The 47,543-nt window shown below is 37.9% G+C and carries 44 protein-coding genes and 1 pseudogene (1 of these 45 running past the window's edge); all 45 read right to left on the bottom strand.

Annotation, left to right across the window (positions count from 1 at the left end):
• Positions 1-133: 133 nt before the first annotated feature.
• A complete protein-coding gene (locus IC621_RS07475; RefSeq protein ID WP_191157270.1) occupies positions 134-406 on the bottom strand; it encodes a YlmC/YmxH family sporulation protein in 273 nt (90 codons plus the stop codon).
• A gap of 191 nt (positions 407-597) precedes the next feature.
• On the bottom strand, positions 598-1,839 hold the full coding sequence (locus IC621_RS07470; RefSeq protein ID WP_191157268.1) for a M16 family metallopeptidase: 1,242 nt from the start codon (positions 1,837-1,839) through the stop codon (positions 598-600).
• A 33-nt stretch (positions 1,840-1,872) separates the two neighbouring features.
• Complete coding sequence (locus IC621_RS07465) at positions 1,873-2,853, bottom strand: polysaccharide deacetylase family protein (protein ID WP_191157266.1); 981 nt, start codon at positions 2,851-2,853, stop codon at positions 1,873-1,875.
• Between the two features lie 622 nt (positions 2,854-3,475).
• Complete coding sequence (pnp, locus tag IC621_RS07460; RefSeq protein ID WP_191157264.1) at positions 3,476-5,593, bottom strand: polyribonucleotide nucleotidyltransferase; 2,118 nt, start codon at positions 5,591-5,593, stop codon at positions 3,476-3,478.
• A gap of 183 nt (positions 5,594-5,776) precedes the next feature.
• On the bottom strand, positions 5,777-6,046 hold the full coding sequence (rpsO, locus tag IC621_RS07455) for a 30S ribosomal protein S15 (protein WP_191157262.1): 270 nt from the start codon (positions 6,044-6,046) through the stop codon (positions 5,777-5,779).
• A gap of 104 nt (positions 6,047-6,150) precedes the next feature.
• A complete protein-coding gene (gene ribF, locus IC621_RS07450) occupies positions 6,151-7,119 on the bottom strand; it encodes a bifunctional riboflavin kinase/FAD synthetase (protein WP_224752373.1) in 969 nt (322 codons plus the stop codon).
• Positions 7,120-7,151: 32 nt separating this feature from the next.
• Positions 7,152-8,078 carry a tRNA pseudouridine(55) synthase TruB gene (gene truB, locus IC621_RS07445; RefSeq protein ID WP_191157259.1) on the bottom strand — a complete coding sequence of 309 codons (927 nt, stop codon included), beginning with the start codon at positions 8,076-8,078 and terminating at the stop codon, positions 7,152-7,154.
• 255 nt (positions 8,079-8,333) lie between these two features.
• Complete coding sequence (rbfA, locus tag IC621_RS07440) at positions 8,334-8,693, bottom strand: 30S ribosome-binding factor RbfA (RefSeq protein ID WP_191157257.1); 360 nt, start codon at positions 8,691-8,693, stop codon at positions 8,334-8,336.
• A 14-nt stretch (positions 8,694-8,707) separates the two neighbouring features.
• Positions 8,708-8,986: a DUF503 domain-containing protein gene (locus tag IC621_RS07435; protein ID WP_191157255.1), complete on the bottom strand. Its 279-nt coding sequence runs from the start codon at positions 8,984-8,986 to the stop codon at positions 8,708-8,710.
• Positions 8,986-11,160: a translation initiation factor IF-2 gene (gene infB / locus IC621_RS07430; protein WP_191157253.1), complete on the bottom strand. Its 2,175-nt coding sequence runs from the start codon at positions 11,158-11,160 to the stop codon at positions 8,986-8,988. The genes IC621_RS07435 and infB overlap by 1 nt, the downstream gene beginning before the upstream one ends.
• Before the next feature lie 19 nt (positions 11,161-11,179).
• On the bottom strand, positions 11,180-11,482 hold the full coding sequence (locus IC621_RS07425) for a YlxQ family RNA-binding protein (protein ID WP_191157251.1): 303 nt from the start codon (positions 11,480-11,482) through the stop codon (positions 11,180-11,182).
• Between the two features lies 1 nt (position 11,483).
• Positions 11,484-11,759 (bottom strand): RNase P modulator RnpM, encoded by a 276-nt coding sequence (gene rnpM / locus IC621_RS07420; protein ID WP_191157249.1) that lies wholly within the window; start codon positions 11,757-11,759, stop codon positions 11,484-11,486.
• A gap of 13 nt (positions 11,760-11,772) precedes the next feature.
• Positions 11,773-12,894, bottom strand: coding sequence for a transcription termination factor NusA (nusA, locus tag IC621_RS07415; protein ID WP_191157247.1), 1,122 nt, complete (start codon positions 12,892-12,894; stop codon positions 11,773-11,775).
• Positions 12,895-13,155: 261 nt separating this feature from the next.
• On the bottom strand, positions 13,156-13,629 hold the full coding sequence (gene rimP, locus IC621_RS07410; protein ID WP_191157245.1) for a ribosome maturation factor RimP: 474 nt from the start codon (positions 13,627-13,629) through the stop codon (positions 13,156-13,158).
• A gap of 673 nt (positions 13,630-14,302) precedes the next feature.
• Positions 14,303-18,619, bottom strand: coding sequence for a PolC-type DNA polymerase III (locus IC621_RS07405; RefSeq protein WP_191157243.1), 4,317 nt, complete (start codon positions 18,617-18,619; stop codon positions 14,303-14,305).
• Positions 18,620-19,047: 428 nt separating this feature from the next.
• Entirely contained in the window at positions 19,048-20,751 is a 1,704-nt protein-coding gene (locus IC621_RS07400) for a proline--tRNA ligase (RefSeq protein ID WP_191157241.1), read from the bottom strand.
• A 202-nt stretch (positions 20,752-20,953) separates the two neighbouring features.
• On the bottom strand, positions 20,954-22,213 hold the full coding sequence (gene rseP, locus IC621_RS07395) for an RIP metalloprotease RseP (protein ID WP_191157239.1): 1,260 nt from the start codon (positions 22,211-22,213) through the stop codon (positions 20,954-20,956).
• A 16-nt stretch (positions 22,214-22,229) separates the two neighbouring features.
• A complete protein-coding gene (gene dxr / locus IC621_RS07390; RefSeq protein WP_191157237.1) occupies positions 22,230-23,378 on the bottom strand; it encodes a 1-deoxy-D-xylulose-5-phosphate reductoisomerase in 1,149 nt (382 codons plus the stop codon).
• Between the two features lie 18 nt (positions 23,379-23,396).
• Positions 23,397-24,191: a phosphatidate cytidylyltransferase gene (locus IC621_RS07385; protein WP_191157235.1), complete on the bottom strand. Its 795-nt coding sequence runs from the start codon at positions 24,189-24,191 to the stop codon at positions 23,397-23,399.
• Positions 24,192-24,205: 14 nt separating this feature from the next.
• Positions 24,206-24,982: an isoprenyl transferase gene (locus IC621_RS07380; RefSeq protein WP_191157233.1), complete on the bottom strand. Its 777-nt coding sequence runs from the start codon at positions 24,980-24,982 to the stop codon at positions 24,206-24,208.
• Between the two features lie 134 nt (positions 24,983-25,116).
• Positions 25,117-25,638, bottom strand: a complete 522-nt coding sequence (gene frr, locus IC621_RS07375) for a ribosome recycling factor (RefSeq protein WP_396652992.1) — start codon at positions 25,636-25,638, stop codon at positions 25,117-25,119.
• A 38-nt stretch (positions 25,639-25,676) separates the two neighbouring features.
• Positions 25,677-26,399 carry a UMP kinase gene (gene pyrH, locus IC621_RS07370; protein WP_191157229.1) on the bottom strand — a complete coding sequence of 241 codons (723 nt, stop codon included), beginning with the start codon at positions 26,397-26,399 and terminating at the stop codon, positions 25,677-25,679.
• Positions 26,400-26,642: 243 nt separating this feature from the next.
• Positions 26,643-27,524, bottom strand: a complete 882-nt coding sequence (gene tsf / locus IC621_RS07365; RefSeq protein ID WP_191157227.1) for a translation elongation factor Ts — start codon at positions 27,522-27,524, stop codon at positions 26,643-26,645.
• 136 nt (positions 27,525-27,660) lie between these two features.
• On the bottom strand, positions 27,661-28,380 hold the full coding sequence (gene rpsB, locus IC621_RS07360; RefSeq protein ID WP_191157225.1) for a 30S ribosomal protein S2: 720 nt from the start codon (positions 28,378-28,380) through the stop codon (positions 27,661-27,663).
• A 159-nt stretch (positions 28,381-28,539) separates the two neighbouring features.
• Positions 28,540-28,872, bottom strand: coding sequence for a DUF6115 domain-containing protein (locus IC621_RS27160; RefSeq protein WP_396652991.1), 333 nt, complete (start codon positions 28,870-28,872; stop codon positions 28,540-28,542).
• Positions 28,854-29,000 (bottom strand): annotated as a pseudogene (locus IC621_RS26385) (flagellar basal body protein); the annotation flags it as partial. The gene IC621_RS27160 and the pseudogene IC621_RS26385, both read right to left, overlap by 19 nt.
• 446 nt (positions 29,001-29,446) lie before the next feature.
• The gene (gene codY / locus IC621_RS07350; RefSeq protein ID WP_191157222.1) at positions 29,447-30,226 is read right to left on the bottom strand and encodes a GTP-sensing pleiotropic transcriptional regulator CodY; all 780 of its coding nucleotides are present in this window, start codon (positions 30,224-30,226) and stop codon (positions 29,447-29,449) included.
• A gap of 32 nt (positions 30,227-30,258) precedes the next feature.
• Complete coding sequence (gene hslU, locus IC621_RS07345; RefSeq protein ID WP_191157220.1) at positions 30,259-31,662, bottom strand: HslU--HslV peptidase ATPase subunit; 1,404 nt, start codon at positions 31,660-31,662, stop codon at positions 30,259-30,261.
• A gap of 18 nt (positions 31,663-31,680) precedes the next feature.
• Positions 31,681-32,223 (bottom strand): ATP-dependent protease subunit HslV, encoded by a 543-nt coding sequence (gene hslV, locus IC621_RS07340; RefSeq protein ID WP_191157218.1) that lies wholly within the window; start codon positions 32,221-32,223, stop codon positions 31,681-31,683.
• A 20-nt stretch (positions 32,224-32,243) separates the two neighbouring features.
• Complete coding sequence (gene xerC / locus IC621_RS07335) at positions 32,244-33,146, bottom strand: tyrosine recombinase XerC (protein ID WP_191157216.1); 903 nt, start codon at positions 33,144-33,146, stop codon at positions 32,244-32,246.
• Between the two features lie 63 nt (positions 33,147-33,209).
• Positions 33,210-34,520 (bottom strand): FADH(2)-oxidizing methylenetetrahydrofolate--tRNA-(uracil(54)-C(5))-methyltransferase TrmFO, encoded by a 1,311-nt coding sequence (gene trmFO, locus IC621_RS07330; protein WP_191157214.1) that lies wholly within the window; start codon positions 34,518-34,520, stop codon positions 33,210-33,212.
• Between the two features lie 270 nt (positions 34,521-34,790).
• A complete protein-coding gene (topA, locus tag IC621_RS07325; RefSeq protein ID WP_191157212.1) occupies positions 34,791-36,866 on the bottom strand; it encodes a type I DNA topoisomerase in 2,076 nt (691 codons plus the stop codon).
• 380 nt (positions 36,867-37,246) lie between these two features.
• Positions 37,247-38,116, bottom strand: a complete 870-nt coding sequence (gene dprA / locus IC621_RS07320; RefSeq protein WP_191157210.1) for a DNA-processing protein DprA — start codon at positions 38,114-38,116, stop codon at positions 37,247-37,249.
• 96 nt (positions 38,117-38,212) lie between these two features.
• The gene (gene sucD / locus IC621_RS07315; protein ID WP_191157209.1) at positions 38,213-39,115 is read right to left on the bottom strand and encodes a succinate--CoA ligase subunit alpha; all 903 of its coding nucleotides are present in this window, start codon (positions 39,113-39,115) and stop codon (positions 38,213-38,215) included.
• A gap of 18 nt (positions 39,116-39,133) precedes the next feature.
• The gene (gene sucC, locus IC621_RS07310) at positions 39,134-40,294 is read right to left on the bottom strand and encodes an ADP-forming succinate--CoA ligase subunit beta (protein WP_191157207.1); all 1,161 of its coding nucleotides are present in this window, start codon (positions 40,292-40,294) and stop codon (positions 39,134-39,136) included.
• 348 nt (positions 40,295-40,642) lie between these two features.
• Complete coding sequence (locus IC621_RS07305) at positions 40,643-41,404, bottom strand: ribonuclease HII (RefSeq protein ID WP_191157205.1); 762 nt, start codon at positions 41,402-41,404, stop codon at positions 40,643-40,645.
• Positions 41,405-41,669: 265 nt separating this feature from the next.
• A complete protein-coding gene (gene ylqF, locus IC621_RS07300) occupies positions 41,670-42,512 on the bottom strand; it encodes a ribosome biogenesis GTPase YlqF (RefSeq protein WP_191157203.1) in 843 nt (280 codons plus the stop codon).
• A gap of 17 nt (positions 42,513-42,529) precedes the next feature.
• Positions 42,530-43,084 (bottom strand): signal peptidase I, encoded by a 555-nt coding sequence (gene lepB / locus IC621_RS07295; RefSeq protein ID WP_191157201.1) that lies wholly within the window; start codon positions 43,082-43,084, stop codon positions 42,530-42,532.
• Between the two features lie 831 nt (positions 43,085-43,915).
• A complete protein-coding gene (gene rplS, locus IC621_RS07290) occupies positions 43,916-44,260 on the bottom strand; it encodes a 50S ribosomal protein L19 (protein ID WP_191157199.1) in 345 nt (114 codons plus the stop codon).
• 139 nt (positions 44,261-44,399) lie between these two features.
• The gene (trmD, locus tag IC621_RS07285; RefSeq protein WP_191157197.1) at positions 44,400-45,137 is read right to left on the bottom strand and encodes a tRNA (guanosine(37)-N1)-methyltransferase TrmD; all 738 of its coding nucleotides are present in this window, start codon (positions 45,135-45,137) and stop codon (positions 44,400-44,402) included.
• Positions 45,134-45,658: a ribosome maturation factor RimM gene (gene rimM / locus IC621_RS07280; protein WP_191157195.1), complete on the bottom strand. Its 525-nt coding sequence runs from the start codon at positions 45,656-45,658 to the stop codon at positions 45,134-45,136. Before rimM ends, trmD begins: the two co-directional genes overlap by 4 nt.
• Positions 45,659-45,666: 8 nt before the next feature.
• Complete coding sequence (locus tag IC621_RS07275; protein WP_191157193.1) at positions 45,667-46,053, bottom strand: YlqD family protein; 387 nt, start codon at positions 46,051-46,053, stop codon at positions 45,667-45,669.
• Between the two features lie 569 nt (positions 46,054-46,622).
• A complete protein-coding gene (locus IC621_RS07270; protein WP_191157304.1) occupies positions 46,623-46,853 on the bottom strand; it encodes a KH domain-containing protein in 231 nt (76 codons plus the stop codon).
• A gap of 14 nt (positions 46,854-46,867) precedes the next feature.
• On the bottom strand, positions 46,868-47,140 hold the full coding sequence (gene rpsP / locus IC621_RS07265) for a 30S ribosomal protein S16 (protein ID WP_191157191.1): 273 nt from the start codon (positions 47,138-47,140) through the stop codon (positions 46,868-46,870).
• Positions 47,141-47,253: 113 nt separating this feature from the next.
• A protein-coding gene (ffh, locus tag IC621_RS07260) for a signal recognition particle protein (protein WP_191157189.1) crosses the window boundary here: on the bottom strand, positions 47,254-47,543 show its end. Its footprint extends 1,054 nt past the window's final position; 290 of the gene's 1,344 nt are visible here — the last part of the coding sequence; the start codon falls outside the window, past its right edge; the stop codon is at positions 47,254-47,256.

The following is a 47,543-nucleotide window of genomic DNA, read 5'->3' as shown; positions in this document are numbered from 1 at the left end:
TGGAGCCACCTTTTGTTGGGTATTTACTTTTTTGGCTCTCAATCTAGAAAATGATAAATCTGAAAATTTAAACAATATTTATGCAACACTAGTGATCCAGAATTTATAAAGAAAAAACGCTTGATAGAAAGTATCAAGCGTCCTCCGAGTTTTCTAATTTATTTATTTGATCATCCGGAATATCTAAAATCATCATATCTGTTCCTATTTTTCGAATGTGCTGCCAGGGGACTCTTACCTCTGAACCTTGTTTCTTAAAACCAAACCATTTCAGTGAGGGAATAATGAGTGCGGTAATTTGGCCAGTTTCCTCATTAATTTCCAAATCTGTTTGTCCGAGAACTCCTAAACGTTCAGCTCTCTTTACATCTACAATTTCCTTTCCACTTAACTCGCTTAATCTCAAATGATCACCACCCTTTGTACTCATATATATCTGAAGCAACTAAAAAAAATGCCTGCATCATATGATACAGGCATAAAAATTGTATGAAAAGGGCTCATTTCGTTTTTGCTCAAGGCAAAGCAAAAGTGATTTCAACCACGAGTTCGTTATTTTATGATTAAGACTTCAATATGCATTTTGTTACAGCATCTTCAAGATTTCAATGAAGTTGGCATATTTCCGTCTGGACTAATTAAAGCAACAGAATAACGATCATTAAACAATTCATTTGCTAACTCATTGACTTTGAGGTCTGTGACTTGATTGATTTTATCAATAATCTCATCTAAAGTACGATGACGTTTAAGTAATAACTCATTTTTCCCGTTTCTGCTCATACGACTGTTTGTGCTCTCTAAGCTAAGCATTAAGTTTCCTTTCATTTGCTCCTTGCTGTTGGCCAGCTCCTTTTGGGTAATTCCATCACCTTTGAGTTTTGAAAGAGTTAATTGGATCGTTTCAAACAGATCGTCAAGCTGATTACTGCCAGTTCCGCCGTATATGGTTAGCATCCCATTATCAAGATAGGATGAATGATAAGAAAATACCGAATAAGCTAATCCTTTTTGTTCCCGGACATCTTGAAAAAGTCTGCTGCTCATGCTTCCGCCCAAAACATTGTTTAAAACTATCAGATTATACACATCATCATGGCCAACTTCTAACCCATTGTAGCCGATACAAAGATGGGCTTGCTCTGTATCCTTCTTTCGAGATAGCTTATTATCCTGAAATTCAGGCTTCACAAATTCAAGTTTTTTATGAGAAGTTTCATAGCTGCCAAAATACTTTTCAACTTCTGCAATAAATCCTTCTGAAACATTCCCTGCTACCGAAATCACTACATTATCTGGTGTGTAGGCTTGATCCATGTAGTCTCTTAACGAATCTCCGTTAAATGTTGCCAAAGTTTCTTCTGTACCAAGAATAGGATATCCCAATGAATGGTTCCCATAGGTGGCTTTACTTAAAATATCATGGACGATATCATCTGGTGTATCTTCATACATTTTAATTTCTTCGTACACTACATTTTTCTCTTTCTTTAATTCTTCTTCGTCAAATGTTGAGTGAAAAAACATATCTGACAGGACTTCCAATGCAAATGATGCATGTTCATCAAGCACTTTTGCATAATAGCAAGTATATTCCTTGGAAGTAAAAGCGTTTACTTGTCCTCCAATGCTATCAAATGATTCAGCAATTTCTCGTGCTGTTCGTGCCTTAGTTCCTTTAAAAAACATATGCTCGAGAAAATGTGAAATACCATTATTAGAAGGGTCCTCGTTTCTTGAACCGGTGCCAATCCAAACACCAATTGCAACAGATCTTACAGTTGGTATATTTTCAAGTATTATTCTTACTCCGTTTTGACAAGTATACTTTTTGATCAATGAAGTTCCTCCTAATCTTCACTTTGCACAAAATTAATGCTTTTCAGTATTATTCGAGCCTGAGATTCTCTCTTCATCTAATAATGAGGAGACAGATCCTAATGAATATCCTTTTTCTTTAATGGCAATGATAAGAGTTTCCAAACTGCTTGCAGTTGGAGCGGTTGGATGCATAAGAATCATTCCTCCATTGTGGACTTTTTTCATCACCCTGTCTACAAGTACGCTCGGCTGTGGTTTCTTCCAATCCACAGTATCCACACTCCACAGCAGCGTTTTCATCCCCATATCATCAGCGATGTCTACTACTTCTTGGCGAAAGCTGCCGCTTGGAGGTGCAAACCAATTCACATCGACACCAGTGGTTGCCTTAATTATCTCATTTGTATTCTTCAATTGTTTAATAATCTGCTCTCTTGTCAATTTGCTCATATCAGGATGAGAATAAGAATGATTCCCGATTAAATGTCCCGCGTCATGAATCATACGTGCCATATCTGGATTTTCCTTAACCCATCTTCCCTCTAAAAAAAATGTTGCCTTAACATGATGCTTGTTTAAAACGTCCAGCATATCCGGCAAATACTCATTTCCCCATGCAACATTTATTAAAAAAGAAACCATGGGTTTGTCTTCATGTCCGCGATAAATTGGCTGCGGGGGCAGATCTGATAAATGAATTTTAGGCGGCACTTGTTTATAAACTAATAAATCCTCTTCAAACTTCTTTTTATTCTTCATTTTTTTATAGGAGGCGCCTATATCAACAGTCAAACCATTATATCCTGGTATCGCTTTCCACACTCTATGTATTTGCGCATCTTGTGCTGGAACCTCATATGACTTCGCTTTTTCAGAAATCTCACTATATAAATCTGTTTCCATATTAGCTACCGCCATCGTTGTCCCTTTTAGGTCTTCTATATAACCGTGGGTATATGGATTTTTAATAGAACCTATGCTTATGGTTAAAATAACAAGAAATCCCAACGTTTGTATCCAAAACCTTCGCATCTATACTTCCCCCTTTTATTAAAAAATATGTCAAAAGGGGACAAGGTAGAACTTTATTAAATCGTTTACTTAAAGAGTTTCAGATCTTACGAAAGACTGTCTTTGCCTTTTTGAGAGGATTGGCTTTTGAACTCAGGCGTGCCAGCATTCGAAGCTAGACAACAACAACCCTTTACTTTAATTGACTTAAACTCTTTCTGAATTGACAACGAAAAGCTCAGGGGCACTAGTCCTTCGGCGACAATGATTCGGCGGGCCTGCTGGAAGGTTGTACCTTAACCTTCTCGGACGAATTGCTTATGACCTAAGGGGTGATATGGCGCCTGGCCGGCAAAGACGTCTCGGCCTTATGCCTGCTGGCACTAGGACGTCCTGTCCGCCAGCGCTGGATAACAAGGAAAAGTGGAAGCGCTTGTCTCAGTCTAGAGCGAGCTTCCAGGAAAGGGGCTCTTGGCGTTTTTGGGAGAAGTGGTATTGTAACTTCTTCAAAATCGGATTAGTTCTTAAGGAAAAACTGTAAAACCACTTAAAATTAATCCTTCGCCAATTTAAGCTTTTTTTACGAAAAAACAGAAAGAAGCCCGGTTTAAGATAACCTGGCTGCATTCTCCACTCTTACCACCTAAGAATTTTGTTCTTCCTTCTGCTTTTGCTCACGAAGAACAGCTTTTCGGGACAAGTTGACACGACCCTGCTTATCAATTTCAGTGACTTTTACAAGTATTTCATCACCTATTGAGACAACGTCTTCTACTTTACCTACCCGTTCCTCTGCTAACTCAGAAATATGAACCAGTCCATCTTTACCGCTAAATAGTTCAACAAATGCACCAAATTTTTCAATTCGTTTTACTTTTCCTAAATACATTTGCCCCGCTTCTACTTCCCGGACTAGATCTTCAATAATCTTTTTCGCTTTTTGGTTCATTTCCTCGTTAGTAGAAGAAATGAAAACCGTACCATCTTGCTCGATATCAATTTTAACGCCAGTTTCTTCTATGATTTTATTGATTTGTTTTCCACTTGGTCCAATTACATCTCTGATTTTATCAGGGTTGATGGTCATTGTTACTATTTTTGGAGCAAATGGGGATAGCTCTTTTTTAGGTTTAGCGATTGTAGAAAGCATGTGATTTAAGATTTCAATACGGCCTTTCTTTGCCTGCTGAAGTGCTTCCTCTAATATTTCCCTCGATAACCCCTCTATTTTAATATCCATTTGCAGTGCTGTTACACCATTTGCTGTTCCTGCTACTTTAAAGTCCATATCTCCAAGATGATCTTCCATTCCTTGGATATCTGTAAGGACAGAGTAATGTTCTCCCGCCTTTACCAATCCCATCGCAATTCCAGCAACTGGTGCTTTGATTGGTACACCAGCATCCATCATAGCTAATGTGCTTGCACAAATACTTGCTTGAGAGGTTGAACCATTAGATTCAAGCACTTCTGATACTAGACGGACTGTGTATGGAAAATCTTTTTCTGATGGAATGATTGGTTCTAATGCCCTCTCCCCTAAAGCTCCGTGACCGATTTCACGTCTTCCAGGTCCCCTCATTGGTCCCGTTTCACCCACGCTGAATTGCGGGAAATTGTAATGATGCATAAACCGTTTTGATTCTTCAATTCCCAGACCGTCAAGGATTTGTACATCTCCTAGGGCCCCTAAAGTACAAATACTTAATGCTTGGGTTTGGCCCCTTGTAAACAATCCTGATCCATGTGTTCTAGGTAATAACCCTGTCTCAGAAGAAAGGGGACGAATCTCATCAATTTTACGGCCATCAGGTCTTACTTTTTCTTCTGTTATTAATCGGCGAACTTCTTCTTTTACAAGCTTAGAAAGAATCTGTTTAACTTGCTTTAATTCATCTTCATCAGCTTCTTTCTCTTCATAGCCTGAAATGACTTTAGCTTTTACCTCTTCAATTGCAGCTTCTCGTGCATGCTTTTCTTGGACCTGAATAGCAGAAAGTAAATCTTTCTCAGCAGATTTTCTGATCTCTTGTTCAATATCTGCATTTAATTCATAAAGCTGGATCTCCATTTTATCTTTTCCAACCTTGGCTGCTATTTCTTCTTGGAATGAGATTAGTCTCTTAATTTCTTGGTGTCCAAACATGATCGCTTCTAACATTGTTTCTTCTGGTACTTCATCTGCCCTTGCTTCTACCATGTTAATTGCATCTTTTGTTCCGGCAACTGTTAAATGGATATCACTTTTTTCTAATTGCTCTAATGTAGGGTTAATGACAAATTCGTCATTTACCCGTCCGACAATCACACCTGCAATAGGTCCGTCAAATGGGATATCGGAAACACATAATGCAAGCGAAGACCCAAACATAGCTGCCATTTCAGAAGAACAGTTCTGATCAACACTCATCACGATACTGATAACTTGTACTTCGTTACGGAAGCCATCCGCAAATAAAGGACGGATTGGTCTGTCGATTAAACGGCTGGCGAGAATCGCTTTTTCGCTTGGCCTCCCCTCTCTTTTAATAAATCCTCCAGGAATTTTCCCGACTGCGTATAATCGTTCTTCATAGTTTACGGTTAACGGGAAAAAATCTAATGGTTTCGGTTCTTTTGATGCTGTTGCAGTACTTAATACGACTGTATCACCATAGCGAACAAGGACTGCCCCGTTTGCTTGCTTTGCTAATTGACCTATTTCCACAGTGAGCTGTCTGCCGGCCCAATCTACGGTAAAGATCTGTTTATCTTGTCCCATGTATGAACTCCTCTCTAAAAATGCATGAAAAACTATGTAATCCTATTATGAACTAAACATTTTTAACATATCAATCTTTATCATTTATGTGAATAGAAAATGAATAAACTTTTTATTTCCTGCTAAAATTAGGGCTATAATACGATAAAAAAGCGGGATTAATCCCGCTTTCTTTTTAAAAAATTATCGACGTAAGCCTAATTTGTTAATTAACTCACGGTAACGAGTAACATCTTTATTACGTAGGTAAGTTAGTAAGTTACGACGTTTACCAACCATTTTTAAAAGACCGCGACGAGAATGATGATCTTTCTTATGAGTACGTAAGTGCTCGTTTAAAGTGTTAATTTGTTCTGTAAGGACAGCAATTTGGACCTCTGGAGATCCTGTATCAGCCTCATGAGTTTTGTACTCGCTGATAATTTCATTTTTACGAGATTGTGTTAAGGCCATCCTGTTCACCTCCTAATAATAGTAAGCCCCAATTACCGAGCAAGCGTCGGTGATTCGCGTTGCCAAGCAATGGTTAAAAGCCACATCATTAAGAATACAATTTTTTACCTGAGAAAGCAAGGATCATTCATGTTTTTCTTAAAATAATCTTGAGCTGATTCTTTATCCCGCTTAATTTGTTGAATGAGCTCATCTACAGTATTAAACTTTTGCTCACTTCTTATACGTTTATACCAGGAAAGTTTTATATTTTTTTCGTAAATTTGATCATTAAAATCAAAAATATGAACTTCAACTGATGGCTTTTCCTGTTTACTTTTGTGAAATGTCGGCTTATATCCTACATTGCAAACACCATCATATTTTTCCCCATCAATCATGACCCTAACTGCATAAACGCCAGTTGGAGGCAGGAGGTATTGATCATTTGTTTCAATATTTGCTGTTGGAAAGCCAATCGTCCTTCCTCTTTTATCTCCATGGATTACTTCTCCATATAAAAAATGTGGCCGGCCTAATAATTCCCAAGCATAAGTGACGTCTCCGCTGCTAATCACTTTTCTGATCAATGTCGAACTAATTTTCCGGTCATGTTCTGTTAATTTAGTTACGATCGTTTGCGTGAATTTTTCCCTGGAGTGAAAAGGAAGTGATTCCATTGTTCCTTTTCCCATTTTCCCGTATGAAAAATCAAAACCGGCTACAACATGCTTTACGTTCAAGTTAATAAGATAGGAATCAACAAATTCCTGAGGCAGCAGTGAAGCAAATTCTTCAGTAAAATGAACTAAGTAAAGCAAATCTACTCCCATATCCTCAATTAGTTGGATTTTTTCCTCGATCGGCGTGATTAAGTCCACTTGCTTTCCTTGTTTTCGTAAAACGATTGAAGGGTGAGGATGAAAAGTCATAACAGCGGACAGCATGTTTTTTTCGTTTGCCAGTTTGACAGCTGTTTTAATAACCTTTTGATGACCTCTGTGGACTCCATCAAAATACCCTAGAGCCATTACAGATTCCGGACAAGTTGTATTCGAAAATTGATGAGGGTGTGAGAGTTCAATCGTTTTCAAGGCTTTTCTCCTTTTTCTTAACATTTCAATATTTAAGATTGCTGTATGACAAATATTTTTGCAGGTTTCATTAAGCCATCTTTTACTGGATGTTTTTTATACAAAGCAAGACAGCTTCCTTGTAAATTGTAAACAGCAAAAACTGCTTCTAAGTCTAATGATTTAAATTCATTTGGCAGTGGAAGCACTGCTCCATTCAATACTTTCTCTGCTAATGTATCATTTATGGTCATATTCGGCAAATCTTTTAAAGCTTGACTGATACTGATCATTTTTTCTTGTAATTGATTTCTCTCAAGTTCACTTAGAATTTGCTCAAAGGTTAAACAATCTTCTAATTTAAATGAACCTGATTCCGTTCTGATAAGATGAGACATATGAGCAGGATAACCAAGCTTTTCACCTATCATGACGGCAAGTGTACGTATATAAGTCCCTTTAGAACACCGTACTCTAAACTTGAATTTCAACAAACCTTTTTCTCGAATAATACTGCTTAGAAGATCAAGCTTATGAATTTGAATGATTCTTTTTGGTCGTTCCACTTCAATCCCTTGGCGGGCATATTCGTATAGCTTTTTTCCGTTAACTTTGATAGCAGAATACATTGGAGGTATCTGCTCAATGCTCCCTGTTAAACTTTCTAAGACAGATAAGATGTTTTTTTTATTTATTTCTTGGCTAACCTTTTTTTCTTCCACTATTTCCCCTGACGCATCCTCTGTTGTAGTTGAAAAGCCAATGGTTACTTCTGCCTCATACATTTTTGATTCAGATGTCAAATACTCCACAATTTTTGTTGCTCTGCCTACACAGATAGGAAGTACACCTGATACATCAGGATCTAAAGTACCTGTATGACCTATTTTTTTTGTTTTAAGTATTTTTCTCAATTTCGCTACACAATCATGAGAAGTCATTCCTTGAGGTTTATGTAAAAGCAGGACCCCTTCAAACATACGACTCACCCTTTACTAGTATACTTATGGAACAGCTCATTTCTAACAAATTACAGACTTTCATATTGTATGGTGTTTAATAACTTGAAATTTTCAGGCAGAAGGGTTTTCTGCATTTTCCACTGCCTAAAACCAATGGACAACTGCGGGAGTTAACCATAGCTATCTTCTTTGGTTCCATAGAATCTTGAGTGATAAATAGCATTGGGATTAAATAGGAGAAAAGGATAGACACATGTCTATCCTTTTCTAGAGTCATTCATTACTTTTATCGTTGTCTTGATTTATTTCATGAATAATGGTTTCAATTCGATTACCATAGTCAATGGATTCATCGAATTCAAAAACTAGTTCTGGTGTTTTTCTTAGACGAATTCGCTGTCCGATTTCGGAGCGAATAAACCCCTTAGCTTTTGCAAGGCCCTTAAGTGTATTTTCTCTTTGTTCTTCATTACCTAGGACTGAAATATATACTTTTGCAATTTGCAGGTCGCCGGTTACCCGTACATCTGTAACTGTGACAAAACCAATACGGGGATCCTTAATTTTTCGTCCGATAATTTCACTAAGCTCTTTTTTCATTTGTTCACCGATACGATTTGCTCTTAAGCTCATATAATCACCTCTGGTTAAAACCACTCAAAGGACGTAACAGTTCGTTCAATTTCTGGAAACGAATCAATAAGGGAAAGGGCGTTATTCAATTCCTTTTCAGTAAATACCCGATTGGATGTTATCGCTACAATCCCAAACTTCGTTCTCTGCCATGTGTCCTGATAATCTATTTCTGCTATCGAAACATTGAACTTTTGTTTTATCCTTGAACTAATTCGTTGAAGAACGGCTCTTTTGTCTTTTAATGAAGCTGCATCATAGATGAAACACTCACATTCGACATAACCGATCATTATTTCTTAATTTCCTCCATGACATAGGCCTCTACTACATCGCCTTCTTTAATATCATTGAAGTTTTTAATTGTAATTCCACATTCATAACCTTGAGCAACTTCTTTTACATCATCCTTGTAACGTTTCAACGTATCGATTTCACCTTCAAATACGACAATTCCGTCGCGAATTAGCCTGATTCCACTATTACGTGTAATATTTCCATCTGTTACATAGCAACCCGCAATCGTCCCGACTTTAGATACTTTAAACGTTTGGCGGACTTCTACTTGACCGATTACCTTTTCTTCAAATTCAGGATCAAGCATACCTTTCATTGCCGCTTCGATTTCTTCAATGACTTTATAAATAATCCGGTGAAGGCGGATATCGACATTCTCCACTTCAGCTGTCCGTTTTGCACCAGCATCAGGCCTTACATTAAAACCAATGACTATTCCATTAGATGCAGAAGCTAACATAACATCGTATTCATTGATAGCACCTACACCAGTATGGATGATTTTGACTTTAACACCTTCAACATCTATTTTTTGCAAGGAAGAAGCAAGCGCCTCAACAGAACCTTGAACATCAGCTTTCACAATCAAGTTAATATCTTTGACATCACCTTGTTTGATTTTTTCAAACAAGTCATCAAGACTCATTTTTGATTTTTCACTGCGCTGTTCTTGTAATTGTTTTTGAGCACGGGCTTCCCCTACTTGCCGAGCCTTTTTCTCATCCTCAAACACCATGAACTGATCCCCAGCCTGAGGCACATCGCTTAATCCGGTTATTTCAACTGGTGTCGATGGTCCCGCTACCTTCACTCGGCGGCCCAGATCATTAACCATTGCTCTGACACGGCCAAATGTATTACCAACAACAATCGGATCTCCAACGTTTAAAGTACCATTTTGGACGAGCAAGGTTGCAACAGAGCCTCTTCCTTTGTCAAGCTGTGCTTCAATAACTGTACCTGTAGCACGTCTTACTGGGTTTGCTTTGTATTCTTCAACTTCGCTGACAAGCAGGATCATTTCAAGCAGCTCATCAATTCCATCACCATTTAGAGCGGATACTGGTACAAAGATAGTATCCCCGCCCCAAGCTTCTGGAACAAGACCATGTTCTGTCAATTCCTGCATAACACGGTCCGGATTTGCTGCTTCTTTGTCCATTTTGTTAACTGCAACAATAATCGGAACCTCAGCAGCTTTTGCATGGTTGATTGCTTCGATTGTTTGCGGCATCACGCCATCATCAGCTGCCACGACAAGAATTGTAATATCTGTTACTTGTGCACCGCGAGCACGCATTGTTGTAAACGCAGCATGTCCTGGAGTATCAAGAAAGGTGATTTTCTTTTCGTTTTCTACAACTTGATATGCTCCAATATGCTGGGTAATACCGCCAGCTTCTCCTTCCGTTACTTTCGTATGACGGATAGAATCAAGCAATGTTGTTTTACCATGGTCAACATGACCCATGATGGTCACAACAGGAGGACGGATTTGAAGTTCACCTTCTGTATCCTCAATTTCGTATTTTTCAAATTCTGTTTCCTCAAAAACGATTTCCTCTTCAACGTCTACACCATATTCAGAAGCGATCAATTCAATCGTGTCTTTTTCAAGCTCTTGGTTAATTGTAGCCATTACTCCTAAAAGCATTAATTTTTTAATGATTTCTGAAGGTTCTTTTCCAAGCTTTCCAGCTAGCTCACCTACAGTTAAGCTGCCAACAAAAGTAATTTTGCTTGGTAACTCTTTTTTAGGCATTTCTTTTTGCGGCTGAAAATTCCCTTTTTTATTTTGTTGTTTGTTTTTCTTGTTGTTTTGATTCTTTTTATTTTTATTAAAATTTTGGGAGTTTTGTTTCTTCCCGCCTCCCCCATTATTTTGAGGAGCCTTTTTCATTGCGGGTTTTGCCGCCCCACCATTTTGCGTGTTCGTTTGAACATTTTTCACTTTTGATTTTGGCTTTTCAGTCTGTTTTGGCTGCTCTTTTGTGTTATCATCACTTTTACTATTTTTATTAAATTTACCGTCCAATTTTTGTAAAACATCAGCTTCGATCATAGACATGTGGTTTGCTACTTCCACATTCATTCCTTGTAAAGCCGCAATAATATCTTTACTTGAAACGTTATGTTTTTTGGCGTATTCATAAACTCTTATTTTTGCCATACGTTCACCCCCAAATGAATTAATCGAGCAAGTCTTTCATTTTTGATGCAAATCCTGATTCCATTACCGCAACAACAACTCGAGCATCTTTACCAATTGCCTGGCCAAGCTCGTATCGGTCTGATACTATCCGGTATGGAATTTTATAGTAACGGCATTTATCCGTTATTTTTTTTCGTGTATTATCAGATGCATCTTCTGCAAGTAAAACAAGTTTAGCACGAGAATTTCGAACCTCTCTAATAACTAGTTCTTCTCCAGAAATGATTTTTCGAGCTCGATTTGCTAAACCTAATAGAGACAACCATTGCTTGTTCACCAAATTATTGTTTCTCCTTTTTGGCTAACTCTAACAATTCTTGATATATTTCATCATTAATGTCTGCTTTTAAATGGTTAGCTAAGATGTTTTTCTTTCTAGCGAGCTGAATACTTTCCTCATTTAAAGTTAAGTATGCTCCTCTGCCATTTTTCCTGCCGGTAAGATCGACAGATACCTCTCCTTCTTTAGAACGGACTATGCGGACAAGCTCTTTCTTATGTTTCATTTCCCCGGTAGCCACACATTTTCTAAGCGGTACTTTTTTGCGATTAGTCACCTGCTTTCACCTCTTACTCTTCTAGTTCAGATGAATCGGCTTCAAGTTCCAAGTCAGCTTCGTCAATGTTTTGTTCTGCGCCCCGAGGGAAGATCCCCAGCTTTTTTGCATCTGTTTCACTCTTAATATCAATCTTCCAACCAGTCAGCTTTGCAGCAAGGCGTGCGTTTTGACCTTTTTTTCCGATCGCTAATGAAAGCTGGTAATCTGGCACTATAACAGTCGTACCTTGATCTTCCTCTTCCACAATGACATCAACGACTTTTGATGGGCTTAGCGCATTTGCTACAAACTCAAATGGGTCATTCGACCAACGGACAATATCAATTTTTTCGCCTTTTAATTCATTAACTATCGCTTGGACCCGTTGCCCTTTTGGTCCAACACAAGATCCTACAGGATCTACCTCTGCATTATCGGAATGTACAGAAATCTTAGAGCGGTCGCCTGCTTCCCTGGCAACGGACTTAATTTCGACCGTTCCATCAAAAATTTCCGGCACTTCAATTTCAAACAATCGTTTTAATAAGCCAGGATGTGTTCTAGAAACAAAAATTTGTGGACCCTTTGTTGTTTTTTCAACTTTTGTAAGAAATACTTTTATTCGGTCATGAGGCTTGTACCTTTCGTTTGGCATTTGTTCGCCAACTGGAAGTAGCGCCTCGATTTTACCTAAGCTTACATAGATAAATTTAGAATCGATTCGTTGGACAATACCTGTCATGATATCCTCTTCACGGTCAATAAATTCAGAATAGATAACTCCTCTTTCTGCTTCTCGAACACGTTGTGTCACAACTTGTTTGGCGGTTTGTGCTGCAATCCGTCCAAAATCTTTCGGAGTAACTTCAATCTCAACTACGTCCCCGCTTAGATAATTTGGGTTGATTTGACGTGCTTCTTCTACAGAAAGCTCAAGCCGCGGATCAAATACTTCATCCACAACATCTTTTCTTGCAAAAACCTTCATAGTTCCAGTTTCCCGATTTAAATCTATGCGAACATTTTGAGCCTGGTTGAAATTACGTTTATAGGCAGAAATTAAAGCAGCTTCTATTGCTTCAATAATCACATCTTTGCTAATGCCTTTTTCTCTCTCAAGAACAGTCAAGGCATCTAATAGTTCACTACTCATTTTTGTGTTATCCCCCTTAAACTTGGCAATAAAGTAAAATTGGTTCAATCAAAATCATGAACGAAAAGCTTAGGGCAGCACCTATACCAGCGAGCACAAGTCAAGCCTCATGAAAGGGCTGCTTTTACCTTTTTGGGAGGCTTGGCTTGTTGCCTTTTGAATCGTGATAGACGCTGGAGCTATACAGCGAGAACTTACCTTCATTCGTTAAAATTCTATTAACAGTAACATACTGATCCAAAAGAAAAGTATGAAATACGTTTAGTTAAATGTAACGGCTAAACGTGCATTAGCTATTTTTTCATAAGGGATCATCACTTGTTTTGTTCTGGTTTTAATTTTCCTGGCAACAATAACCGTTTTGCCGTCAAAATCAATTAATTGCCCTTCGAAAACTTTTTCACCATCAATCGGCTCATATGTTTTAATATATACCTGTTTACCGATCGACTTGTTGAAATCAGCTTCTTTCTTCAATGGCCGCTCCGCTCCAGGAGAAGACACTTCTAGAAAGTAGTTGTGAGGAATCGGATCAACCTCATCTAGTTTCTCACTTAATCGTTCACTTACTGTGCCGCATTCTTCAATATCAACACCATCTGCTGAATCAATGAACACGCGAAGAAACCAGTTTTTTCCTTCCTTAACATATTCGATATCGACTAGTTCAAGTTGAAGGTCATCTACAATGGGTTGAACAAATTCTTCGACAACTTCTGTGACTTTTTTGCTCATTTTTTTCCTCCTTATGCCTTTAAGAAAATCGCCAGTGCGTTTTTCTAGAAGTGAGAGGTTAGAGGTGGGATTTAAAGAAATCAGCGAAAGAGCTGATTTCTTTAAATGATTAACCACCCCATTCTCTTTAGTGCTTAAGTAAACTTAAACTTGCTGAATGAAACTGCAAGAATACGTTAAAGTTGTTTAAAAAGGGGCTGACTCTTGCAGTACCGGCGCTAGTACTAATACTACTTTCAGGGTGGCTTTCAAAAGTAGTAATAGAGATGCCAGGCACATTGCTTTTAGAGTCAGCCTCGTTTCAATCACACTATCCGAATCATGAGACAAAAATTTCCGTTATCAACACGAAAGAGTGGGTTTCCCCACTCTTTGCCTCCTGCATACCACTAGCATTTCCAATAAAACTATAACATAACCAAATTTTATATGCAAATATTCTGGAGGTGGGAGGTCTGAGGTCGGGATGGAAGAAATCGGCGAGTGAGCCGATTTCTCATTAGAGTTCATATCAAACCTGTAGACATGCTAATATTTGAGACAATAGCTTCGATGAAACTTTACCAAAAAAAGCAATCGGGGATCTCCCGATTGCTTCAAGTCACACCTCTAGTCGGCGAGTGAGCTATTTTCTTTAAACACATACCACCTGTTTTCTTACCAATTGCCTTGATCAAAACAATGACAATTGATTTTGCTCTGGCAAAGCTTCAAGGCAGCCATGGGTATCCAAGTATTCCAGTATCGTTTTTGAAACTCTGCCTCTTTGCTGCAAATCCTCTTTAGAAAGGAATTCCCCGTCTTCTCTAGCCTTAACAATATTTAATGCAGCGTTTGTTCCGAGTCCCGGAATGGAATTGAAAGGCGGAATCAATTTATCTCCCTCAATAATGAACTCCGCTGCACTTGATTTGTAAAGATCAACTTTTTGGAATCCATATCCGCGCTCACACATTTCAAGTGAAAGCTCGAGTACAGTTAACAGGTTTTTTTCCTTTGGACTTGCGTCTAAGCCTTTTGCATTGATTTCTTCTATTTTGGCACGAATGGCTGTAGATCCTTTTACCATTGAATCAATGTCAAAATCATCTGCTCTAACTGTAAAGTAAGCTGCATAATAAAGAAGAGCATGATGGACCTTAAAATACGCAATTCTTACAGCCATCAATACATAAGCAGCAGCGTGGGCTTTTGGGAACATGTATTTGATCTTCAGGCAGGAGTCAATATACCAATCAGGTACATTGTTTTTAATCATTTCTTCCTCCATTTCATCAGTCAGTCCCTTACCTTTACGAACAGATTCCATAATTTTAAAGGCAAAGGATGGCTCAAGTCCTTGATAGATGAGATAGACCATTATATCATCACGACATCCAATAACCTCGCTCAGTGTACACGTATTGTTGTGAATCAATTCTTGGGCATTTCCTAGCCAAACGTCCGTACCGTGAGACAACCCTGAAATTTGGACCAGCTCTGAAAAGGTTGTTGGTTTAGTATCTTCTAACATTTGCCGTACAAACCGTGTCCCGAATTCCGGGATGCCTAATGTTCCTGTTTTACACATAATTTGCTCTTCAGTTACTCCCAATGACTCTGTACCGCTAAATATTTTCATAACTTCAGGGTCATCTGTCGGGATTGTCTTCGGGTCAATCCCGCTTAAATCTTGAAGCATTCGGATAACAGTCGGATCATCATGTCCAAGAATATCAAGCTTTAATAAATTGTCATGAATAGAGTGAAAATCAAAGTGGGTTGTACGCCATTCCGCCCCTGTTGCATCAGCAGGAAATTGTATAGGTGAAAAATCAAAAATATCCATATAATCAGGAACAACGATAATTCCGCCTGGATGCTGACCTGTTGTTCTCTTTACTCCAGTACAGCCTTGAACCAAACGATCTATTTCTGCCCCTCTATAATGAAGATTATGATCATTCGCATACCCTTTCACATAGCCGTAAGCTGTTTTTTCAGCAACAGTTCCAATTGTACCTGCACGATACACATTGTCTTCTCCAAACAATACTTTTGTAAAGTTATGAGCCTTTGGCTGATATTCACCCGAAAAATTCAAGTCAATATCAGGCACCTTATCTCCTTTAAATCCTAAGAAAGTTTCAAACGGGATATCGTGGCCGTCTTTTCGATAACTGACGTCGCAATTAGGGCAATCTTTATCAGGTAAGTCGAACCCTGAGCCAACTGAACCATCATTAAAAAATTCTGATTGTTTGCATTCAGGACATACATAATGAGGAGGCAAAGGGTTAACTTCTGTGATTTCCGTCATAGTTGCAACAAATGAAGAACCGACAGATCCACGTGAACCAACGAGGTACCCATCATCCAGAGATTTTTTTACAAGCTTATGAGAAATTAAATAGATAACCGCGAATCCGTGACCTATTATACTTTTTAATTCTTTTTCAAGTCTTGCTTCAACAATCTCAGGGAGGGAATCTCCATAAATCCTTCTCGCCATGGAATAGCTCATTTCTCGCATTTCTTCATCTGCACCTTCAATTTTTGGTGTGAACAGATCATCTTTAATTGGTTTCACTTCACCTATCAGTTCTGCTATTTTTTGAGTGTTTTCTACGACAATTTCCTTTGCCTTTTCTTCACCAAGAAATTGAAAGCAATCAAGCATTTCATTTGTAGTCCGAAAGTGAACTTTTGGAAGTTCATGACGATTTAATGGATTAGCTCCACCTTGTGAGCCAATCAGGATTTTACGATAAATCTTATCTTCTTCATTTAAGTAGTGAACATTTCCGGTGGCAACAACTGGTTTATTCAGTTTTTCACCTAGCTTCACAATATTTGAAATAATCTCCTTTAATGCCTTGTCATCACGTACCAATTCTAGCTGCAATAAATGACGATAGACCTCTGGAGGCTGAACCTCTAAATAGTCATAGAAAGACGCAATGTCCTCCACCTCTTCTGGAGATTTTTGCATCATTCCTTCAAAAACCTCACCCTTATCACATGCAGAACCAATTAACAAACCTTCTCGATATTTTTGCAGCAAAGATCTTGGAATTCGAGGCACTCTATAAAAATAAGATATATGAGACATAGATATGAGCTTAAACAAATTTTTTAAGCCTTTCTCATCTTTTGCAAGAAGTGTGATATGATAAGGTCTTGATCGTTGATAGCTATTAGATTGTCCCATATTATCATTTAATTGGTCATGGTAAGCGATCCCTTTTTCAGCAGCATCCTTTAACATTTTCAGCAATAAATAACCTGTTGCTTCTGCATCATAAATGGCACGGTGGTGCTGAGTAAGCTCGATATCGAACTTTTTACACAAAGTATTTAATCGATGATTTTTAAACTCGGGGTATAAGAAACGCCCTAACTCAAGAGTATCGATGACAGGGTTGGAAGCTTTATCGGCTCTAAGCAGCTTTTTGTAACCGACATTTAAAAAGCCCATATCAAAGCTTGCATTATGTGCAACGAGAACAGCATCATCTGTCCATTCCTTAAAATCTTTAAGTACATCCACAACATCAGGCGCATTTCTTACCATGTCGTCTGTAATACCTGTTAATTCGATCGTTGTTGCGGATAATGGGTGATGAGGATTAGCAAACGCTTCAAAGCGGTCAACAATCTCACCGTTTTGAATTTTTACTGCAGCAAGTTCAATAATTGTGTCATATACAGCAGAAAGACCAGTGGTTTCTACGTCAAACACTACAAAAGTGTCATCATCTAATAGGCGATGCTTCTCATTGTATGCGATCGGCACCCCGTCATCGACTAGATTTGCCTCTACACCGTATATCATTTTAATTCCGTTTTTCTTTCCTGCAGCATAGGCTTCTGGAAAGGACTGAGCTACAGCATGATCTGTCAAAGCAATAGCAGAGTGTCCCCATTTACTAGCTTGTTCCACAAGTCTGCTTATAGATGTCACAGCATCCATCTGACTCATTGGTGAATGAAGGTGTAATTCTACCCGTTTTTCTCCTTCAGGTGCGAGATCTTGCCGTATTTTAGGCTTCATTTCATTAATATCATTCGCAATCATAACAAGGTCACGGACAAAGGTATCATTTTGAATGCTTCCTCTAGCTTTTACCCACATACCCTTTTTGATGTTCTGCATTAGCGCTGCATCATCTTTTTCTCTAGCAAACATTTTGATTAACAAAGAATTAGTATAGTCTGTGATTTTAAAAGTAATGAGTGTTCTTCCACTCTTTAACTCTCTTGTTTCAGCATCAAACACATATCCTTGAACGACTATTCTGCGTTCTTCATCCATAATGGAATCAAGTGTTCGAACCTCTTCCCCCTCTTTAATCGTGTACCCGATCGTAATTGGCCCAGAAGAAATCGTTTGATCTTGGGATTCTTTTTCTTTCTTCTGCATTTCTGTCACAGCTATTCTAGCCTTTTCTTGATCTTCTTGCAGTTTTTGCTCCCTGAATCTTGTCATTTCTTCCTCTGTAATCGAAACCTCTGTGTCGATTTGAAAAGAAGGAAAACCATATTGATGAAAGCTTTCTTGAATGATGCTTGCGTATTTTTTCTTAATTGCAAGAGCTTCTGTATCAGTTTTCGTCTTTAATAGCAATTTGACCCCGTTTAATGCAGGTTTTTGTTCATTCAGCAAAGCCAGAATTGGCGGAGATATCCCCTGCAGCTCTTGAATAGAAAAACTCCAGTAATCTTGTACGGCCTCTTCTGAAAAATGTTGATCTTTCACTTGAATTGAAAATGTAACAGAAGCAATATGGGAAAAAGCTTTTTTTAAATTCGTATGAAAAGCTTGGTAAATTTCGTATGGCAAAATCCGCTCAAACAAAAATTGAAAATGCCAGTTTTGTGTTTTTTTATGAACAGTTAGTTTTGCAATAGCTCCATTCTTAAAAAAAGGAACCATCACATCATCTGTCAAGTCTATTTGCTGCAAAAGTACTTGGAAACGTTCTTTCTGCTGAGGTGAAATCTCTTGCATCTTTCACTATTCCCCTCTCTTATTTCATGGCTGTTTTCTTAAACTTTGCTTTGGTCTCCGCATCTTTCATTACACCCAAAAAACATTCTCTCTCATAGCAATGAAATGTAAGATATGAGCTTAGAGGAATTTTAATTGAGAAATCGGCTCATTCGCTGATTTCCTCAAATCCGACCTCTGACTTCCCACTTCTAGCAGTGAGACAGGAAGCAATCTATTTAACGATCCTTTATCCTCCAAAAGCAACAATCTATTAAAAAAAGCCGATTTGAAAAATATTAACAAAGTCATGATAGAAGGGGCTGACTCATAAGCCCGTCCACATTTATTATACAATGTTTAGTGGCTGGCATTAACCTTCTGAGTCTGCCCCTTCAAAATGACATCATGAATCTATCATAACATGATTAATTCTATGGATAGAAAACTTATTTATTAAGAATGTTTTTAATAACGGAAAGCACTTCACTTCGATCACACTCTTGAGTTTCCCTAGTAGTTCTAACTTTCACTTCCACTATTCCTTCATCAGCACGCTTACCTACCGTTATCCGAACAGGAATCCCTATTAAATCAGAGTCTGCAAATTTAACCCCTGCTCTTTCTTGTCTATCATCGATTAGCGGGTCTAATCCAGCATCAAGAAATTCAGCGTAAAGCTCTTCTCCCAGATTTCTTTGAGCATCTTGCTTCATATTGATAGGAATGATATGAACATCATAAGGGGCAAGGTCGGCAGGCCAAACAATTCCATTTTCATCATTGTATTGTTCAACAACTGCTGAAAGAGTCCTTGATACTCCAATTCCATAGCAGCCCATAATTAATGGCTGTGATCTGCCATTTTCATCTAAGAAAGAAGCATTCATCGCTTCACTATATCTTGTTCCAAGCTTGAAAACATGTCCTACCTCGATCCCGCGGGCAAACTGTATTGTACCTGTCCCATCAGGAGAAGGATCTCCTTCTTGGATAAAACGTAAATCTGCAAATTGACTTATATTTGCATCTCTATCAAGATTTACTCCCTTATAATGAGTATGCTCCTCATTTGCTCCACAAACCCCATTTGCAATAGCAAGCACTGCATGGTCTGCAACGATTTCGACTGATTCAGGCAGATTGACAGGGCCTACATAGCCAGGAATAACACCTGTTATTTGCTTTGTTTCATCAGCCGAAGCCAATTCCACAATATCTGCTTCAAACAGATTTTTCACTTTAATATCATTAACTTCATGGTCTCCGCGAACAAGGATTAAAACGAATTTTTCATCTACTTTAAAAAGTAATGATTTGAGACAATTCTTTTTATCAACAGAAAGAAAATGACAAACCTCATCGATTGATTTCATTTCAGGAGTGTCCACTTTTTCAAGGTCTTCAGCTGAACCTGTCGGTTTTTCGTAGGTCATATGAACAGGTGCCATTTCAATATTTGCAGCATAATTAGAAGAATCTGAATAAGCAATGGTGTCCTCGCCTACATCAGAGAGAACCATGAATTCATGAGTATCCTTCCCTCCCATTGCTCCTGAATCCGCAATAACAGCTCGATAATTTAATTTACAGCGGGAAAATATATTACTGTAAGCAGTAAACATTTTTTCATAGACTTGATCCAAACTTTCAAAAGACGAATGGAAAGAATAAGCATCCTTCATTATGAATTCCCGGCCCCTTAACAAGCCGAAGCGAGGGCGTTTTTCATCACGAAATTTAGACTGAATTTGATAGAGGCTTAGCGGCAGCCGTTTGTATGATTTAATTTCATCCCGTACTATGCTGGTAATTACCTCTTCATGAGTTGCCCCGAGTGCAAACTCCCGATCATGCCGATCCCTTAAACGCATTAATTCAGGACCATAGGAATACCAGCGGCCAGATTCCTGCCACAGCTCGGCTTGCTGAAGCGCAGGCATTAAAAGTTCGGCCGCACCAGCTTTATTCATCTCTTCCCTGACAATTTGCTGAATTTTCGTCAATACTTTTTGGGCAAGCGGCAAGTAGCTGTACACACCACTTGCCGTTTGGCGGATGAAGCCAGCTCTTAATAACAACTGATGACTTTTAATATCTGCATCTGCCGGTACTTCTCTCATAGTAGGAATAAACGTTAAACTTTGTTTCATATAAGCACCTCATCTTCATTAGACTGTTTCCCCATACTCAGTTACTCCCTGCTTAAAAGTCTATCACTTCGAATTTTAAATGATCTCCCTGAGGTGAGAGGTTAGATGTGAGATCAGAAGCAATCGGCGAATCACCGATTGCTTTTATAAATGTCTCTTATAAGTTGATAGCAACTAATCTTAGAAAACAGCTTTTTATTTATCATAAGAAAAACTTTTGAATATCGTTCCATGTTACAACGAGCATTAGCAGCATAATTAAGGCAAAGCCGATAAAATGAACCAACCCTTCTTTTTGGCGGTCAATAGGTTTTCCACGAATCGCCTCAATTGCGAAGAAAAGGAGACGTCCTCCGTCCAATGCGGGGATTGGCAGAAGATTTACAATTCCCAAATTAATACTAAGCAGGGCTGCCCACCTTAATAGATTCATCGTGCCGGATTGAGCAACTTGGTCTGTCATATCATATATGCCGACTGGTCCTGAGAGCATATCAATTGAAAATTGTCCTGTGATCAGTTTACCTAGTCCAAATAATATTTCCTTTGTCCACGTATACGTTTCAACTGCACCAAATTTTAAGGAACTGAAAAAACCTTTCTCTACAGGTGTATAAGCACCGATTTGACCAATTGTCTCTTCACCCACTGTGTTAGCTTGCGGTACAACATCAATGTTGATTGTTTCCCCATTACGAACTACTTCAAATGTGAGCTCCTGTTCAGGGTTAGCACGTATCATCTCGACAACTTCTGTCCAGCTTGTCATTTCTTGGCCCTCAATTGATTTAATGACATCATCCTCCTGAAGACCTGATTTAGCAGCTGAGCCATCAGCAATTAACTCTCCCAATTTTGGCTCATCAATGGGAGCTCCTTGGATAAACCCAAGTAAAAATAAAATGACAAAAGCTAAAATGAAGTTCATTAGAGGCCCGGCAATGATAGCAGCAGCACGCTGACCAAGAGTTTTAGAACCGAACTGACGGTTATATGGTGCAATTTGAACTTCATTTCCGTCAACTATAAAATATGACGTCTCACTTACTGCAAATCTTTGCAGTTTATCTTCTGCCCCTTGTTCAAAGCCAGTAATGAACATCTCATGCTCTAAATCCGCCTTTTCGACTTCAATAATTCTGGCCTGAGGATATTTTTCTTTGTTATTTAAAATAACTTTTTCTACTTCACCTGATTTATTAAATATCAAACCAATATTATATCCAGGTTTCACTTCAATCATTTCGGGGTCTTCTCCAGCCATTCGAACGAATCCACCGATTGGTAATAGTCTGATTGTATATACCGTATCATTTTTCTTAAATGATAAAATCTTCGGACCAAACCCAATCGCAAATTCCCTACATAAAATACCTGCTCTTTTTGCAAGAACTAAGTGACCTAATTCATGAAAAAATACGAGTGCGCCAAAGATCAAAATAAAAGCTATCACTGTATTCACTTACATACCACCTTTGTTAAATTAGTGATTGAACAAATGCTCTTGTAGAATGATCAATTTCTTGAATGGTTTCCAATGTTGGCTGATTGATCACATCATGCTGGGTTAATGCTTGTTCAATAAGGTCTTCAATTTGGAGGAATTTAATCTTCCCATGAAGAAAGGCAGCTACAGCCTCTTCATTAGCTGCATTTAAAACAGTTGGCATCGTCCCACCTATTTTACCTGATTCGTAAGCAAACTTTAAGCATCGATAACGTTCAAGGTCCATTTTTTCAAAATGCAATGTGCCAATCTCCCATAGATTTAATTGTTTTGAATGGGGAAAAGGGTATCTTTCAGGATAGGTTAAAGCATATTGTATAGGTACCCTCATATCCGGTGATCCCAATTGTGCGATCACACTGCGATCATGAAATTCGACCATAGAATGAATAATGCTTTCTTTATGTAATAATACTTCAATTTTCTCATATGGCATATTAAACAGCCAAAAAGCTTCGATCACTTCTAGTCCCTTATTCATCATTGTAGCAGAATCAATCGTAATTTTTGCGCCCATTGACCAGTTTGGATGTTTCAGTGCGTCTTCAACTGTCACATCAATTAACTCTGATCTGGTTTTATCTCGAAAGCTGCCTCCTGAAGCTGTCAAAATAATTTTTGTCAGCGACTTTTCGTTTTCTCCCTGTAAACATTGAAAAATAGCAGAATGTTCACTATCTACAGGCAAAAGAGATACTCCATGCTTCTTTGCATGCTCTGTCACTAAATGTCCGGCAGTGACTAAAGTTTCTTTATTTGCAAGAGCGATTGTTTTTTTACTTTCAATCGCCTTCATTGTTGGGAGCAATCCAACGCTGCCAATAACGGCATTAACCAAAATATCAGCCTCATCATATGTTGCTGCTTCAATTAACCCATCGATACCGTATGAAAAGGTGATCGATTTATGTCCAAATAAGCTTTTCAGCTCATCATATGTTTCCTTGTCTTTTACAGAAACAAACTTCGGAGAAAAATCTTCAATCGCCTTTATGCCACTTTCCATGTTAGAACCAAATGCTAAGGCTGAAAGCTTAAACTGTTCGGGATGTGCCTTAATTATATCGAGAGTTTGCTTTCCGATCGATCCCGTTGCACCTAATAAGCTAATTTTCTTCACATCGTCACTCCCAGTATATCAATTCAACAAAACCAATAAGAAATAAAGAAAAGGTAATACAAATAATAAGCTGTCAAAACGATCAAGTATTCCCCCATGTCCCGGGAGCAGCTGACCAGAATCCTTTACTTGATAGTGTCTTTTTAAAGCCGATTCTACCAAGTCACCAACTTGGCCAAAAATAGACAATAAGATGGTCATAAACACGATTTTAATAAAAGAATCCCCTATCCCTGTAAATGCTTGCATAAGAGCACCTACTACAATAGCACAAGCGATCCCGCCGATAAATCCTTCAACCGTTTTATTTGGACTGATTTCAGGCCAAAGCTTACGTTTTCCAAATGCTCGGCCAATAAAATAAGCACCGGAATCAGTTGCAAAGATCACGAATAAGGCGTAGAAAATATATTCTAATCCCAGCTCTCTAATTTCAATAAAATAATAAAAGCCCATTCCTACGTACAAAGCAGATAATATGACAAAACCTACATCATCAAATGTAAACTTGTTCTTTGTCGTAACGGTATACGTCAAAAATAATAAAACTGCGAGTAATGCAAATTCCGCTTTAGATATATTTATGTCGTCCAAAAGAGTAATATAGCTGTCTGGAATAAGTAATACCCATAATAAAAAAACACTTATTAACCCAGGAATACTAATTAATGAGATTTTTTTCATTTTTAATAGCTCGTACAAACCAATTGAAGCTAAAATATAGATTACAATTGTAAATGGGATTTTACCAATAAATACGATCGGCAAAAAAATGGCTAATGCTAAAACAGCCGTAAAAATCCGTTGTTTCATATCTTCATCACCTTCTAAACTCCGCCAAATCTCCGACCACGCTGTTGAAACTCACCGATGGCTTGTATGAAGTGTTCCTCTCGGAAATCAGGCCATAAAACATCAGTAAACCAAAATTCGGTATAAGCTAGCTGCCAAAGCATAAAATTGCTAAGGCGAATTTCACCGCTAGTTCGGATTAAGAGGTCAGGATCTTTTAAAGTACCTGTCATTAAATAGTTCGAAAAAAGATTTTCATCTATTTCTTCTTTTTGAAGCTTTCCATCTCTTGCTTTTTCAGCAATTTGCTGAACTGCTTGAATGATTTCAGTACGGCTGCCATAATTCAAGGCAAAGTTTAAGATAAGGCCATTATTATGACTTGTTTCCCTTATAGCCTTATTAACAGCATTTAAAGTGTGTGCAGGCAGCTTATTTCTATCCCCCATTAACCGAACCTGAACATTTTCTTCAATCAATTCTGGCAGAAAAGTTTCTAGAAACTCTTCAGGAAGTTTCATTAAATAATCGACTTCCATTTTCGGGCGTTTCCAATTTTCTGTAGAAAACGCGTACAAGGTTAATGCTTCAACGCCGATTTCATTTGCCAGCTTAGTTATCCTTCTGACTACTTTCATTCCTTCATGATGACCAGCAATTCTGGGCAATGCCCTCTTTTTGGCCCACCTTCCGTTTCCATCCATTATAATGGCAACATGCTGAGGAATATTTCCATTTTTAATATCTTCTTTTAAAAATTTTGCCTCGGAAGACCCTTCTTTGTTCTTCCATTTTTTGAGTAAATTGAGCATGTGATTCCTCCGTCACCCAAATAAGTAAGCTTTATCTGTTTACCTTATTCAAGTTAGTAAACAGTATTAACAAAAAAACCCCCTGTAAACGTTAGAGGGTCTTTTTGCACAATTCTATTGTACATAGTTTTTAATTAAACTTCCATGATTTCTTTTTCTTTATCTTTTGTAATCTTATCAATTTTGTTAACATATTCATCTGTCAGCTTTTGAACATCATCTGTGTATCCGCGAAGATCATCTTCTGTCATTTCTCCGTTTTTCTCAGATTTTTTCAACTCATCGTTCGTATCACGACGAATGTTGCGAACAGCTACTTTTGCATCTTCAGAATATTTTCTTACTAATTTCACAAGCTCTTTTCGTCTTACTTCCGTTAACGCTGGAATTGTTATTCGAATGATGGAACCGTCATTTGTTGGCGTAATCCCAAGATCTGACTTTAAGATTGCTTTTTCAATATCTCCCAGCACTGTTTTATCATATGGTGTAATAACAAGCATACGTGCTTCAGGAATCGTAATAGAAGCCATTTGATTAACAGGTGTTGGTGCCCCATAGTAATCAACAGTAATTTTATCTAAAAGAGATGCATTTGCGCGTCCTGCACGTACCGATGCTAATTCTCGGCTAAAGGCAGCAGTTGCTTTTTCCATTCTTTCTTTTGAACCGGTAACGATTTGTTTTGACAAGGTTATTTCCCCCTTACGATTGTTCCAATATTTTCACCTAAAACTGCTCGTCTTATATTTCCTTCTTCCATAATAGAAAAAACAATTAGCGGGATATCGTTATCCATACATAATGATGATGCAGTTGAATCCATGACTGCCAGTCCTTCTTTAATAACATCTAAGTAAGAGAGGTTTTCGTATTTCACAGCATTTTCATCTACTTTTGGATCAGCATTATACACGCCGTCTACATTGTTTTTCGCCATTAAGATAACATCTGCTTCAATTTCCGCAGCTCGAAGTGCGGCAGTTGTATCAGTTGAGAAATAAGGATTTCCCGTACCTGCTGCAAATATGACTACGCGTTTTTTCTCAAGATGACGTATCGCTTTTCTTCTTATGTAAGGCTCGGCAACTTGTCTCATTTCAATTGAAGTTTGAACACGAGTTTGGATTCCTTGATTTTCTAAACTGTCTTGTAATGCCAGCGAGTTCATGACAGTTGCAAGCATCCCCATGTAATCGGCATTTGCACGATCCATGCCCATTTCGCTTCCGATTTTTCCGCGCCAAATATTTCCGCCGCCTACTACAACAGCTACTTCAACGCCAAGCTCAGCAATTTCCTTCACTTGTTTTGCCACTGATTGGATCACGGTTGGATTAATCCCAAAGCCTTGAGCACCAGCCAATGCTTCCCCACTAAGTTTTAGCACAATACGATTATATTTTGGTTGACTCATATTAACCTCCAAGTTTAAACCTTTGCTTCCTAGAAGTGAGAAGTCCACGGTGGGAATCAATGAAATCTGTAAAAGATTCAAATACCGACCTAACGACTTTAGTTTTTAAATACTTTTTCTTTTCTAACTTAGAAGGTCAGCTTTTAACAGACTCGTTCTAAAAAGAGGGAACACTGTTTGTGTGTTCCCCATTTTTTTTGATTTCTTTGCTCCAGGATCAGTCGATCCTCCATGAAAGAAACCTTATTTTTTCACTTGGTTCATAACTTCTTCAGCAAAGTTATCTTGGCGTTTTTCAATACCTTCGCCAACTTCATAGCGGTTGAAGCTCACAACAGAAGCACCTTTTGACTCAACGAATTTCTTCACTTTTTGGTCCGGATCCTTTACGAAGCTTTGCTCTAACAAGCAAATATCTTCAAAAAATTTGCCTAATCGGCCTTCAACCATTTTAGCTACAATTTTTTCAGGTTTTCCTTCATTTAATGCTTGCTGAGTTAATACTTCACGCTCGCGATCTACTTCTTCCTCAGTCACTGCGTCACGACCAATATATTTAGGGTTTACAGCAGCAATGTGCATGGCAACGTCTTTCGCAGCATCTTCATCAGTCGTACCTTCTAATACTGTTAAGACAGCAATACGGCCGCCCATATGAAGGTATGAACCGAATGCCCCATTATCAGATTTAGTTACAACTTCAAAACGGCGTAATGTGATTTTTTCTCCGATTTTAGCAATTGCATTATTGATGTAATCTTGTACAGATGAACCGTTATCCATTGTAGAGGTCAGTGCTGCTTCGATATCTGCAGGTTTTATTGCTAAAAGGTGATCTGCGAGTGCATTTAGCAGTTCTTTAAAGCCTTCATTTTTAGCAACGAAGTCAGTTTCAGAGTTTACTTCTAAAATAACTGCTTCATTTCCTTGAACCTTTGTCATCGCCAAACCTTCAGCAGCGATACGATCAGCTTTTTTAGCAGCCTTTGCAATCCCTTTTTCACGAAGGAAATCAATTGCTTTTTCCATATCTCCATTTGTTTCTGTTAACGCTTTTTTACAGTCCATCATTCCAGCGCCGGTTTTTTCACGTAATTCTTTTACCATTTGAGCAGTTACTGCCATTTGGTATTCCTCCTTTTATATGACCACATTGGTTTATGTATTTTTTTGTATTCCTTACTCAGGGTGCGTAACTTTTTAATGAGATTCTTTAAAAAAAGGTGATAAAAGGCCTCCCCCTCTTATCACCTTTTGCTCATTAAGCAGTTGTAGTTGTTGTTGTTGTTACTTCTTCCTCACCTTGCTTAGCTTCTAAAATTGCGTCAGCCATTTTTGAAGTAAGAAGTTTTACTGCACGGATAGCATCATCGTTTGCAGGAATAACGTGATCAATTTCATCTGGATCACAGTTTGTATCAACAATACCAACGATAGGTATGTTTAATTTACGAGCTTCAGCTACTGCAATGCGCTCTTTACGAGGGTCAATGATGAATAATGCATCTGGAAGCTTTTTCATTTCCTTAATTCCGCCCAAGAATTTCTCAAGACGCTCTAATTCTTTGTTTAATTGAACGACTTCCTTTTTAGGAAGAACTTCGAACGTACCATCTTCTTGCATTCTTTCGATGTCTTTCAAACGCTTGATTCGCTTTTGAATGGTTTCGAAGTTTGTTAGAGTACCACCTAACCACCGTTGGTTTACGAAGTACATTCCAGAACGTTCTGCTTCTTCTTTTACAGAATCCTGCGCTTGCTTTTTAGTACCAACAAAAAGAATTTTTCCGCCGTTTTCAGCTAATTCTTTCGTGAAGTTATACGCTTCCTCGACCTTTTTAACTGTTTTTTGAAGGTCAATAATGTAAATGCCGTTACGTTCTGTGAAGATGTAACGTTTCATTTTTGGGTTCCAACGGCGAGTTTGGTGGCCGAAGTGAACACCTGCTTCTAGCAATTGCTTCATTGAAATTACTGACATGCTATTTTCCTCCTAATGGTTTTTTTCCTCCGCTTTGTATCATCTCCAAGCAAAACTGTAAAAACAGCACCATTACTTGAATCTACAAGCGTGTGTGATTAACACCGAGAATAAATATACCATAATGACCTGCGACAATCAAGCGCCATTGCCTTACTTTTAATGAAATTTTATTATTAGTTCTATTTCCGTTTTCCCTTTATTTAATTTCTTCGCAATTTCTTCGACGGAATACCCTTTTTCATATAGGTGTATCGTTTGCTTAGTTAGAGAATCGAAGCTGGTTAATTCACCTCTTGATGGATCTTCAGTCTGAAGATCTGAAAGCTCGATTACATCTGATATTTCATTCATTTGTTTCAAATGTGGAGGTAAGGTGTTCTCCTTATTTATATCTGTCTTTTCCTTATTAAACGCTTTGGTGTCTGCTTTTTTGTCAAATTCACTTTGGGAGTGATCATTATTGACTGCGTGGTTTTTGAGCTGTTTAATAAATTTTTCATTGATTTATAGTTAGGTATATCAACGTTTGCAATATTGTTCGATATTACTTTTTGTTTTATTGAAGACTGATTCACGGCATTTTCAAGTCTATCAATAGTCCCACTAAAGAAATCCATTTTAGCCCCCCGCAGAAATAATAGTTTGTTCGAATTAGTTTATGTCGAATTATGTACTAAGATAACTTAATTGTAAGGAAATATAGGCATAAAGTCTATGAAGTCTCTGTAAAAAAAAGTCGTATTATGTGACTGTTTTTATTTAGTGATTAAAGAACTAATTATATAGAACTAATTCCCATTTAAATTTTATTACATAGATCATAAGTTTCATACTATGAATAAGAAACAAAATAAACCATACAAAAAAGCACTTCAAGGGAATTTTGAAGTGCTTTTTTGTTAATTTTTTTCAAGATAAGAAGTGTTAAGTTTAAGAACAGATGTATCGTTGTCCAAGGCTCTACAATCCGCTTAAGCTGGTTAAACGACAACCTTCAAGCAAGTGCGAGCGCATGCTTGTCGCCGAACGACTAGCACTATTCGCTTTTCGTTGATAATGAACTTTAGTTTGCTTTTAATTTTTCTAGTTCCATTAAGAATTTACTATTTAGAACCTTAATATATGTTCCTTTCATTCCTAATGAACGGGATTCAATTACTCCGGCACTTTCTAGTTTACGGAGTGCATTTACAATTACTGAACGTGTAATCCCAACTCTGTCAGCAATCTTACTGGCAACCAATAATCCTTCATTTCCATTTAATTCTTCAAATATGTGCTCAATTGCTTCTAATTCACTGTAGGATAGTGAGCTGATAGCCATTTGCACGACAGCTTTGCTTCTAGCCTCTTCTTCAATCTCTTCGGCTTTTTCGCGAAGAATTTCCATACCTACAACTGTTGCTCCATACTCTGCAAGAATTAAGTGGTCATTTTCAAATTTTTCTTGAATTCTAGCTAATATTAAAGTTCCTAACCGTTCACCCCCGCCGATAATTGGGACAACAGTTGTTAAGCCAGATTCAAACAGCTCACGGTTTTCAACAGGAAAAGCAGTATATTCGCTGTATACATCTAGGTTTGAAGAGGTTTCAGTGATATTAAACAAGCCTTGGGTATATTCTTGAGGAAATTGGCGATCTTCTAACATTTTTTTCATACGTTCATTTTCAATCTGCTGATTAATCGCAAATCCCAGCACTTTTCCTCTTCTGCTTAAAACGAAAATATTTGCCTCTATAACATCACTAAGTGTTTCTGCCATTTCTTTGAAATTTACTGGTTTACCTGCTGCCTTTTGGAGCATTGCATTAATTTTTCTTGTTTTTTCTAATAAAGCCATGTGTTGTTCCTCCTATATTAAAACCAAAATAATTATAAAATAAATTGGCTCAAATCTTTATTTTTCGCAATTTTATCGAGCTTTTCTTCCACGTATTGCTTTGTAATCTGAATTTTCTGCAAGCTTATTTCAGGCGCTTCAAAAGAAAGTTCTTCAAGCAATTTTTCGAGTATGGTATGTAAACGTCTTGCCCCGATATTATCAGTATCCTGATTTACTTCATACGCAATTTCAGCGATCTTGTAAATAGCATCGTCAGAAAATTCAAGTTGTATACCTTCTGTTTCCAACAAGGCTTTATATTGCTTTAAAAGAGCGTTATCAGGTTCTACGAGGATCCGGACAAAATCTTCGACTGAAAGTTTCGTAAGCTCCACTCTAATCGGGAATCTTCCTTGTAATTCAGGTATAAGGTCAGAAGGCTTAGCAATATGAAATGCACCTGCTGCGATAAATAAAACGTGGTCTGTTTTGACAGAACCGTATTTTGTGACAACTGTAGACCCTTCAACAATTGGCAAAATATCTCTCTGCACGCCCTCACGTGATACATCTGCAGAAGACCCGCCTTGACTTTTCCCTGCAATCTTATCTATTTCATCGACAAATATGATACCACTTTGTTCAGCTCGATAAATACCCGCTTGTTGAACCTCATCCATATCTATTAGCTTTTGAGCTTCTTCATTTGTTAGAACTTTTCTTGCTTCTCTTACTGGAAGCTTTCTTTTCTTCTTCTTTTTAGGAATTAAATTGCTTAATGCATCTTGCATATTCATTCCCATTTGCTCCATACCCGAACCTTGGAGCATATCAAACATGGAAGCTTGTTGCTCCTCTACATCAACGGTTACAATATGATCCTCAAGCTCTCCTAATGCCAGCAAATGAGCTGTTTTTTTACGTCTATCCTGTAGATTTGCTTCCTCATCAGTGGATGTATCTTGCGTGTGATCTTGACCGGTCGCACCGCCAAAAAACATTTCCAAAGGGTTTTTGTAATTGTTTTGCTTCTTTTTGCCCGGTTCAAGCAATGTGACAAGCCGTTTATTTGCATTTTCTTCTGCCTGTGTTTTTACTTCATTCATTTTTTCTTCTTTCACTAATCTGACAGAGGTTTCTACTAAATCTCTGACCATTGATTCAACATCTCTTCCAACATAGCCTACTTCGGTGAATTTAGTAGCTTCTACTTTGATAAATGGAGCTCCTACCAACTTTGCAATTCTGCGGGCGATTTCCGTTTTTCCAACTCCAGTCGGTCCGATCATAAGAATATTTTTTGGAACTACTTCATCTCTTAAATTATCCTTCAGGCGACTTCTGCGAAATCGATTTCTTAATGCAACAGCAACCGCCTTTTTTGCATCATTTTGGCCAACGATATATTGATCTAATCGCTCAACAATTTGTCTAGGTGTTAATTGATTATCCATCTTCTGACACCTCTTTCTTTACAGTTCTTCAAGTACGATATTCAAATTTGTATATACACAAATTTCCCCTGCAATTTCTAAGGAAGCTTTCGCAATCTCTTTTGCTGACAGCTGGTCACCTGAATACCTTTTCAAGGCTCTTCCAGCCGAAAGTGCATAATTGCCTCCAGAACCAATAGCTAATATCCCGTCATCAGGTTCAATTACTTCACCAGTTCCCGATACAAGTAAAATATGCTCTTTGTTCATAACAATTAGCATCGCTTCAAGCCGTCTTAGCACCTTGTCGCTTCTCCATTCCTTTGCTAGCTCAACTGAAGCTCTTTGAAGATTCCCGTTATATTCCTCAAGTTTGTTTTCAAACATTTCGAAAAGTGTAAATGCGTCAGCAACGGAACCTGCAAAGCCGGCTAATACCTGACCATTAAAAAGCTTTCTCACTTTCTTAGCCGTATGTTTCATCACGACGGCATTACCAAAAGTTACTTGACCATCCCCTGCCATCGCACATCCACCTTTATGGTGAACGGCAAAGATAGTCGTAGCATGAAATTGAGACATCATTTCCCTCCTAATTCCCCCTAAGCACGAGGATGATGAGATAAATAGGATTTACGCAAATGTTCTTTTGATACATGAGTATATACCTGTGTCGATGAAAGATGAGCATGACCCAGCAACTCTTGAACACTACGAAGATCTGCTCCCCCGTTTAACAAGTGGGTTGCAAATGTATGTCTAAACATATGGGGATGAATGTGTAGTGTTTTTGATGTTTTTTTAATCAACTCATTTAAAACATGCCTTACTCCTCTAGTTGTTAATGGACCGCCTCGATGATTAACGAAAAGCATGTCATGATGATTATTTTGCTTATTTAATAATGTTATACGGCCATCCTCAAGATAAAGTTTCAATTTTTCATGAGCAAAACTTCCGAAAGGAACATAGCGCTGTTTTTTGCCTTTTCCATTTACTAAAACAGTGTCTAAATACATATCTAAATCTTGAAGTCTTATATCACAGCACTCACTGACTCTGATCCCAGTGGCATAAAGAAGCTCCAGCAATGCCTGATCCCTTTGCCCTAGAGGTGTACTTAAGTCTGACAAAGAAAATAACTCATTTAAATCATCCTCGTAAAAGAAATTCGGAATTCTCTGCTCCTTTTTTGGTAAAGAAACGAGTGAAAAAGGATTTTCTTGTAAGTATTTCTCACGAAGTAAAAATTTAAAATAGCTTCTTAAAGAAGAAATTTTTCTCGAAATATAAGTTCTTGCAAATTCTTTTTGATGTAATTTCGTCAAGTACAGTCTAATATCCTGGTATGTAATATCACGAAGTTCCCCGATACCTTCCTCATTCATAAATACATAAAATTCTTTTATATCAGTAGCATAATTCACAGTAGTATATTGTGAGCAATTTCTTTCGATTTGTAAATAATCTACGAACAAATTTAAAAAATTCTTAACATTTTCCATCATTAACACCTCACAAGGGCTACATAATGTTAACACATTATTTGCAGCCCTTGCAATTGATTTCTATACTTTTTTCGAAATTTTTTGAATTGTTTCAATTGCCCTACGTGCATATTGTTCATTGCGTTCTTTTTTATTTTTAATCTTTTGCTTAAGATCTGCAAAAATACCAAAATTTGCATTCATAGGCTGGAAGCTGTCAGGATTTGCTGTAGTAATATAACGGGCCATACTTCCCATTGCTGTTTCGTGGGGAAATGTAATAGGCTCTTCCCCTAACACAAACTTCGCTGCGTTTAGGCCTGCTATTAATCCAGAAGCAGCAGATTCTACATATCCTTCAACTCCTGTCATTTGCCCGGCAAAAAATAAATCTTCTCGGTCTTTGTATTGGTATGTCGATTTTAATAATCTAGGAGAGTTGATAAATGTATTTCTATGCATAACTCCGTATCTTACAATTTCAGCATTTTCAAGACCTGGAATTAATTGTAGAACCTCTTTTTGAGGCCCCCATTTTAAGTGTGTTTGAAAACCTACTATATTATATAGTGTTCCTGCTGCATCATCCTGTCTTAACTGCACAACAGCATAAGGTCTTTTCCCTGTTTCCGGATGTTCTAAACCAACTGGCTTCATCGGACCGAACAGCATCGTTTTTTTACCCCTTTTGGCCATGACTTCAATTGGCATGCACCCTTCGAAAAAAATCTCCTTCTCAAATTCTTTCAATGGAACAGTCTCAGCACAGGTAAGCGCCTCATAAAAGCGGTCAAATTCTTCTTCTGTCATCGGACAATTGAGGTAAGCCGCTTCCCCTTTATCATAACGGGATTTCAAGTATACTTTATTCATATCAATACTATCTTTTTCAATGATTGGGGCAGCTGCGTCATAAAAATACAAATAATCTTCTCCAGTTAATTCAAGAAGCTGTTCTCCCAAAGCTTTCGAAGTGAGAGGACCTGTTGCGATAATCGTTGGTCCTGATGGGATTTCGACCATTTCCTCTTGAATAACATTTACATTTTCATGATCTTTTACTCGTTCTGTTACTTTTCCAGCAAATTCATGGCGATCTACAGCAAGCGCTCCTCCGGCAGGAACAGAACATTCATCAGCAGAAGAAATAATGACAGAGTCCAATATTCTCATTTCCTCTTTTAACACACCAACTGCATTTGTTAATGTATTAGCGCGAAGAGAGTTACTGCATACTAATTCTGCAAACTTATCTGTATGATGGGCGGGTGTTTGTTTCACAGGCCTCATTTCGTATAGATTTACTTGTATTCCCCGTTTGGCAAGCTGAAAGGCTGCTTCACTCCCTGCCAGCCCTGCACCGATTACATTCACTGTATGTTTTACTGTCATTGCTATTCCTCCAAATTATGCTTCATTCCTAAAGACATCATTCATTTTATATTGATTGTTGCAAAAATTATAAATAGCGGATCAAACAAAAGGAATCGGTGTTTTGCCGATTCCCTTCACTTTCACCTTCACATCAAACATCCAAAAAAACTCCTTATTTTAACTTAAACAGTCAATTAATTAACAAACAAATCGTAAAAGAAATCAGCTCTATCGCTGATTTCTTCCATTCCTACCTCTAACCTCTCACTTCCAGAAGGCTTTTCCCTGCTATTTTTGCTGTTCTTCTTTATAATCACAATTTACACATTGAACTTGGACGCCTTTTTTCAGTTTCTTTTCAACGAGTATTTTATCACACTTTGGACAGTCTCTTCCGATTGGTTTATCCCATGAAATAAAATCACATTCAGGAAAGCGATCACATCCATAAAAAATTCGGCGTTTTTTTGATTTTCTTTCAACAATATTTCCTTCTTTACATTTCGGGCATTTCACACCGATTTCTTTAACGATCGGTTTAGTATTTCTGCAGTCTGGAAAATTGGAACAAGCCATAAATTTACCGTAACGGCCCATTTTGAACACCATTGGACTTCCACAATTTTCACAATCTTCCCCTGCAAACTCGTCCTTTATTTCGACTTCTTCCATTTCATTTTCTGCTACCTCTATCCGTTTGGAGAAGCCTTGGTAAAATTGGTCTAATATTTGCACCCACTCAATTTTTCCTTCCTCTACATCATCAAGACTTTTTTCCATATTAGCGGTAAATTCAACATCAATGATTTCTGGAAAAAATTCCATTACTAGTGCTAATACGATTTCACCTAGTTCAGTCGGCACAAACCTTTTATTATCAAGAGTTACATAGCCCCGCTTTTGAATTGTATCAAGTGTTGGAGCATAAGTAGATGGACGGCCGATACCAAGCTCCTCAAGCGTTTTAACGAGCCTTGCTTCTGTATATCTTGGTGGTGGCTGAGTAAAGTGCTGAGACGGTTCGATATCTTTGGAAAACACTTCATCCCCCTCATTTAAATCAGGAAGAAGCTTATGTTTTTCTTCAATTTGATCATCGTTTCCCTCTACATACACCTTCATAAAGCCAGGAAATTTTACCTTGGAGCCAGTCGCTCTAAAAACGACTCCGTTATTTAATAAATCTATACTCATCGTATCTAAAACAGCTGGAGCCATTTGACTTGCCACAAAACGTTCCCAAATCAGCTTATATAAACGAAGCTGGTCACGACTTAAAAATTGCTTCATTGAAGCTGGATCACGCAATGCTGAGGTTGGACGAATAGCTTCATGAGCGTCTTGGGCGTTACTATTCTTCTTGGCAGCTTGACGCTTGCCTGAGAGGAAGTCTTTTCCAAATGATTGCTCGATATATGACGCGGCTTCCTGTCCGGCAGATTCCGAAATTCTAGTCGAGTCCGTTCTCATGTAAGTAATCAAACCTACTGTTCCATCTTTCCCTAAATCAATACCTTCATATAACTGCTGGGCGATCATCATGGTTTTCTTTGCTCGAAAATTCAATTTCCGGGCAGCTTCCTGCTGAAGTGTTGAAGTCGTAAATGGGACTGCGGGATTTCGTTTTCTTTCTTTTTTCGTCACATTTTTGACGAAGAAAGCAGACCCTTTTAATTGATTTAGAATGGCTTTGACATCGTCTTCTTTTTTTAATTCCTTTTTCTTACCGTCAATTCCATAAAATGAACCTTCAAATTGTTCTTTTCCCTTAAAAAATTGTCCCTCAATACTCCAATATTCTTCAGGTTGAAAGTCTTTTATTTCCTTTTCCCTGTCAATAATAAGCCGGACAGCGACAGACTGAACACGTCCAGCACTTAAACCTTTTTTTACTTTTTTCCACAAAATAGGACTGATTTTGTAACCAACCAGCCGATCTAAAATCCTTCGAGCCTGTTGTGAATCAACCAGATCCATATTAATTGTACGCGGCTGTTTAAATGATTCTTTAATTGCTTCTTTCGTTATTTCGTTAAATACAACTCTGCAATCTGAATGGACATCTAGCTCTAAGCTATGGGCAAGATGCCAGGCAATCGCTTCTCCCTCTCTGTCAGGGTCAGCAGCTAGATATACTTTTTTAGCTTTTTTGGCGGCAGTTTTCAATTCTTTCAGTACTGGTCCTTTGCCGCGAATTGTTATATATTTAGGGTCAAAACCATGCTCAACATCTACTCCAATTTGACTCTTTGGTAAATCTCTGACATGTCCCATTGAAGCTTTTACTTTATATTTTTTTCCTAAATACCGTTCAATCGTCTTTGCCTTTGCAGGTGATTCAACGATAACCAAAAAATCTGACATTCAAATGTCCCCCTCATGAGGTAATCTCTCTCTTTTTCTTTTATTTCTATTTAATCCAGTCTTCCGGTTTAATGGGAATTTTATATAAACCCAACTAGTTCTAGATCCTTATTCTCAGCATTAGCTGAATATAATAGAAAAAATGATAATCATTAATTTACACAAGTAGCTACCGAAATGACAACTACCTGAAAGTTTCATTTTATATGTAAATCAATAAAATGGAAACTAATATCATTTTGAGTTTATATTTATACCTTTAAATAAATATTATCTTTGTTTTCAAGTTTTAATTCATAAATCCCCACTATTATTAAATATTACATCCTATTTTGTCAAACAGTTATTAACGGATTTTTCTATTTTCATTCATAAACTAATCAAAATTCTTCTATTATATCCTTTGCTGAAGCAACCATTTTTGCGCCTTCTTTTATTAGCTGGTTCGTTCCTCTGCTGTATTCATCATGGATTCCTCCTGGGACTGCGAACACTTCCCTACCTTGATCCAAAGCCTGATAAGCTGTAATTAAAGAACCGCTTTTTTCTTTTGCTTGAATGACTACAGTTCCCTTACTCAAACCACTAATTATTCGATTTCTCATTGGGAAATGCCATTTTTGAGGAGGGGCCTGAGGAGGGTGTTCAGATAGGAGCAAATGACTGTCCATGATTTTCGAAGCTAAAGAAAAGTTTTCTTTCGGATAGATGTGATGAAGCCCTCCTCCAATGACTGCAATTGTTTTTCCATTTTGTTTAATCGTTTCTTCATGTACCTTTTTATCGATTCCAAGAGCCAATCCACTTATAAGTGTCCAACCGTCTTGTACTAATTTTGGGACGATACTTTCTACGGCTCTTAAACCATATTCTGTTGAATTCCTTGTTCCTACTATACTTATGGATTTTTCGTTCTGAAGAAGTGAAATATTTCCTTTGCAGAAAAGCACTGGAGGAGGATCAGATATTTGTTTCAAAAGCGCAGGATACATATTTGAATGGATGGTAACAATCTCTATTCCCTGTTTTTTGTAGGAATGGAATAAATCACTTTGTTTAAATGTGTGGAGGTCATTATAAAATTGGTGAAGGTTATCTTTGGGGATGATTCCGTTTAAGTAAAAATCTATTTCTCTCATAGAAAAAAGGTGAATTAACAGGGGATCTATACTTAGCAGCTTTAATATACCTTTGTGAGTGATTCCACGACAATGGGTTAAGGTTAATAGTTGATTATCGGTACTTATCATTATTTACTCCTTATTGACATTTTAACCTCAAAAAACCTAAATCCAGCCTAAGCTGGAAATAGGTATACACCTGAGGTTTCTTGATTTATAGAGTTCTTAGTGAGTTTTACATTTCTCCAGTAAGCCTTTTTCTTGCAGGACAGAGATAAGTGTCTCTCCCATAACAGATGGAGTGTCAGCCACTTTTATTCCGCACTCATTCATTGTTTTGATCTTTTCAGCAGCTGTACCTTTTCCACCGGAAATAATCGCACCAGCATGGCCCATACGCTTCCCCGGAGGAGCTGTTTGACCGCCGATGAAGCCTACAACTGGTTTTGTCATATTTTCTTTAATCCATAATGCTGCCTCTTCTTCAGCTGTTCCGCCAATTTCGCCGATCATAATGACAGCATATGTTTCAGAATCTTCATTAAATGCTTTAAGTACATCAATAAAGTTCGTTCCATTTACAGGATCTCCGCCAATTCCAACAGCTGTTGATTGACCAATTCCAGCTTCAGATAATTGGTGCACTGCTTCATAAGTCAATGTTCCAGAGCGTGACACAACTCCTACATGACCTTTTTTATGAATATAGCCTGGCATAATTCCAATCTTACATTCTTCAGGCGTTATTACACCAGGACAGTTTGGTCCCACAAGGCGAGTTTTCTTTCCCTGCATGTACTTTTTCACATTCACCATGTCAAGCACAGGAATATGTTCAGTAATACAAATAACAAGATCAAGTTCAGCATCGACTGCTTCCATAATAGCATCCGCTGCAAATGCTGCAGGAACATAAATAACAGATGCATTTGCTCCTGTTTCTTTAACAGCATCTTCTACTGTGTTGAAAACAGGAACACCTTCAACTTCTGTTCCACCTTTACCAGGTGTTACACCGCCTACAATCTTCGTGCCATATTCCAGCATTTGTTTTGTATGAAATAGTGCTGTTGAGCCAGTAATTCCTTGTACAATGACTTTTGTATCTTTATTAACAAATACACTCATTATAGTCCCCTGCCTTTCTTAACCTACTAATGAAACGATTTTTTGTGCACCGTCAGCCATGGATGCAGCAGATGTGATGTTAAGACCAGATTCATCTAAAATCTTTTTACCTAAATCAACGTTTGTACCCTCTAAACGGACAACAAGCGGAATTTTTAAGCCTACCTGTTTCGTTGCTTCTACAACACCTTCAGCTATAACATCACACTTCATGATTCCGCCAAAAATGTTGACGAATATGCCTTTAACGTTTTGATCAGATAAAATAATTTTAAATGCTTCTGTTACTTTTTCAGCAGTAGCGCCGCCCCCAACATCCAGGAAGTTGGCAGGATCTCCACCATAGTATTTAATAATATCCATAGTAGCCATTGCAAGGCCTGCACCATTTACCATACAACCAATATTGCCATCAAGAGAAATGTAGCTTAAATCATATTTTGAAGCTTCGATTTCTTTTGGATCTTCTTCTTCAAGATCACGGTATTCAAGTACATCCTTCTGGCGGTAAAGAGCATTTGAATCAAAGTTTAATTTTGCATCAAGCGCCATTACATTTCCGTCACCAGTTATAACTAACGGGTTGATTTCAGCAATTGAACAGTCTTTTTCTACAAAAGCACTGTATAAACCCATCATAAATTTTACAGCTTTGCCAACTAATTCTTTTGGAATATTAATATTAAAAGCTATTCTTCGAGCCTGAAATGCTTGCAGACCTACAGCCGGATCAATTACTTCCTTAAATATTTTTTCAGGTGTTTCCTCTGCAACCTCTTCAATCTCGGTACCGCCTTCTTCTGAAGCCATTAAAACCACTTTAGAAGTAGCGCGGTCAAGAACTAGACCAATATAGTATTCTTTCTTGATGTCACAGCCTTCTTCAATTAATAAACGTTTTACTTCTTTACCTTCAGGACCTGTCTGATGTGTAACAAGAGTTTTGCCCAAGATTTCATCCGCATAAGCACGAACTTCCTCCTTAGACTTCGCTACCTTTACACCGCCGGCTTTGCCTCGTCCTCCGGCATGAATTTGTGCTTTTACAACTACTACCTCTGTTCCCAGCTCCTCAGCTGCTTTAACCGCTTCCTCTACTGAAAAAGCCACTTTTCCATTCGGAACAGCTACCCCATATTTTCTGAGGACCTCTTTTCCTTGATACTCATGGATATTCATTTGCCATCCTCCTAACATATGTACAAACAAAATATAGACTGCGCTTTCATTTTATAGAATAGTTCAATCCTTGTCTAGTATTCTGTGTAAAATAGTAAAATCCTTCATAAAATTCTTTATTTTTATTTTTCTAGGAATATTAATTTTTTCCATTTATAGAAAATGATAGATGGAATTTGAAGAACTTGGCGATAATGCTGATTTCTGATTCTATCTCAAAAGATTGTTGCCTTTTATAAGATAAAAGGTAGAAAATATAGAGCAATCGATGTCCCGTCGATTGCTTTATATCTTTTCAAGGAGAAACAAAAATTCTCTTCCTAATTCCAATTTTTTAATCACAGCAATTTACGAAAGTTTTAACGGGGCAAAGCTCATTCGGTGAATAGGAGTAGCACCATAGCTTTTTATCGCTTCCAAATGCTGCTTGGTTCCGTAACCCATATGTTTTTCCAGACCATATTCCGGGTATATTTCTGCATATTGTTTCATCATTCTGTCCCGCGTTACTTTTGCGATACAGGAGCTGGCAGCAATCGATATACTTTTTGCATCCCCTTTTATGATGGAGGATTGCTTTGTATTAATCGGAAGTTTCATTGCATCTATCAGTAAATAATCGGGTTCTATGCTTAAAGAAGTTATCGCCTCCAGCATAGCTTTTTTCGTGGCCTCATAAATGTTTAATTGGTCAATTTCTTCAGAAGTAACAACCCCAATCCCAACCGCCTTTGCATTTCCCATTATAAAATCGTAAAATTCCTCACGTTTTTCCCATGAAAGCTTCTTGGAATCTGTCAAACCTGGAAGGAAAAAATATTCATCTAAAACAACAGCAGCAGCTACTACTGGTCCTGCCAGCGGTCCCCTTCCGACTTCATCAATACCAGCAATGACGTTAAAGCCAGCTGCTTTAGCTTGTTTCTCAAACTTCTGCATTTGATTAAATTCTTCGATTAGCTGTTTTTCCCGCTCGTATTTTCTAATCCACTTTTGTATGAGAGTTTGAACACTTTTGCGGTGATCTTTCTTATATTTTGAGATAAATGGATCATTCAGTGATGAAATCTCCTCTAGTTTCTTTTCAATTTCCTTTGTTGAAAGTGGCATTGAACTTCTCCTTTAACCTTATATAATTCTGAACAAGCTCAAACCGCCTTATAAGGGTCTCTGGTAAGCATAGGACAAGCCTTAGTTCCTTATTGGGGATTTACTTGCAGACTTTAGAATTGGGTTAGACACTGGCTCTGGTACGGCTTTAATAAGCTTAAACGAGTATTCTAGTGAAAAAAGATAACACAAGGTACAATCTTTGTGTTATCTTTGTTTTTTTCTGTATGTAACTGAATTCTAGAAACAGTATTCTGTCAAATGGTTATGGTCTTTCAAAGGTTAATCGGCCGAGCTTCTCAGAACGGATATCTCTAATAATCAATTCAGAGGTCTTATCATAGTCGATGTGTCCCCCGCTCATGAAGCACCCTCGTTTCTTTCCGATCTCATCAAACAAAGGGACAATTTCATCGGGGATTTCCTCTAAGGCGTACCGGTCTTTTAGTTGATCAGGATATTTTTCCTTTAGAAAATCTAATGCAAAAACAGCAATATCCTGCAAGTTTAAAATCGCATCCTTAATTGCACCTGTTGTGGCAAGCTTATACCCTACTTGTTCATCCTCAAACTTAGGCCATAAAATACCTGGGGTATCTAATAATTCTAATTCATTTCCTACTTTAACCCATTGTTGGGCAGTGGTTATTCCAGGACGATCCCCAGTTTTAGCAATATTCCTTTTGGCAAGACGGTTGATCAGCGTTGACTTTCCAACATTAGGTATTCCGATAATCAATGCTCTAATCGCACGAGGTTTTAATCCTTTTGATGCCATGCGCTCAAGCTTGTCCTTTAAAATTGTTTTACTTGTATTTACAATATCCTTTAGTCCTGTTCCAGATTGAGAGTTTATTGCGAGTGCATGTGTTCCGTTGCTTTGAAAATAACGAATCCACTCATCGGTTTTTTTGGGGTCTGCCATATCTGCCTTGTTCAATAAAACAAGGCGTGGTTTTTGCCCAATAATCTCATCAATCATTGGATTTCGAGAAGAAAGCGGAATTCTAGCATCGACTAATTCAAAAACAATATCAATTAATTTCAATTTTTCTGTCACTTGGCGCCTTGCTTTGGCCATGTGGCCAGGAAACCATTGTATGGTCACAAAATCCACCTGCTTTCTTACTTAATCAGCCTTATTTTTGATAATGGCCAATAAACTAATGCTGTTTCCCCGACAACTTGATCCTTTTGAATAAACCCTATGTGCCGGCTATCCTTACTGTATCTCCGATTATCACCCATTACAAACAGCTGTCCTTGAGGAACCGTTTTTTCTCCAGTAATTTCTTGAAGTGTAAACGACTCTGTAAGGGGGCTGCCTATTAACTCTTCCTTATTCGCCTCTAAATAGGGCTCTTCAATCGGTTCACCATTTACATAAAGGATGTCGTCTTTATAGACTATTTTATCCCCCGGCAAGCCAATCACCCGCTTTATATAATCTCTATTTTGTGAGGCATGGAAAACAATGATATCAAAACGGTCAATTGTGCCAAGCCTTTTCCCAATTTTATTCACTATCATTCGATCTTTTGTATGTAAAGTCGGCTCCATTGAGTCACCTTCTACCACAATAGGTGCAAATAAAAAGATTCTTATTAATGAAGCTACAACAATGGCAACCAGTATCGCCTTCAGCCATTCCATTAATTCATTTTTTTGCTGTTTTGCCATTTTCATGTCACCTGCTTCAAGGATGCTTGATTGAGTAATTGAGTAATTCGGTTGTTTTCGAAAACTTTTTATTAATAATACAAAATAATATTCCCGAGGTTAGAGAATAGAGACTGGATGAGATGCAATTGGTGAGCCCCACCCAATTTCCTTTCTTTAACAGAGCCTTATACACTTGAGCAACATTTTTTTATAAGGACTTTTTCACTTATTATCTTCAATTATTCTCATTTTAACTTGATTTTAGTTATAATGAAAAGCTTAGTTGTGCTAAATCCATTGGCGACAAGCATAAGATTGATAAAATCAGCGAATAAGCTGATTTCTTTTTTAGGATTTTTCTCTTCATTTTGGCCATATTTCAATCGATTTCTGTTTGTTCATACAATAACAAACAGAAATTTGCACTTGATCACCCACCGATTGTTCAACTTATCTTCGATTTTTCCCCTTTATCTTCGAAATCTGAAATTTATCTCCGAAATCTGCAGACTTATCTTCGAAATTTTCAATATATCGATTATTCGACATAAACCAACATAACTATGTGATGGTTACTTATATTGCTGTTAAACCTCTAAAAATGAGATACCATAAATTCTGATATTAGAACGAAAAGCTCAGTGGCGCTTGTCCATCGGCAACAAGCACTCGGGTGAGCTTCACCGAAAAGGGCTTTTTCCTTTCTATGAAGCTTGAATGGTGACCTCATGCGGACTAGGCGTTGCAGCTGAACGAATATAGCTAACTTTAATTACTTTAATCACCTTAAACTTTCAGAACCTATAAAAAAAGAGCCTGTTCGAATCAACAAGCTCCTCTTTAAAACTATTAGCGAATTTCTTTAATACGAGCTGCTTTACCACGCAGTGCACGTAAGTAGTAAAGTTTTGCACGGCGTACTTTACCACGGCGCATAACTTCTAATTTCGCAATCTTTGGTGTGTGTACAGGGAAAGTCCGCTCAACACCTACACCGTAAGAAATCTTACGTACTGTAAATGTTTCACTGATTCCACCGCCACGACGCTTAATGACTACACCTTCAAAAACCTGAATTCGCTCACGGTTTCCTTCGACAACTTTCACGTGTACACGTACAGTATCACCAGGACGGAACGCAGGCAGATCAGAACGCAATTGTTCTTTTGTAATATCTTCAATTAATTTTTGCATCGTATTCAACTCCTCCCACAAATGTTCATGTCAATGCTTTTTGTATCATTGCAGCGGAACACCGTTTTAAGGTCCAAACAGACATAGCCTGCTTAAGCCACAAAAAATATCATACCATAATCAATGTTCATTCGCAATACTACTCATCTTCTTTTTTCAATTGCTCAAGCCATTTTTTTTGATCTTCCGATAGTTCTCTTGCCTCCAATAAATCAGGTCTTCTTTGCCAGGTCCGTTTTAGAGATTCTTTCAGACGCCACTCTTCAATCAACTGATGGTTGCCTGATAATAATACGTCTGGAACCTTCATTCCGTTATAGTCAGAGGGCCTAGTATAATGCGGATGTTCTAGGAAACCTGAACTGTAAGAATCCTGCAGGGGTGAATCGACATTTCCTAATACTCCAGGAAGCAGTCTCACAACACTGTCTGCGATGACCATCGAAGGCAATTCACCACCGGTTAACACGAAATCACCGATTGATATTTCATCTGTTACCAGGTGTTCTCTTATTCGTTCGTCGTATCCTTCATAATGACCACAAATAAAGATCAAATGATCAATCCCGGCAAGCTCTTCCGCCTTTCGTTGATTAAATCTTTCTCCTTGCGGACAAACAAGGATAATTCTTGGTGCGGCTTTTGAGGTCTCTTTAAGCTTTCCGACAGCATCAAAGATTGGTTGAGGAGTCAAGACCATTCCAGCTCCTCCGCCATAAGGGTAATCATCCACCGTTTGATGCTTATTGCTGGAAAACTCACGAAAATTAGTGACATTAAACTCAACAGCATTTTTTTCTTGTGCCTTTTTTAATATTGAAGACCCTAATACTCCTTCGAACATTTCAGGAAACAATGTTAAAAAATCAATTTTCATTCGTCAAGTAATCCTTCCATAGGCTCGATCACTACCTGTTTATTCTTAACATCAATCGTTTTCACAAAATCATTTACAAAAGGAATTAACGCATCCTTTTTACCGCGGCGTTTAATTACCCAAACATCATTCGCTCCCGGCGTTAATATCTCTCTAATTGTACCAATTTCCTCCCCATCTGCAGTAAAAGCCTTACATCCGATAATTTCATGAAAATAAAATTCATCCTCATCAAGCTCCCCTAAAAAATGCTCTGGGATCTTGATCATACATCCTTTAAATTTTTCTACATCATTAATGTTTTCAAATCCCTTAAAAGTTAATAAATCGAAGGATTTATGCCTACGGTGAGAATCTACGGTTACCTCGAGAGGTTCTTTGCCTTCAGCAAAAAATAAAAATAGGGTGTTCCCAACTCGATAACGCTCATTAGGGAAATCTGTTTTTGATATAACTCTGACTTCCCCTCGAATACCATGAGTATTGACAATTTTTCCAACATTAAACCAGCGGTCTTCCATTTAAGTGCTCACCTCAAACGTATTTCTTCAATGATTCCATCTTTTAATAGAATGGTTTTTTCGTCACACACTTCACTCCACTTGTCTCCAACTTGAATGTCTATAAGGGCCTGTACTTCCTTCTCTTTAAGTTCACTTCCTAAAGGCAATGTATGTACTTGCTCCAACTGAAAATCAACCATTTCTATCTTTTCTTTTCTTTTTTCAATTTCTTTTTTATATTGTAAACGTAATGTTTGATTATTTTTCGTTTTCTCAATCTTTTTCAATTGGAAATATAATTGATTGCACTCTCGTTCAAGCTGCTGCTTTTTTCGCATAAAGTTTTCCTGCAGCTCCTGCTTGCTATGTTCAGTTAAGATTTGTTTGACTACAATGCTCTGAATAATTTTCATAAGGTAGTTGCCCCCTCATAAAGTGAAACTTCCATAAGTGGGGGTTTTTCACCCCGCTGATGGTTAGCTTGAGGCCCACAGAATGTGGGTCACACAGACGTTGCCACGGATGTGGCGCTTGTTAGTCTGTGTTCCTTTTCCCGGACCTTTACGGGCATTTATCCCCCACCAAACCTCCTTATTCCACTGAAGATTGTGGTAGGGGTTTTACTGCTCGTTAAATGTGGATAATACAGATTAATTTCAAGTGAAATAAAACAAAAAAAGTATTGCGGCACCTGAAAAGTGCATTTTTAGAGAGTCAATTTACCATTTAATAATTTATGCCTTCTACAAAACTGACTGTTGGTGCTGGACAACAATGAGAAGAGGATGCGCCTTGCTCAGCCTAGGGCGAGCTTCACAGAAAGACGCTTTTTCCCTTTCATTGAAGTTTGGCTTGTGATCTCAGACTGGCTAGGCACTGGAGCTAGACAACGATAATTCACTTTAACACATTAATTCTTTAACCGATATAAACTTTCTTACCCTATAAAAAAAGGGGAGGATTTCCCCTCGCCCTTTTCTGCTTAATCGTTAATTTCTAGTTGAATACGCTTTGATGTGTGTGTTCCAGCTGCATACACAACTGTTCGAATTGCCCTAGCAATTCGGCCCTGTTTCCCAATTACTTTTCCGATGTCATCTTGGTGAACATTTATGCTGTAAAGCACTTGATTCCTTTGTTCATTCTTTTCAATAACAACTTCTTCAGGATAGTCAACAAGAGCTTTAACGATCGTTACAATTAATTCTTCCATTTGAAGCTCAAGCATTACTTGCTGTTTTTAGCATTGTGGAATTTTTCCATAATACCTTCGTTAGAAAACAGGTTACGAACTGTGTCAGATGGTTTTGCACCATTTTGCAACCATTGTAAAACTAATTCTTCATTGATTTTAACTTCAGCTGGCTGTGCAACTGGATTGTAAGTTCCAACTGTTTCAATGAAACGTCCGTCACGAGGAGAACGAGAATCAGCTACTACAATACGATAAAAAGGAGATTTTTTAGCTCCCATGCGTTTTAAACGAATTTTTACTGCCATTATTAAAGCACCTCCGAAAATATTTCAACAAGATAGTATATTAACAGTGTTAAACTTGTTTGTAAAGTGTTTTTTCTTGTCACACATTAAATGAATCAAGAAATTCATAAGATTTACATAAAAGGAAACTTCATGCCGCCCTTTTTCTTACCTTTTGACATATTTGTCATTTGCTTCATCATTTTTTTCATATCTTCAAATTGTTTTAATAAGCGGTTTACTTCTTGTACAGAAGTGCCGCTTCCTCTTGCAATACGCTTTCTGCGGCTTGCATTAATAACTTCTGGATGTTCTTTTTCCTCTTTGTTCATTGATTGGATAATCGCTTCGACATGACTGATCTGCTTTTCATCAACCTGAACATTTTTCAGACCCTTCATTTTGTTCGCTCCAGGGAGCATAT

It is taken from the genome of Metabacillus arenae (assembly GCF_014773385.1).
Taxonomy (GTDB): Bacteria; Bacillota; Bacilli; order Bacillales; family Bacillaceae; genus Metabacillus_D; species Metabacillus_D arenae.
This window is presented reverse-complemented; position numbering and strand designations above follow the sequence as displayed.

Bases quoted from the DNA above. Each gene is read 5' to 3' on its own strand.
- IC621_RS07400 (WP_191157241.1), bottom strand. From the start codon at position 20,751: ATGAAACAAAGTTTAACGTTTATTCCTACTATGAGAGAAGTACCGGCA.
- rimM (WP_191157195.1), bottom strand. From the start codon at position 45,658: ATGGAAGACCGCTGGTTTAATGTTGGAAAAATTGTCAATACTCATGGT.
- sucD (WP_191157209.1), bottom strand. From the start codon at position 39,115: ATGAGTGTATTTGTTAATAAAGATACAAAAGTCATTGTACAAGGAATT.
- hslU (WP_191157220.1), bottom strand. From the start codon at position 31,662: ATGGATAATCAATTAACACCTAGACAAATTGTTGAGCGATTAGATCAA.
- IC621_RS07270 (WP_191157304.1), bottom strand. From the start codon at position 46,853: ATGGAAGAATTAATTGTAACGATCGTTAAAGCTCTTGTTGACTATCCT.
- IC621_RS07465 (WP_191157266.1), bottom strand. From the start codon at position 2,853: ATGCGAAGGTTTTGGATACAAACGTTGGGATTTCTTGTTATTTTAACC.
- topA (WP_191157212.1), bottom strand. From the start codon at position 36,866: ATGTCAGATTTTTTGGTTATCGTTGAATCACCTGCAAAGGCAAAGACG.
- rimP (WP_191157245.1), bottom strand. From the start codon at position 13,629: ATGAGCAAAAAAGTCACAGAAGTTGTCGAAGAATTTGTTCAACCCATT.
- IC621_RS07385 (WP_191157235.1), bottom strand. From the start codon at position 24,191: ATGAAACAACGGATTTTTACGGCTGTTTTAGCATTAGCCATTTTTTTG.
- codY (WP_191157222.1), bottom strand. From the start codon at position 30,226: ATGGCTTTATTAGAAAAAACAAGAAAAATTAATGCAATGCTCCAAAAG.
- trmD (WP_191157197.1), bottom strand. From the start codon at position 45,137: ATGAAAATTGATTTTTTAACATTGTTTCCTGAAATGTTCGAAGGAGTA.
- infB (WP_191157253.1), bottom strand. From the start codon at position 11,160: ATGGCAAAAATAAGAGTTTATGAATACGCCAAAAAACATAACGTTTCA.
- pnp (WP_191157264.1), bottom strand. From the start codon at position 5,593: ATGGGACAAGATAAACAGATCTTTACCGTAGATTGGGCCGGCAGACAG.
- nusA (WP_191157247.1), bottom strand. From the start codon at position 12,894: ATGAGTAGTGAACTATTAGATGCCTTGACTGTTCTTGAGAGAGAAAAA.
- IC621_RS07405 (WP_191157243.1), bottom strand. From the start codon at position 18,619: ATGCAAGAGATTTCACCTCAGCAGAAAGAACGTTTCCAAGTACTTTTG.
- trmFO (WP_191157214.1), bottom strand. From the start codon at position 34,520: ATGACAGTAAAACATACAGTGAATGTAATCGGTGCAGGGCTGGCAGGG.
- rbfA (WP_191157257.1), bottom strand. From the start codon at position 8,693: ATGAGCTTAAGAGCAAATCGTATCGGTGAACAAATGAAAAAAGAGCTT.
- xerC (WP_191157216.1), bottom strand. From the start codon at position 33,146: ATGGAAAATGTTAAGAATTTTTTAAATTTGTTCGTAGATTATTTACAA.
- IC621_RS07435 (WP_191157255.1), bottom strand. From the start codon at position 8,986: ATGATCGGTTATGTCGAATGTGAGTGTTTCATCTATGATGCAGCTTCA.
- pyrH (WP_191157229.1), bottom strand. From the start codon at position 26,399: ATGAGTCAACCAAAATATAATCGTATTGTGCTAAAACTTAGTGGGGAA.
- IC621_RS07275 (WP_191157193.1), bottom strand. From the start codon at position 46,053: ATGAAAATTATTCAGAGCATTGTAGTCAAACAAATCTTAACTGAACAT.
- frr (WP_396652992.1), bottom strand. From the start codon at position 25,638: ATGGAAAAAGCAACTGCTGCCTTTAGCCGAGAATTAGCATCGGTACGT.
- lepB (WP_191157201.1), bottom strand. From the start codon at position 43,084: ATGGCAAAACAGCAAAAAAATGAATTAATGGAATGGCTGAAGGCGATA.
- IC621_RS07380 (WP_191157233.1), bottom strand. From the start codon at position 24,982: ATGCTCAATTTACTCAAAAAATGGAAGAACAAAGAAGGGTCTTCCGAG.
- truB (WP_191157259.1), bottom strand. From the start codon at position 8,078: ATGTTTGAAGGGGTCCTGCTTTTACATAAACCTCAAGGAATGACTTCT.
- rpsB (WP_191157225.1), bottom strand. From the start codon at position 28,380: ATGTCAGTAATTTCAATGAAGCAATTGCTAGAAGCAGGTGTTCACTTC.
- sucC (WP_191157207.1), bottom strand. From the start codon at position 40,294: ATGAATATCCATGAGTATCAAGGAAAAGAGGTCCTCAGAAAATATGGG.
- rpsP (WP_191157191.1), bottom strand. From the start codon at position 47,140: ATGGCAGTAAAAATTCGTTTAAAACGCATGGGAGCTAAAAAATCTCCT.
- rpsO (WP_191157262.1), bottom strand. From the start codon at position 6,046: ATGGCCTTAACACAATCTCGTAAAAATGAAATTATCAGCGAGTACAAA.
- hslV (WP_191157218.1), bottom strand. From the start codon at position 32,223: ATGTCTCAATTTCATGCTACGACTATCTTTGCCGTTCACCATAAAGGT.
- rplS (WP_191157199.1), bottom strand. From the start codon at position 44,260: ATGCAAAAATTAATTGAAGATATTACAAAAGAACAATTGCGTTCTGAT.
- tsf (WP_191157227.1), bottom strand. From the start codon at position 27,524: ATGGCAGTAACTGCTCAAATGGTAAAAGAATTACGTGAAAAAACCGGC.
- IC621_RS07305 (WP_191157205.1), bottom strand. From the start codon at position 41,404: ATGCCACTTTCAACAAAGGAAATTGAAAAGAAACTAGAGGAGATTTCA.
- dprA (WP_191157210.1), bottom strand. From the start codon at position 38,116: ATGATAAGTACCGATAATCAACTATTAACCTTAACCCATTGTCGTGGA.